Here is a 57,104-nt window from a genome sequence, read left to right on the forward strand (position 1 = left end):
ATGCTCGACTACCCTTGGCAAAGAGCGTGTCGACCAAGGTCGACACCTACCAGGGCGGGGCGATACGAATTCCGGTAGCGCCGGGCCATGCCCGGCGAACCTCAGATCGTCAGCCGCACATCACCGCCGCTGGTGGTGAACTCACGGCCATTGCGGACCAGCAGGCGTCCGTCATCCAGCTCGTAGCGCGGCGTGGACTCGGAGTTGTGCCCGCTGCCATTCGCCTCGGGCTTGAACTCGATGATGATGTGGCTGTCGCCATTGCTGTCGACGGCGGGGAACTGTCGGAACGACATCGTGCACCTCCTTTCAGCAGGTGTTGCTGACGCGCGACCAGCTTGGCCCGCTTGGTGTTAGCCGGCCGTCATCAATCGATGAACTGCAGCCTTGCCAGTTCAGCGTACAGACCGCCTTCGGCCAGCAATTGTGCGTGCGTGCCCTCGGCGACGATGCGGCCCTGGTCCATCACCACGATGCGGTCGGCCTTGAGCACGGTGGCCAGGCGGTGGGCGATGACCAGCGTGGTACGGCCGGCCATCAACCGCTCCAGCGCCTGCTGCACGCCATGTTCGCTCTGCGCATCCAGCGCGCTGGTGGCTTCATCCAGCAGCAGGATCGGTGCGTCCTTCAGCAGCGCACGGGCAATCGCCACACGCTGCTGCTGGCCGCCGGACAGGCGCGCGCCACGCTCACCCAGTTCGCTGTCGTAGCCCTGCGGCAACGCACGCAGGAAGCCGTCGGCCTCGGCTGCGCGCGCAGCATCCTCGACCTCGGCGTCGCTGGCCTGCAGGCGGCCGTAACGGATGTTGTCGCGTGCGCTGGCCGCGAACAGGGTCGGCTGCTGTGGCACCAGCGCCAGCTGGTCGCGCAGTTCGGCCGGATCGACCTCGCGTACATCGATGCCGTCCACGCAGATGCGGCCAGCAGCCGGATCGTGGAAGCGCAGCAGCATCGACAGCACCGTACTCTTGCCGGCGCCGGACGGCCCCACCAGCGCCACGGTCTCGCCCGGGCGCACGTGCAGGTTGAAATGATCCAGCGCAGCCTGGTCCGGCCGCTGCGGGTAGTGGAACACCACGTCGTCGAACCGGATCTCGCCATGCAGCGGCTGCGGCAGCGCGTGCGGCTGTGCCGGCGCGCGGATCTCGATGTCTTCCTGCAGCAGTTCGCCGATGCGGCCCATGCCGCCGGCCGCGCGCTGCAGCTCGTTCCATACTTCGGCCAGGGCGCCGACGGATCCACCGCCGATCAACGCGTAAAGCACGAACTGGCCCAGCGTGCCTGCACTGAGGCGACCGTCGATGACGTCGTGCGCGCCCAGCCACAACACGCCGACGATGGCACCAAACACCAACAGGATGGCGCTGGCGGTGACCAGAGACTGTGCACCGATGCGCCGGCGCGCGGCACCGATGGCGTCACCCAGGGCCTTGTCGAAGCGGCCGCGCTCGTACGGTTCGCGCGCGTGTGCTTGTACCGTGCGGACCGCGCCCAGGGTTTCGCTGGCCAGGCTGTTGGCATCGGCGATGCGGTCCTGGCTGCTGCGCGCGACGGTGCGCAGCTTGCGTGCGCCAATGATGATCGGCAGCACCGCCAACGGGATGCCCAGCAGTGACCATGCCGCCAGCCGCGGGCTGGTGACGAACAGCATCGCCAGGCTGCCGACCACGGTCACGCTGCTGCGCAGGGCCACCGACATGGTTGACCCGACCACGCTGCGCAGCAGTTCGCTGTCGGCGGTCAGGCGAGAGACCAGCTCACCGCTGCGACTGCGGTCGTGGAAGCCGGCACCGAGTTGGATCAGGTGCGCGTACAGGCGGCTGCGCAGATCGGCCACCACCTTTTCGCCCAGCAGCGACACGAAGTAGAAGCGTGCCGCCGTGGCGAGGGCCAGCACCACCGCCACCAGCATCAGCAGGGCGAAGGCGCGGTTGATCTGGCCGCCACTGGTGAAGCCGTGGTCGATCATCTGCTTCACTGCCGGTGGCAGGCTCAGCGTTGCCGCCGAGGACACCGCCAGAGCCAGCAGCCAGGCGGTGAACAGGCCACTGTGGCGGCGCACGAACGGCCACAGCGTGCGCAGGCTGCCGAGGCGGCGCAGCGGCGGGGTCGAGGCGGGGGCGTCGTCCTTGTCAGTCATCCTGGTCGTCGTCTTGTATGCGGATACGGTCACGGGTGGCGTCGCGCAGGCGGATTTTCAATGCGTCGACCTGATCGGCAGGCAATTCGACCCGCAGGCAGACACCGTCGGCATCGAACTGTTCATCACGCTTCTCTGCGGCAAAGGCGGGCAGGGTAGCGTGCAGGATGCCCAGATCCTCGAAGCCGGCCAGCAGCCGCAGCCGGGTCATGGCCACCAGCGGCAGCCGCGGTGCGGTACGCAGGCATTCGGCTGCGGCCCCGCCGTAGGCACGCACCAGGCCGCCGGCGCCAAGCTTGATACCGCCGAACCAGCGCGTCACCACCACCATCACCCGATCGAAGCCCTGGCCATCAATGGCGGCCAGGATCGGCCGGCCGGCGGTGCCAGCAGGCTCGCCATCGTCGCTGGAGCGATAGTCCTGGCCGTGCCTGTAGGCCCAGCAGTTGTGCGTGGCATCGGCCACCGCCACCTGCTGCAGGAATGCCATCGCCGCCGCCGCACCGTCGATTGGCGCGGCATGGGCGATGAAGCGGCTGTGCTTGACTTCCAGCGTGTGGTTGACCGGCTGGGCGAGGGTATCGGGCATCCCCACCATTCTACGGGGTTGCTGCAGGACCCGGTCCCGCTCAGTCGTCCAGCAGCGGACGCAGGTCGCGCGGCAGGCGCGATTCCGGATACTGCTGGATGTAGCGCTCCAGGCTGGCGCGGGCGAGGTCGCGCTGGCCATCGTCGCGACGTTCGCGGATCTTCTGCAGCCACTGCCGCCGTGGCAGCCGGGCGTCGGCAGCCACTTCAGCCTGCACCGTGTCCGCACTCAGGCCAGCATCGCTGCCGCGGCGCATGACCCCCGGTGCGGAACGGCTGGGGACTTCGCGCTTCATCGAGGTGATCTCTACCCGGTCCAATGCCGGGGCCTGTTCGGCCTGCATGCTGTTGGACTCTGGCGAGCCTGCCGAGCGCGCCTTCAGCGAACCACTGGCGACAACCGGCGCCATCAGTGGCGCAGGTGCCGAGTAGGCGGCGGGCGCGGGCGGCGCCGGGGGTGCCGCAGCCGGGGGCGGCGGCAGTGCAGCGAAGTTACTGTCGGCAGCGGGTTCTGCCGCCATCGAGCGCGCGGCCGGTGCCGGTGCATCGGTGGCGTCTGCAGGTGCCGGCTTGCGCTCGCGCGCGATGGCCGCTGCCGGGGCGGCAACGGGTGCGGCCTCCGGCATTGCCGGCGCAGCAGCCGGTTCTGCAGCGGCAGCGGCGCTGTCTGCGGCGCTGCTTTCAATCATCTGCTCAGTGGCGGCGACATCGGCAGCTGCAGGCGCTGCCGCCATCTGGGCTTCGCCGGCCGGAACCGGCGGCGGTTCCGGGCGCAGCTGCCAGGCAATACCGATCGCGAACACCATCGAGGCCGCAATGCCGAACACCGCCGGCCACCGCGGGCGCGTACGCTGCGCGCGCGGGGCGTCGGGCGAGGCAACGGCGGCGTCGGCCGGCGCATCCACGGCGGCACGTGCCGCGGCCAGGATGGCGGCGTCCAGCGCGGCCGGCGGCGCCTGCTCGGGGCGACGGCCGAGCAGCTGGGCCAGCTCGCGTTCTTCCGGCGTCAGGGGTTCGTTTCGGTTCATGCGTTCAATCCCGCACGCAGCTTGTCCATCGCATAGCGCAGCCGCGATTTCACGGTTTCCCGGCCCACGCCGGTGATCTGGCCGATCTCCTCCAGGCTCAGTTCCTGATCCAGCCGCAGCTGCAGCACTTCGCGCTGCTCGGGCGGCAGTTGCTCCATCGCCAGCTGGATGCGGCGACGCTGTTCGAATTCGGAAAGCTCGGCTTCCGGGGTCTGCCCGTCCTCGATCGCGGCCAGGCGCAGGTCGGCGTCGGCCGGTGCAGCGGGGCGATGGCGGGCGGCGCGCCAGTGGTCGTTCAAGCGGTTATGGGCGATGCGGAACAGCCAGGTACTGAACGCCGCTTCGGGCTGCCAGCCGACGCGAGCGCTGATCACCCGCTGCCACACATCCTGGAAGATCTCCTCGGCCAGCGCGTTGTCGCGCAGTTGCCGCAGCAGGAAGCCGAACAGGCGCTTGCGATGGCGCGCATACAGGCTTTCGAACGCACGCAGGTCGCCACCGGCCCAGGCCAGCATCAAGGCTTCATCGGTTGGCAGTGCGCTGGCTTCCACGGCGTACAGGGTAAGGCCTGCAGGCGGTGGCGCATAGCCGGTGGCGGTGGTGGGAAGGGCGAGGGTCATGGCTCGGAAGGGGCTACGGTCGGCAGGAAAAACGTACGGGCGCACGATTCGGGGTTTACGGGCTTCCATTGCCCCCCGGGTGGCGCGCTATGCTCGGCGGCTCAGGGGAGGCGACGCACAGACGGCGCCAAGAGATTGTCATTTGTCCACGCATGCTGAACCGGCGGAAGAACCACTACACGAGGCCGTGCTGAGCACGGCGCTGGTGCGCGCGCTGCATGCCCTGCTGCCGGAAACGGCGGTGGTCCGGGTCGGCTGGGACGACCTGCAGCTGGGGCGTGGCGAGGGCGGCTGGCCGCCCGTCAGCGGTGACCGGCCTGCAGTACCTGCTGGCATCGGCGATGGCCAGCATGGCTGGGACTACGACGGTGCGCGCCTGCTGCTGTCGGTGGAGGGCGCGATCCCCTCGCCAGCGTGGTGGGGGCTGGCCCGGCAGGCGATGGAGCTGGCCCTGCAGCGTGGCCGCCAGGCGGGACAGATCAAGGCGCTGGAGGAGGCCGAGCGGCTGCAGCAGGCGCTGTTCCAGATCGCCGACCTGGCCGGTGCCGACCTGGAGATGGGCGAGATGCTGCGCCACGTGCACGGTGTGCTGGGCACGCTGATGTACGCCGAGAACTGCTACATCGTCGAGTACGACGATGTGCGCGACCAGATCCGGTTCCTGTACTTCGCCGACCAGGTCGATGACTTCGTTGCCGACCCGGCGCAGAGCCACGACGCCAGCGAGATGCCGCGCAGCCTGACGGTGGCGCTGCTGCGCCATGGCAAGCCGCTCAGTGGCCCGTCACGCGAGCTGCTGGCGCGGGTGGTCGAGCAGGAGCACGATCCGCAGCGTGGCCCGGAAAGCCTGGACTGGCTGGGCGTGCCGATGCTGCGCGATGGCCGCGTGTGCGGTGCCATCGTGGTGCAGAGCTACGAACACGCGGCCCGCTATGGTGAGTCCGAGCGTGCCCTGCTGGGTTTTGTCGCCCAGCACGTGCAGACCGCGATGGACCGGCGCCAGGCGCAGGTGCGGCTGGAGCAGCAGGTCGAGCGGCGCACGCAGCAGCTGCAGCGTGCCAACCACAGCCTGCAGGACGAGGTGGCCGAACGGCGCCGTGCCGAGCAGCTGCAGACCGCGTTGTACAACATCGCCGAGATGGCGATGTCGGCCGACAGCCTGGCCCAGTTCTACGGGCGGGTACACGGTGTGGTCGGGCGCCTGCTCGACGCGCGCAATTTCTACATCGCGCTGGTCAACGCGGCCGGCAACGGCCTGGATTTCGTCTATTCGGTGGACGAGCACAATGCCAGCCGCGCGCCACGGCCGTTCAGCCGTGGCCTGACCGAATACGTGGTACGCAACCGGCGGCCGCTGTTGGCTTCGCGCGCGCAGATCGATGCGCTGCTGGCCAACGGCGAGGTGCGTGAATCCGGTGCGCGTTCGCACTGCTGGCTGGGCGTGCCGCTGCTGCGCGACGACGAAGTGGTCGGCGCGATCGTGGTGCAGAGTTACAGCCAGAACAGCACCTTCAGCGTGCACGACCAGCGCCTGCTGACCTTCGTCGCGCAGAACATCGGTACCGGCCTGGCCCGCCAGCGCGACCAGCAACGGCTGCGTTCGGCGCATGCCGAGTTGGAAAAACGGGTGGAAGAGCGCACCCGCGAGCTGGCCGAGGTCAACGAGAAACTGCTCGGCCAGATCGGCGAGCGGTTGCGCGCAGAACAACGGCTGACCCACCAGGCCATGCATGATGCGCTGACCGGGCTGCCCAATCGCCTGCATCTGCTCGACCGCCTGCAGGACGCATTGGCGCTGGCCCGGCGCGAGGGTGGACCGGTGTTCGCCGTGTTGTTCCTTGACCTGGACCGCTTCAAGCTGGTCAACGACAGCATCGGCCATGCCGCGGGCGATCGCATGCTGGTGGAGGTTGCCAAGCGCATCGTGTCGATGGCCGGCACCGACGATGTGGTGGCACGGCTGGGCGGTGACGAATTCGCAGTGCTGCTGCAGTGTCCGCAGGGCCTGGCGCAGGCACTGGATTTTGGCCAGCGACTGCTGCTGGCGCTGCAGGAATCGATGTGGATCGCCGGCCGCGAACTGTTCCCGTCCGGCAGCCTGGGCATCGCCCTGTGGAACCCGCGCTACCGTACCGGCGAAGAACTGCTGCGCGATGCCGACGCCGCGATGTACCGGGCCAAGGCGCAGGGCCATGACCGCTGCGCGATCTTCGACGAGGACATGCGCGAGCAGGCCATGCGCAGCCTCGACCTGGAAGCCGATCTGCGCCGCGCGATCAACAACCACGATTTCCTGCCGTTCTACCAGCCGATCGTGCGCCTCTCCGATGGCGAGGTGGTCGGGCACGAGGCGCTGCTGCGCTGGCAGCACGAGCGCCGTGGCCTGCTGCTGCCGGGCGCGTTCCTGGAGCTGGGTGAGGAGAGTGGGCTGATCGAACAGGTCGACTGGCTGATCTACGAACAGGTCATCGCCGGCCTGGCCGAGGGCGGCCACACCTATGTGTCGGTGAACGTGTCACCGCGTCATTTCCGCTCTGCGGAGTTCAGCGGCCGCCTGTTCGGCCTGCTGGATGCGTACGGTGCCGATCCGCAGCGGCTGCGGCTGGAGATCACCGAGGTCGCACTGCTGGATGACGGCCCGCACACGCTGCGCATCCTGCAGGGCCTGCGCGAGCGCGGCATCCAGGTGCAGCTGGACGATTTCGGTACCGGCTTCTCGGCGCTGTCCTACCTGCACCGCTTCCCGATCAGCACGCTGAAGATCGACCAGAGCTTCATCGCTGGCCTGCATGGACCGGAAGTGCAGAGCACGCGCGCACTGGTCGAGGGCGTGCTGTCGCTGGCGCGCACGCTGGGCATCGAGACCATCGGCGAAGGCATCGAGACTGAGGCGCAGCAGCAGACGCTGCGCGAACTCGGCTGCGACTATGGCCAGGGCTACCTGCTGGGGCGGCCGGCACCATGGGGCTGCGCGGCGGCCTGAACCACCGCGCAGGGAAGCATCAGCGCAGTGCCGCGCGACGCTTTTCGTCGATCCACTTCGAGGCCTGGGCCGGCTGGTAGTTCTTCATCCACGCCAGCATTTCTTCGATGTCCGAGCCGTACCACAGGTCCTGGCGCTGGTCCGGGTGCAGGAAGCGCTCTTCCACCATGCGATCGATCATGCCGATCAGCGGTGCGTAGAAGCCTTCCACGTCGAGGAACGCGCACGGCTTGTTGCCGATGCCCAGCTGGCGCCAGGTCAGCATCTCGAAGATTTCTTCCATGGTGCCGAAGCCGCCGGGCAGGGTGACGAAGCCATCGGCCAGGTCGAACATGCGCGACTTGCGCTCATGCATCGAGCCTACGATTTCCAGTTCGGTGAGGCCGCGATGTGCCACTTCCCAGTCGGCGAGCTGGCGCGGAATCACGCCGGTCACTTCGCCGCCGGCAGCGAGCACGGCATTGGCCACGGTTCCCATCAGGCCGACGTTGCCGCCGCCGTACACCAGGCGCATGCCATCGCGGGCGATGCGGTCGCCCAGGGCAAGGGCGCGTTCGGTATAGGCCGGCTTGCTGCCAGCGTTGGAACCACAGTACACACAGATCGATTTCATGGATCTTCCTGTCTCTTGGCCGGAAACGAAAACGCCCCATCGCCGACCGCAGAGCGGTCAGGGACGGGGTGTCTATGGATTATGGACCTTCGCGGTTGCCGTCTGTAGAGCCGAGCCGCGCTCGGCTGTTCTTCGTTCAGATCGCGGCAACGGTAGAGTCGAGCAAGCTCGACTCTACAAAGAACGGGGCTTACGCCGCGGCGGCCTGCTCGCGGCGCGGACCTTCACGCAGGGCGCGGCCGACCAGGCCCACCAGCAGGTCCAGCTCCTCGCTGTCCATGCCGAAGTGCGGAGTGAAGCGCAGCGAGTTCTCGCCACCGTGGATCACGTTGATGCCGTGCTGGCGCAGCCATTCCTCGGTGGAATTGGCGCCGTAGCACTTGAACTGCGGGGCCAGCTCGCAGGAGAACAGCAGGCCGGTGCCCTGCACCTTGGTGATCAGGCCGCCCAGTTCGCCCTTGAGCTGCTCCAGCTTGCGCACCGCCTCGGCACCGCGTTCGGCGATGTTGGCGCGTACCTGCGGGGTCAGCTGGGCCAGGGTGGCGCAGGCCACGTCCAGCGCACGTGGGTTGCTGGTCATGGTGTTGCCGTAGATGCCCTTGCGGTACAGCTGCGCGGCATGCTCGGTCACGGCCAGCACCGACAGCGGGTACTGCGCGGCGTTGAGCGCCTTGGAATAGGTTTCCATGTCCGGCGGATCGAGGCCTTCAAAGCCCGGGTAGTCGACCACCGACAGCACGCCATGCGCGCGCAGGCCGGCCTGGATCGAGTCCAGCAGCAACAGGCTGCCATGGGCACGGGTCAGTTCGCGGGCCACCGCATAGAACGACGGCGGCACCGAACGGCCCGGGTCGCCTTCGCCCATCACCGGCTCCAGGAACACCGCCTCGATGAACCACTGGTTGCGTGCGGCGTCCTCGAACACCTTGCGCAGGCCGGCTTCGTCGTACGGCGCCACGGTGATCACCGAGTCCTCGCCACGGTAGCTGGCCAGGTGCTGCATGTAGCTCTTGCGGCTGGAATCGGAATACAGGGCAGGGCGGTCGGTGCGGCCATGGAAGCTGCCCTTGACCACCACGCGCTTGATCGCAGCACCGGCGTGGCGTGCGCCGGGGTCGGTCTGCAGCTTGGCGTTGACGTCGGCGATGCGCGCGGCCAGGCCGACCGCCTCGGAACCGGAATTCAGGCACATGAAACGGGTGAACGGGCAACCGCCACGGCGGTGGCCGATCTCGGCACGCAGGGCGGTGATGAAGCGCTGCTGCGACAGGCTGGGGGTCATGATGTTGGCCATCACCTGCGGGCGGGCCATCGCTTCCAGCACGGCGTCCGGGGTGTGCCCGAAGCCGAGCATGCCGTAGCCGCCGGCGTCGTACAGCACGGCGCCCTTCAGGGTGACCACCCAGGGGCCGCGTGCGGCCAGTGCCACGTACGGAGTTACCGCGTCATCGGCATAGAAATTGACGAAACCGTCCTGCATCGCGTCGATCTGCGCCTGTTCGTCCTGCGCCAGCAGCGGCCCCAAGTCGGCCTGCACGCGCGCGAATTCCTCGGCGGCGGCGTCCACCGCGGCGATCAGCTGCGGGTGGTTGGCGGACAGGGCGGTCAGGGTGGCATCGTCCAGGCCGGAGGTGAGGCGGGTGCCGGGCTGGCTGCGCAGGGGGGCGAGGCGTTCGATGAAGCTCATTGCAGATCTCCTGAAACAATGGGTCGCACGGGTCTTCAAAAGCAAAACGCGCGTCATCACGCGCGCTTGGGGCAGGCTCGTGCAGCGGACTTCCAACTCGATGCTAGCACTTGTTTTTTTGCGCGATAACCCCGCGGAAACCTGCTGCATAGCAGCATTTTGCGCGACGTTCGCCGCGAAGCGCGCCGGCTCGCAGACGCTGGACGTACAATGCGCGCCATTGTCGACCTGTTGCCGCCCACCGCCTTGAAGAAGTCCGATTTCAACTACGACCTGCCGGCTGAACTGATCGCGCAGGCGCCCCTGGCCGAGCGTTCCGCAAGCCGCCTGCTGCTGGTGCCTCCGGCGCCCGATGCCTTCACCGACCTGCAGGTGCGCGACCTGCCGTCGCTGCTGCAGCCTGGCGACCTGCTGGTGTTCAACGACACCCGGGTGATCCCGGCGCGCCTGTTCGGGCAGAAGGCCAGTGGCGGCCGCGTCGAGATCCTGATCGAGCGCCTGCTCGGCGGCCAGCAGGCACGTGCCCAGGTGGGCGCCAGCAAGTCGCCCAAGGCCGGCAGCCGCATCGCCCTGGATGCCGGTGGCGAAGCCGAGGTGCTGGGCCGCGACGGCGAGTTCTATGTGCTGCAATTCCATGTGCCGGAATCGCTGGAGCAGTGGCTGCTGCACGCCGGTCGCCTGCCGCTGCCGCCGTACATCCAGCGCGAGCCGGGCATGGACGACCGCGAGCGCTACCAGACCGTATTCGCGCGCGAAGTGGGCGCGGTGGCCGCGCCGACCGCCGGCCTGCATTTCGACGAACCGCTGCTGGCCGCGCTGAAGGACAAGGGCGTGGACTTTGGCCACGTCACCCTGCACGTGGGTGCGGGCACCTTCCAGCCGGTGCGTGCCGATGACCTGAAGGACCACGTGATGCACCGCGAGTGGCTGAACGTGGGTGCCGAGCTGGTGCAGCAGGTACGGCGCACGCGCGCCGCCGGCGGCCGGGTGATCGGCGTCGGTACCACCGTGGTGCGCGCCCTGGAAAGCGCGATGCGCGATGGCGAACTGCTGCCGTTCGCGGGTGAAACGCAGATCTTCATCACCCCCGGCTACCGCATCCGCAGCGTCGACGCGATGGTGACCAACTTCCACCTGCCGGAAAGCACGCTGCTGATGATGATTTCCGCGTTCGCCGGCAAGGCGCGCGTGTTCGAGGCCTACCAGCACGCGATCGCGCAGCGCTACCGCTTCTTCAGCTACGGCGACGCGATGCTGTTGTTCCCGCAGGCGGGGTAGGGTAGCGCCGGGCCATGCCCGGCGAGCACGCTGTGCGGCCCAGGAGCCGCCGGGCATGGCCCGGCGCTACCTGTAGGTGCCGCGTTTGGGGGACAATAGACAATTATTTGCCCGAATGACCGCTCCATGTCCCGATTGCAGTTCCAGCTCCAGACCCGCGACGGCCGCGCCCGCCGTGGCCGCCTGACCTTCCCGCGTGGCACGGTGGAAACGCCGGCCTTCATGCCGGTGGGTACCTATGGCTCGGTCAAGGGCATCCTGCCGGACCAGGTGCGTGCGCTGGGCGCCGAGATCATCCTCGGCAATACCTTCCACCTGTACCTGCGGCCGGGCCTGGACATCATCGCCGACCACGGTGGCCTGCACGGCTTCTGCCGCTGGGATGGCCCGATCCTGACCGACTCCGGCGGCTTCCAGGTGTTCTCGCTGGCCCATCGCCGCAAGATCACCGAACAGGGCGTGACCTTCGCTTCGCCAACCGACGGTGCCCGCGTGTTCCTGGGCCCGGAAGAGAGCATGAAGATCCAGAAGGTGCTCGATTCGGACGTGGTGATGATCTTCGACGAGTGCACCCCGTACCCGGCCACCGAGGATGTCGCCCGCCGTTCGATGGAGCTGAGCCTGCGCTGGGCCCAGCGCAGTCGCAACGCGCATGACGAGCTGGGCAACGACGCGGCCCTGTTCGGCATCGTCCAGGGCGGCGTGCACACCGACCTGCGCAGCCGCTCGGCCGATGCCCTGCAGGCGATCGGTTTCGACGGCTATGCCATCGGCGGCCTGGCCGTGGGCGAGCCCGAAGACGAGCGCAACGCCATGCTCGACCACCTGGACCCGGAACTGCCCGCCGACCGCCCGCGCTACCTGATGGGCGTTGGCCGGCCGGAGGACCTGGTCGAGGGTGTCGCACGTGGCGTGGACATGTTCGACTGCGTGATGCCCACCCGCAACGCGCGCAACGGCCACTATTTCACCTCGTTCGGCACCGTTCGCATCCGTAATTCCCAGTACGCGCGCGACATGGACCCGATCGAGCCGGGCTGCGGCTGCGTGGCCTGCACCGGCGGCTACACCCGGTCCTACCTGCGCCACCTGGACCGCTGCAACGAGATGCTGGCGCCGATGCTGGGCACCCTGCACAACCTGTTCTATTACGAAAAGCTCATGGCCGACATCCGCGCGGCGATCGAGGCGGGAACCTTCCTGGCCTTCCGTGAGTCTTTCTACGCGGCACGCGGGGCGGTAGCGCCGCCCCTGTAACCCGAACACCCCCTGCCAAACGGCCCAAGGACGAATGCCCGGGGCCGTGGCATACTTCAAGGCTGACCCAGATCCGCGGTCGACACGCCGTGCCCGTGAAAGGGCCGGAGCGCCGCCCAACCAAAGGACCAACGATGAACCTGCTTGCCTTCCTGATTCCCGCCGCCCACGCCCAGGCCGCCGGCGGCCAACCGCAGGGCATGGGCCTGACCACGCTGCTGTTCCCGGTCATCCTGATCGCCATCATGTACTTCCTGATGATCCGCCCGCAGATGAAGCGGCAGAAGGAGCACAAGTCCATGCTGGAGAAGATCAAGCGTGGCGACGAAGTGCTGACCAACGGCGGCATCGCCGGCAAGGTCACCGACATCGGCGACAACTTCGTCACCATCGAAGTGGCCGAGAACGTGCGCATCCGCGTGCAGAAGGGCGCTGTTGGCAGCGTGCTGCCGACCGGCACCCTGGATTCGGCCAAGTAAGCCACTCCCTTTCCGAAGCACAACCGCGGCGCCGGGGATGGCGCCGCGCGGGACCCAAGCAATGCTCGAATTTCCACGCTGGAAGTACGTCGTCATCCTGATCGTACTGGCGCTCAGCGCGCTGTACGCGCTGCCCAACATCTACCAGAAGGACCCGGCCATCCAGATCACCGCCAACCGTGGCGGGCAGATCGACGATGCGCTGCGCGACCGTGTGCTGGCCGACCTGAAGAAGGCCGGTGTGGACGCCGTTGGTGCCGAGAAGGAAGGGGAGAGTCTGATTGTCCGCCTGCCGGACCTGAAGGCACAGTCCGCTGCCAGCGACGCCCTGCGTGACACCGTCGGTGAGAACTACACCGTGGCCCTGAACCTGGCCTCGACCGTGCCGGACTGGCTGGCCAACCTCGGCGGCCGCCCGATGGTGCTGGGCCTGGATCTGCAGGGTGGCGTGCACTTCGTGCTGCAGGTCGACCAGAAGGCCGCCCTGGACAAGCGCCTGGATGCCTACACCGAAGACGTGCGCAGCACCCTGCGTGATGCGCGCATCCCGTACCAATCGGTGGAACGCCGTGCTGACAACAGCATCGTGGCCAACCTGAGCCCGTCCGCTGGTGACGATGCCGCGCAGCGCGCCCGTGCCGCCCTGGTCAAGGCGCAGCCGACCCTCGGCTACGACGTCAGTGGCAACCGCATCACGGTGACCGTGCCGGAAACCGAGATCACCCAGATCGCCAACGGCGCCATCGAGCAGAACATCAACACCCTGCGCAACCGTGTGAACCAGCTCGGCGTGGCCGAGCCGATCATCCAGCGCCAGGGTGCCGACCGCGTGGTCGTTCAGCTGCCGGGCGTGCAGGACACCGCCGAAGCCAAGCGCATGATCGGCGCCACCGCCACCCTGGAATACCGTGCGGTGGTCGAGGGCAACGCGCAGGACGCCATCACCGCCGGCCGCATCCCGCCGGAAGCGAAGGTCTACCAGCAGCGTGACGGCCGCGGCCCGATCCTGCTGAACAAGCGCGTGATCGTCACCGGCGACCAGATGGTCGGCGCGCAGGCGGTGACCGATTCGAACAGTGGCTCACCGGCGGTCAGCGTGACGCTGAACAATGTCGGCGGCCAGCGCATGTTCGACTTCACCAGTGCCAACGTGAACAAGCCGATGGCGGTGGTCTACACCGAGCGCGTGCCGACCGTGACCGTCGTTGACGGCCAGGAAGTGCGTGGCTTCAAGGTCAACGAGGAAGTGATCTCGGTGGCCAACATCAATGGCGTGTTCGGCAAGAACTTCCAGACCACCGGACTGCAGAAGAAGGAAGCCGAGGACCTGGCCAAGCTGCTGAAGTCCGGCTCGCTGGCCGCGCCGATGGACTTCGTCGAAGAGCGCGTGGTCGGCCCGAGCCTGGGTGCCGAGAACGTCAAGAACGGTATGCGCGCGGTCGTGTTCGCGTTCCTGTTCACCCTGGTGTTCTTCAGCGTCTACTACCGCATGTTCGGCGTGATCACCTCGATCGCGATGCTGTTCAACCTGCTGATCGTGGTGGCGGTGATGTCGCTGTTCGGCGCGACCATGACCCTGCCGGGCTTCGCCGGCCTGGCGTTGTCGGTCGGCCTGTCGGTGGACGCCAACGTGCTGATCAACGAACGTATCCGTGAAGAACTGCGTGCCGGCGTGCCGGGCAAGACCGCGATCGTGACCGGTTACGAACGTGCTTCGGGCACCATCCTCGACGCCAACCTGACCGGCCTGATCGTCGGTGTGGCGCTGTTCGCATTCGGTACCGGTCCGCTGAAGGGCTTCGCGCTGACCATGATCATCGGTATTTTCGCCTCCATGTTCACCGCGATCACCGTGTCGCGTGCACTGGCGACGCTGATCTACGGCCGCCGCAAGAAGCTCCAGAACGTGGCCATCTGACGGGACGACACGCACATGAAACTGTTTCCGCTGCACATCCTCCCGAACGACACCAAGATCGACTTCATGCGCTGGCGCCATGTCGCGATGGTCGTCACGATCATCGTGTTCCTGGCCTCGATCTCCATCATCGGCTTCAAGGGCTTCAACTACGCCCTGGACTTCACCGGCGGCACCCTGATCGAAGCCCGCTTCGACAAGGCGGTGGACGTCGAGCAGGTCCGTACCAAGCTCGAAGAGAACGGCTTCGACGGCGCCCAGGTACAGAGCGTCGGTGGCAACACCGACCTGCTGATCCGCCTGGCCCCGCACGGTGAGCACGCCCCGGGTACCGGCGATGCCGCGCACGAGGACAAGGCCACCGCCGCGGCCGTGGTGAAGGCGCTGTCCACCGCCGACAACCAGGCTACGGTGCTGCGCAATGAGTTCGTGGGTCCGCAGATCGGCAAGGACCTGGCGATGAATGGCCTGTACGCCACCATCTTCATGCTGGCCGGCTTCCTGATCTACATCGCCGTGCGCTTCGAATGGAAGTTCGCGGTCACCGCCAGCATCGTGGCGATGTTCGACCTGATCGTGACGGTGGCTTATGTGTCCCTGCTGGGCCGTGAGTTCGACCTGACCGTGCTGGCCGGCCTGCTGTCGGTGATGGGCTTTGCGATCAACGACATCATCGTGGTCTTCGACCGCGTCCGCGAGAACTTCCGCAGCCTGCGCGTGGACTCGATGGAAGTGCTCAACCGTTCGATCAACCAGACGCTGTCGCGTACGGTGATCACTGCGGTGATGTTCTTCCTGTCGGCGCTTGCCCTGTACATGTACGGCGGCAGCTCGATGGAAGGCCTGGCCGAGACGCACATGATCGGCGCGGTGATCGTGGTGCTGTCCTCGATCCTGGTGGCGGTGCCGATGCTGACGATCGGTTTCCTGCGCGTCAGCAAGCAGGACCTGCTGCCGAAGGCGAAGGACGTCGAGGCCCTGGCCCGTCGCCCGTAAGCGTTCGCGCTGCACGCAACACACAGAGAACCCCGCGCAAGCGGGGTTTTTTGTTGGCAGGGCTGCGCCCTGCACCCGCTCAATGCAACGGCAACGGCAACGGCAACGGCAACGGCAACGTCAAAAGCCGGAGCTGGCTTTCTGCTGGTTGGGCGGGGCCATGTGGGTTGGCAGGACACGCCGTAAACCCGTCCTTGGGGGCTCGATGGCGCCATCCATGGCGCCAACGGTCCTGCCAACCCACATGGCCCCACCTCTGACAGATTCCGGCGGCTGTTGGTAGGTGTCGACCTTGGTCGACACATCTGTCAGATATTGAACAATCAAGATGGGGTCAGATCCGTTTTCCTTCGGAAAACGGATCTGACCCCCAAGAACTGCCCTGACAGATCGCGGAAATCTGTCGAAGGCGGGGTGGGTCCGGTTGAGGGGGCGTGAGCCGCATGGATGCGGCGACCGAGCTTACATGGATGTACTTGCAGCGTCCCCCTCAACCGGACCCACCCCGCCAACCCACAGGAACCCAGTTTTTGACGTTGCTCCGGCTCTGGTCGTTGCTCCGGCCTCTGCAGGTGCAGGGTGCAACCCTGCAAAACAAACCCCACCCTACGCCGCCGTCGGTTGTGCAATCTTCCCCCGCGCACTACGATCCTGCGGTTCGCGCGCGCAGGCGCGCCCGTATTCCTGCTGAGCGCCCCGCGCGCCGCATCTGCCAACCCGAGGTATCCATGGTCATCAAACCGCGCGTCCGCGGCTTCATCTGTGTCACCACCCACCCGACCGGCTGCGAGGCCGCGGTCAAACAGCAGATCGACTACATCCGTGCGCGCCCGCCGATCCAGAACGGCCCCAAGCGCGTGCTGGTGATCGGTGCCTCCACCGGCTACGGCCTGGCGGCGCGCATCACCGCGGCCTTCGGTAGCGGCGCGGCGACCCTGGGCATCTTCTTCGAGCGCCCGGGCAGCGAAACCAAGCCGGGTACCGCGGGCTGGTACAACTCCGCCGCGTTCCACAAATACGCCGACGAAGCCGGCCTGTACGCCAAGAGCATCAACGGCGATGCCTTCTCCGATGAAGTGAAGGCCAAGACCATCGAGATGATCAAGGCCGATCTCGGCCAGGTGGATCAGGTGGTCTACAGCCTGGCCGCGCCGCGTCGCAAGCATCCCAAGACCGGCGAAATCATCAGCTCGACGCTGAAGCCGATCGGCGAGCCGATCACCCTGCGCGGGCTGGACACCGACAAGGAAGTGCTGACCGAGACCCACCTGCAGCCGGCCACGGCCGAGGAAATCGCCGGCACGGTCGCGGTGATGGGTGGCGAGGACTGGCAGATGTGGATCGACGCGCTGGCCGATGCCGGCGTGCTGGCCAACGGCTGCACCACCACGGCCTTCACCTACGTGGGCGAAGAGATCACCCAGGCCATTTACTGGAACGGTTCGATCGGCGCGGCCAAGAAGGACCTGGACACCAAGGTGCTGAGCCTGCGCGAGAAGTTGGCCAAGATCGGTGGCGACGCCCGGGTGTCGGTGCTGAAGGCGGTGGTCACCCAGGCCAGCTCGGCCATTCCGACCATGCCGCTGTACCTGTCGCTGTTGTTCAAGGTGATGAAGGAAAAGGGCACCCACGAAGGCTGCATTGAACAGCTCGATGTGCTCTACGACATCCTCTACGGTGCCAGCGCCGATGGCGTGGCGGTCGATCGCCTGCGCCACGACCTGGTTGATGGTGACGGCAACAAGGTCGCGCTCATCGACGAAGAAGGCCGCCTGCGTGCGGACTACAAGGAAATGGCGACGGACGTGCAGGGCAAGGTCGTCGCACTGTGGCCGCAGGTGACCAATGAGAACCTGTACGAGATCAGCGACCTGGCCGGTTACAAGGCCGACTTCCTGCGCCTGTTCGGTTTTGGCGTGGAGGGTGTCGACTACGAGGCCGACGTCAATCCCGACGTGAAGATCGACAACCTGGTCGATCTGACCTGATCAAGCAAAAGGCCGGCGAAAGCCGGCCTTCTCTTTTGGTAGTGCCGGCCGCTGGCCGGCAACCCCGGGTACCTGAGGCTGCGGGCCAGCGGCCGGCACTACCATCGGTCAACCGAACTCGAAGCCCATCTCCGCCAGCGCGGGGCCGACAAAGTCGCCCTGCACATAGTCCACGCCGGCGCTGAACAGCAGGGTCATCGAGTTGGCATCGCTGACGAACTCGGCGATGGTGCGGATGCCGGCTTCCTGCGCACGCGCGGTGATCTGGCTGATGCGATCGATGTTCTCGCGGGTGGCCGCCAGATCGCTGGTGAAACCGCGGTCCAGCTTGAGGAACTGCGGCTGGAAGTGGGCCAGCAGCTGGAACGAATCCAGCCCCGAGCCGAACTGCTCCAGGCCGATCCGGCAACCCAGCGGTGCCACTTCGGCAAGGAACTGCTGGGCGCTGCGCAGGTGGGTGAACACCTTCGCTTCCGGCGCATGCAGCCACAGCCGCTCGCCAGGCACACCCTGTGCCTGCAGCTCGCGGCGAAGGGTGGCGATCATCTGCGGGTCGTCGAACGATTCCGGGGTCACCTTCACCAGCATCTGGGTGGCATGCCCTTCGCGGGCGCGCTGGCCAAGCACGGCGATCGCCTGCGAGACCACCCAGCGGTTGATGTCGGCCAGCAGGCCGTGCTCCTCGGCGATGCCCAGGAACGCAGTCGGGCTCAGCAGTTCGCCGTTATGCTCCAGACGCAGGTACGCCTCGTACAGCTCCAGTGACTCGCCCTGCAGGTTCAGTACCGGCTGGTAGTGCAGCTGGAAGCCGTCGCCAGCCAGCGCCTCACGGATGCGCGCGACCCAGCGCAGCACGCGTTCTTCCTCCACACGGTCGGCGGCGGCCGGGTCGAAGATGCGGCAGGTATTGCCCAATTCGGCGGCGGCGTGGGTGCATTCGCTGGCGCGCGCCAGTACCTGGCCGATGCTGGCGATCTTCTCGCCCACCTGCACGCCGCCGATGCTCACCGTCACCGTGGCCGAGCGTGCGCCGATGCTGAACACATGCGCGGCGTAGGCTTCGCGGATGCGCTCGGCCAGCGCCACGGTCTGCGCGTACGGCCCGGCCTGCAGCACGGCGAAATTGTGTTCGCCGAAGCGGGCCAGCTGCGCGTCATCGCCAACGACCTCGGCCAGCAGGCCAGCGAGGGCGCCGATCAGGGTGTCGGCCGAGGCCAGGCCGATGTCCGGCAGCAGGCGCGCATAGTGGTCCGGCTCGATCAGCAGCAGGCCGAACTGGCCCTCGCTGCGGCCGGCCTGGGCTACCGCGCTTTCCAGCTGCAGCATGAAGGTCGGGCGGTTGAGCAGGCCGGTGACCTGGTCGCGCTGGCGCAGGTCCTCGACCTCGCGCGCCAGTTCCGGGTCGAACTCCATGCGGCGGCGGAGCACCACCTGCAGGCAGGACTCGCCTTCATAGGTGGCGGCAGTGAATTCCATCGTCGCCGGAAACGCGCTGCCGTCCTCGTGGCGCGCGTCGAGCTGGTACTGCGGCGGCGGCGCCTCGCCACGGCTCAGGCCCTTCAGCAGCTGCTTGAAGCCCTCCACGTGCTGGGCGGCGACCATGTCCAGCAGGGAGATGCCTTCGATGTCGTCGAAATGCTCGTAGCCGAACATCTCCAGATAGGCATCGTTGGCGCGGATATGCATGCCTTCGTGCACGTAGGCGATGGGATCGCGCGAGGAGGCAATCAACGCATCGCAGCGGCGCTCGGTCTCGCGCATCTGTGCCTCGATGCGGCGCAGGCCGCGACGCGCCTGCAGGTCCACCCACTGGTCACGGATCACCGCAAGCAGATGCTCGGGGCGCTGGCGCAGGGCGAGGGCGCGGATACCATGGCTGCTGGCCTGCACCAGCTCGTCCTCGTCGATGCGCTCGGCCAGCAGCACCAGCGGAATGTCCTTGCCGCTGGCAGCGATATGTTGTGCGGCCAACGGCAGTGGAATGCCCTGCGAGGGTGACGCCAGCACCAGGTCGATGGCCTGGCTGGCCAGCACCTGCGCCAGTTCGGCCGCGTCCTGCGGGCGCCATGGGCGCACCGCGATGCCGCTGTTGCGCAGGGTGCTGACGATGGCTTCGGCATTCTCGCCGCTGTCGTCGACGATCAGCAGGCGGATGGTGATGTCGTTCGCGTTCTGCATGCACTGCTCCCCAATCTGCGAACCTAGATACACGATGCGCGGCGAACCGTCCATGCGCGCACCCCTTGCGCGCATCGAACGGCGATGTGGTTCACACCACGCCGCCGGCCGCGTGGCCGCTGGCCCAGGCCCACTGGAAGTTGTAGCCGCCCAGCCAGCCGGTCACATCCAGCACCTCACCGACGAAATGCAGGCCGGGCACGCGCTTGGATTCCAGCGTCGAAGACGAGACTTCGGCCGTATCCACGCCGCCCAGGGTGACTTCGGCGGTGCGGTAGCCCTCGGTGCCACTGGCCACCAGCGGGAACGCGCCCAGCAACTGTGCAGCCTGGCGCAGCACCGGCTCGTCCAGCTGGCGCACCGGGCGGTCGGGCAGCCAGTGCTCGCACAGGCGCTGCGCCAGCCGCTTCGGCAGCACCTCGCCCAGCACCGTGCGCAGTTCGGCGGCGGGCCGCTCCTGCTTCATCTGGCGCAGCCAGTCGCCGGCATCCTGGCCAGGCAACAGGTCCAGCTCCAGCGCGTCACCGGGTTGCCAGAACGACGAGATCTGCAGGATCGCCGGGCCACTCACGCCGCGGTGGGTCAGCAGCATGAAGTTCTGGAAGCTCTTTCCATTGCAGCGTGCCTCGATCGGCAGCGCCACACCGCTGAGATCGGCCAGCCGCTCCTGGTGCTTGCCGCTGAGAGTGAGCGGCACCAGTCCGGCGCGGGTCGGCAGCACCTGGTGGCCGAACTGGCGGGCGATCTCATAGCCGAAACCGGTGGCGCCAAGGCTGGGAATCGACAGGCCACCGGTGGCCGCCACCAGCGAGGCGCAATGGAACAGGCCCTGCGTGGTGTGTACGCGGAAACCATCGGTGCCATGCTCGATGCGCTCTACGCTGCACTGGGTACGGATCTGCACGCCCGCCGTCTGGCATTCGTCCACCAGCATCTTCACGATCTGCTTGGACGAAATGTCGCAGAACAGCTGGCCCAGCTCTTTTTCGTGATACGTGATGCCGTGCTTGTTGACCAGCTCGATGAAATGCCAGGGTGTGTAGCGCGCCAGCGCCGACTTGCAGAAGTGCGGGTTGGCCGACAGGAAGTTGGCCGGGGTGGTGCCGGTGTTGGTGAAATTGCAGCGGCCACCACCGGACATCAGGATCTTCTTGCCGATCTTGTTGGCATGGTCGATCACCTGCACCTGGCGGCCGCGCTGGCCGGCCGTGATCGCGGTCATCAGCCCGGCTGCACCGGCACCGATCACCACCACATCGCAACGGATCGCGCTCATGCCTTGGCGCGCTTGCGCCAGTTCGGGATCACGTCAAGCTGGATCTGATCGTCCAGCAGCTGCACCTCGCCGTCCTGGATCAGCACGCTCCAGCGCATCGCACGCTTGATCTGCTGGCCCCAGCGCTCGACGAAGTCACCGTCCAGATCAACCACGGACAGGTTGTCGAAGCGCGCCAGGCCCTTGCCCTGCTTGCCCCACCAGATCTCCGAAGCGTTGCCGCCATAGTTGATCACCTGCACCTGGCGGCTGCGGTTGCTGGCCTTGCGGATGCGCGATTCGTCGGGATGACCCAGGTCGATCCACTGCAGGATGTCGCCGGTGTAGTCGTGTTCCCAGAGGTCCGGTTCGTCATCGGTGCTCAGGCCGCGGCCGAACTCCAGGCGGTCGCCAGCGTTCAGCGCGAAGGCGAGCAGGCGCACCATCAGGCGGTCGTCGGTCTCGGACGGGTGCTGGGCCAGGGTCAGGTTGTGGGTCGCGTAATAGCCGCGATCCATGTCGCTGATCTGCAGTTCGGCCTTGCGGATGGTGGCGGTGAGAGCCATGGGGGTACCGTGGACTAAAGAGGACCATGATAGAGGTTTGCTCCGGGGGTGTCCGTGGCCGGGCTGTCTGTGCAGCGTCAACGTGGCACGCTTGGGCTCTTTTTCGTTGCCTGAGTGGACCTGATGATCCTGCCCAGCCGCCTGCAGCTTCCGCCCGGCCACTGGGCCACCCTGCTCGACGGCCTGTGCGCGCGTTTTCCGCGCATCGATCGTGAGCAATGGCAGGATCGCTTCGCGCGCGGCCGGGTGCAGGACGCGCAGGGCAGGGCGCTGGCGGCGGACATGCCCTGGCAGGTGGGGCTGGAGATCCAGTATTTCCGGGAGGTGGTGGACGAGCCGGTGATCCCCTTCGCCGAGACCATCGTCCATCTCGATGCGCATCTGCTGGTGGCCGACAAGCCGCACTTCCTGCCGGTCACGCCAGCGGGAGGCTATGTGCGCGAGACGTTGCTGGCACGCCTGGTCGCGCGCACCGGCAATACCGATCTGGTGCCGCTGCATCGGCTGGACCGGCTGACTGCAGGCCTGGTGCTGTTCTCCACGCAGGCTGCATCGCGCGACGCCTACCAGCGGCTGTTCCGCGAACGCCGCATCGACAAGACCTACGAGGCGCTGGCGCCGGCGCTGCCCGCGGCGACGTTCCCGCTGAATCGGCACAGCCGCCTGGCTCCCGCCGAACCGTTCTTCCGCATGGCTGAAGTGCCCGGGGAGCCCAATGCGCGCAGCCGGATCGAGCTGATCGAGGGTGAGGGACCGATCTGGCGCTATCGGCTGCTGCCGGAAACCGGCCGCAAGCACCAGCTGCGCGTGCACATGGCGATGCTGGGCGCGCCGATCGAGGGCGATGACCTGTATCCGCAGTTGCGTCAGCGGCCGGCCGGCACGGCCGAGGTGCCGCTGCAGCTGCTGGCGCAGGGGCTGGCCTTCGACGACCCGTTGAGCGGCGAGCGTCGGGTGTTCAGCAGCCAGCGCTGCCTGCGCCTGCCGGATCCGGAAGGCTAGACGCGTTCAGCGGGCCGGATGCCGCGCCAGCCAGCGGTCCAGCTCAGCCGCAAACAGCTGCCGGTCGCGTGGCCCCAATGGCGGAGGCCCCCCGGTCTGTACCCCGGCGCCGCGAAGTTCCTCCATGAAATTGCGCATCGACAGCCGTTCGGCCATGTTGTTCGGGGTGTACAGCTGGCCGCGCGGGTTCAGCGCCACCGCCTTCTTTTCCAGCACCAGTGCGGCCAGCGGGATGTCCTGGGTGACCACCAGGTCGCCGGCGGCCACCCGCTCGACGATGGCGCTGTCGGCCACGTCCAGGCCCTGCGGCACCTGGATCGAGCGCAGCCAGCGTGAGGGCGGGGTACGGATCCACTGGTTGGCGACCAGGGTCAGTTCGATCCCGACCCGTTCAGCCGCCCGGAACAGGATGTCGCGAATGACGGTGGGGCAGGCATCTGCATCCACCCAGATACGGGGGAGGGCGTGTTCAGCTTGGGTTTCAGCTTCAGTCATTTACCCAGTGTAGGGTAGGAAAAACCTGAATGGGGACTCGGGGTTAGCCGCGGAAAGGCGCCAACCCTTGCCACGCCTAGCGGGCGGCGTTTGTCGATGAACGTCCGGGCTATCGCTTTTTGCAGAAAACACGCGTATCGTTCGTCCCACTGTGTTTGCTAGGGTCACCGTGAATCGTGGCCTGGTGCAGTTGATCTCACGATCCGCTCATCGATCCGCTTTACCAACGCCTGCAACTCAGTCTCGGCCCCGATACCCGGTGGCTGCGATTTTTTCAACATGTGTTTCAGGAGTTAGTCAAATGTCTGATCGTCAGACCGGCACCGTCAAGTGGTTCAACGACGCCAAGGGCTTCGGCTTCATCACCCCGGAAAGCGGCCCGGACCTGTTTGTGCACTTCCGTGCCATCCAGGGCACCGGCTTCAAGACCCTGCAGGAAGGCCAGAAGGTTACCTTCATCGCCGTCCAGGGTCAGAAGGGTATGCAGGCTGACCAGGTGCAGGCGGTCTAATCCGTCTGCTACCGTTTGGTAGCCAGAACGCCGGAAGCGAAAGCTTCCGGCGTTTTTTATTGCCCGCTGCTTTGTAGAGTCGAGCTTGCCCGACTGTCTCTGGAAAGCAGTCGAGCAAGCTCGACTCTACAAAGGGCATGCACCGTGCGCGGTAGGATGCAGGTCCCCCCAAGGATCGTCCCCATGCGCATCGTCCACCATCTGGAAAACTCCCGTTCACTACGCGTGCTGTGGATGCTGGAGGAGCTGGGGCTGGACTACGAGCTGCGCCGCTATCCGCGCGATCCGAAGACGCTGCTGGCACCGCCGGAACTTCGTCAGGTGCATCCGCTGGGCAAGTCGCCGGTACTGCAGGATGGTGAACTGGTGCTGGCCGAATCCGGTGCCATCCTCGATTACCTTGCCGACCGCTACGACACCCAGCGCCAGCTGTCGCCGTCGCCGACGCCTGCCGATGGTGCTGAACGCATCGCCTACCGCTACTGGCTGCACTACGCCGAAGGCTCGGCGATGCCGCCGCTGCTGCTGACCCTGGTGATCGGTCGCATCCGCAGCGCACCGATGCCGTTCTTCGCGCGCCCGATCGCACGCAGCATCGCCGACAAGGCCGAGCGTGGCTTCATCGGCCCGCAGCGGCGTCTGCACCTGGACTGGATGGAGCGCCGCCTGACCGAAAGCCCGTGGTTCGCCGGCGAGCGCTTCAGTGCCGCCGACATCCAGATGAGCTTCCCGATCCAGGCTGCGGCCGCGCGCGGTGGTGGCCTCGACGACAAGCCGGCACTGCGTGGCTTCCTCAAGCGCATCGGTGAACGCCCGGCCTATCAGCGTGCCGAGGCCCACGGCGGTCACCTGCAGGCACTCAGCGGCAATTGAGGAGGGTGGCCGTCGCCCCCATCTTCAGCACCATGGATACCGACAGCCCCCGTTTCGACAACCGCCTGCTGCACACGCTGCCAGGCGACCCCGAATCCGGCCCACGCCGCCGCGAAGTGCTGGGCGCCGCCTGGTCGCCAGTGATGCCGACCCCGGTGACGGCGCCCACGCTGCTGGCCTGGGCACCGGACGTCGCCGAGATGCTTGGCTTCGATATCGCTGAGGTCGAGAGCGAAGGCTTCGCGCGTGTATTCGGCGGTAACGCGCTGTACGCCGGCATGCAGCCTTGGGCGGCCAACTACGGTGGCCATCAGTTTGGTCACTGGGCCGGTCAGCTCGGCGATGGGCGTGCGATCTCGCTGGGTGAACTGGTTGCGCCGGATGGCCGTCACTGGGAGCTGCAGCTGAAGGGGGCCGGCCCGACGCCGTACTCACGCGGGGCGGATGGTCGTGCCGTGCTGCGCTCTTCGATCCGCGAATTCCTGTGCAGCGAGGCGATGCATCATCTGGGTGTGCCGACCACGCGCGCGCTGTCGCTGGTAGGCACCGGCGAAGACGTGATGCGTGACATGTTCTATGACGGCCATCCGCGCGCCGAGCCCGGCGCCATCGTATGCCGGGTGTCGCCGTCGTTCCTGCGCTTCGGTTCGTTCGAGCTGCCTGCGTCGCGTGGTGAAACCGCGTTGCTGCAGCAGCTGGTTGATGCCTGCATCGCCCGCGATTTCCCCGAGCTGGAAGGGGAGGGCGAGACGCTGTACGGCGACTGGTTCGCGCAGATCGCGGTGCGCACCGCCGAGATGATCGCGCACTGGATGCGCGTGGGTTTCGTGCATGGCGTGATGAACACCGACAACCTGTCCGTGCTCGGCCTCACACTCGATTACGGCCCTTACGGCTGGGTCGAGGACTTCGATCCGGATTGGACGCCGAACACCACCGACGCACAGGGCCGCCGTTATCGTTTCGGTACCCAGCCGCAGGTGGCGTACTGGAACCTGAGCCGATTGGCGCAGGCACTGTCGCCGTTGTTTGCCGATGTTGCGCCACTGCAGGCGGGCTTGGCGGCGTTTCAGTCCACCTTCGTGGCCTGCACGCGTCGCGATGCTGCCGCCAAGCTCGGCCTGGCCGCGGCCGACGATGACGACCTGCAGCTCTACCTGCGCTGGCAGCAGCTGATGCAGGACGGTGCCATGGACATGACCCTGGCTTGGCGCGCGCTGATGCGCCTCGATCCGGCCGCACCGGATGCGGCGCTGCTGGACGCGGTGTACTACGACGAGGCGCGCCAACAGGCGGTGCAGGCACCGTTGCAGCACTGGCTGCAGGACTACGCGGCAAGGTTGCAGGCTGATCCGCTGTCGGCCAGTGAGCGCACGGCGAAGATGGCCGCGGCCAATCCGCTGTACGTGCTGCGCAACTGGCTGGCCCAGGAGGCCATCGACCGCGCGGAGCAGGGCGACCTCGGCGGTGTCCATGCCTTGCAGGACGTGCTGCGCGATCCGTACACCGAGCGTGCCGGGCTGGAGCATTTCGCCGGCAAGCGCCCGGCGTGGGCCGACAACCGCGCCGGCTGCTCGATGCTGTCCTGCAGTTCCTGAGGGAGGGTTTCGGCAGGGCTGCGCCCCGCACCCGCAGAGGCAACCGCGCATGTGGGTAGGTGTCGACCTTGGTCGACACGGTAGATCCACGCCATGCGTGGATGCTCTTAGTTCAATTTTCGAAATATTCGATTTCGATGAAGATTCATCCACGCATGGCGTGGATCTACAGAAAGCAATGCCTGACAGATCGCAGAAATCTGTCGAAGGCGGGGTGGGTCCGGTTGCGGGGGCGTGAGCCGCATGGGCCCGAGGCATGCCTCGGGCGGGTTGGGCAGGAGGCCCAACCCCGGTCTTGCCGTGTGCGCAGGACAGCGCACACGAGCAAGCGGCGACCGAGCTTACATGGACGTACTTGCAGCGTCCCCCGCAACCGGACCCACCCCGCCATCCCACAGGAAACCCGCTGTTGCCCTTGCCCTTGCTCTTGCTGTTGTCGTTGCCTTGGCTTGAAGCCTCTGCAGGTGCCGGGCGCAGCCCGGCCGATACCCCTCAACAGGCAGGCGGCGCCCGGAACAGGTACCCTATGCCGCCATCAGATAGCCAACGTGACATGACCGACGCCATCGTCGCTCCGCAGTGGGCCTCCCGCCTGCGCGACATCGCCGACTTCCCCAAGCCCGGCATCCTCTTCAAGGACATCATGCCGCTGCTCGCCCATGGCGAGGACTTCCGCGGTGCCATCACCGCGATGGCCGACCGTTGGCGCGACCAGAAGCTGGACGCGGTGATCGGTATCGAATCGCGTGGCTTCATCCTCGGCGCCGCGATGGCGCTGGAACTGGGCGTCGGCTTCGTGCCGGTGCGCAAGCCGGGCAAGCTGCCGGGCCAGGTGCTGCGCGAGGAATACACGCTGGAATACCGCAGCGACTGCATCGAAGTGCACGCCGATGCGCTGCCGGCCGGTGCCCGCGTGGCGATCATCGACGACGTGCTGGCCACTGGCGGCACGCTGGTTGCGGCGCTGTCGCTGGTGCGTCGCCTGGGCGTTGACGTGGTCGGTGCCGGCGTATTGGTCGAGCTCGACGGCCTCGGCGGCCGCGCGCGCTGGGAAGCGGACCTGCCGCTGTACACCGAATTGGTGTTCTGATTAGAGGGTAGGTGCCAACCAAGGTTGGCAGCGCTTTTCGCGACTGGCGCCATGGACGGGCCAACCAAGGTTGGCCGCTACCAGGTCAGATCGTTGCCAACGTGGTTGGCAACGCTGCTTCAATCACATCATCCGAACGCGGAAACGACGGCCCTTGATCTTGCCGGCTTCCAGCTTCGCCACGGCCTTGTTGGCCTGTTCACGCGCGATCGCCACATAGGAGCGGGTCGGGAAGATCGCAATCTTGCCGATGAACTTGCTCGACAGGCCGGCGTCGCCGGTCAGTGCACCGAGGATGTCGCCCGGGCGCAGCTTGTCGGTCTTGCCGCCGTCGATCCGCAGCGTGCGCATCGCGGCCTGCGGCAGCTCGGCCGGGCGCGAAGTCGCCAGCGGCGTCTTCTGCCAGTCCAGCGGCTGACCCATCTGCGCTTCGATGGCTTCGGCACGGGTCTTCTCGCGGCCGGCCACCAGGCTGATCGCCAGGCCGCTGGCACCGGCACGGCCGGTACGGCCCACGCGGTGCTGGTAGCTCTCCACGTCGGTCGGCAGCTCGTAGTTGATCACCGCCGCCAGCTCTTCCACGTCCAGGCCGCGCGCGGCCACGTCGCTGGCCACCAGCACGTTGCAGCTGCGGTTGGCCAGCAACAACAAGACTTCCTCGCGGTCGCGCTGCTCCATGTCGCCGTGCAGGGCCAGTGCGGAGAAGCCGAACTGCTGCAGCGAGTTGGCCACTTCGTCCACGTCCTTGCGGGTGTTGCAGAACACCACCGCCGATTCCGGCGTGTACTTCAGCAGCAGGCCGGCCAGCGCCTTCTGGCGATGGGCCGGTTCCACCTCGCAGAACATGTGGCGGATGGCCGGTGCCTGGTCGGCGCCTTCCACGGTCACTTCCACTGCCTCGCGCAGCAGGTCACGCGCCATGGCGCGGATGCTGTCCGGGAAGGTAGCGGAGAACAGCAGGCTCTGGCGGTCCTTGTGGGTGCGGCCGGCGATCTCGCGGATCGGCTCCTCGAAGCCCATGTCGAGCATGCGGTCGGCCTCGTCCAGCACCAGCGTGCGCACCGCGCCAAGATTCAGCGCGCGCTTGCGTGCCAGCTCCTGCACGCGGCCGGGCGTGCCGACCACCACGTGCGGGTCATGGCCTTCCAGCGAGGCCAGCTGCGGACCCAGCGGCACACCGCCCACCAGCAGCAGCAGCTTCAGGTTGGGGATGCCGGTGGCCAGCTTGCGGATCTGCTTGCCGACCTGGTCGGCCAGTTCGCGGGTCGGGCACAGCACCAGCGCCTGCACGCGGATCAGGCTGGGGTCGATCGCCTGCAGCAGGCCCAGGCCGAAGGCGGCGGTCTTGCCGCTGCCGGTTGGCGCCTGTGCGATCACATCGCGGCCATCGAGGATGGCCGGCAGGCTCTGCGCCTGCACGGGGGTGAGAGTGGTGTAGCCGAGGGCATCCAGGCCGGGCTGCAGGGCCGGGCTCAGCGGCAGGGTCGAGAAGTCAGTCATGGCGCATTGTACCCGTCCGCGCGGCCGCTCCCGCCTAATGGGGTGGGGTCGGATCCCTTTCCGCAGGAAAGGGCTCTGACCCCCAATTGGAGCCGCCATCCACGCATGGCGTGGATCTACTGGTGGGTGCCGACCTCGGTCGGCACGGGCCCGCTCAGCCCAGCACCGCCAGCACACCCTGGTGTATCGCCAGCCCGCCGAACAGCAGCCAGCCGAACAGGATCAGCGCCAGCAGCAGCGGCTTCAGGCCGGCCTGGCGCAGCGCCGAAACGTGGGTGGTCAGGCCCAGCGCGGCCATCGCCATCGCCAGCAGCACGGTATCCAGCTGCACCAGCCCGGCCTGCAGGCCGGCCGGCAGCAGATGCAACGAGTTGAAACCGGCCACGGCCACGAAACCGAAGGCGAACCACGGCACCACGATGCGCGCCTTGCTGCCATCGGCGCTGGCCTTGCCGCCACGCGCCAGCCACAGTGACAGCGCGACCAGGAACGGTGCCAGCAGCATCACCCGCACCATCTTGGTGATCACTGCGGTATCGGCCGCCGCTTCGTTGACCGCGCGGCCAGCGGCCACCACCTGTGCCACTTCATGCACCGTCGCACCGGTGAACAGACCGTACTGGCGCGCGTCCATCGCCAGCCAGCCGTGCGACTGCACCAGCGCATACAGGGCGGGATACAGGAACATCGCCAACGTGCCGAACACCACCACCGTCGACACCGCCACCGTGACCTGCGCAGCACGGCCGCGCACCACCGGTTCGGCGGCCATCACCGCCGCCGCGCCGCAGATCGCGCTGCCGGCACCGATCAGCATCGCCGCCTCGCGTTCCATCTTGAACACGCGCATGCCCAGCCAGCAGGCCAGGCCGAAAGTACTGGCGACCACCAACACGTCCATCAGCACACCGGTGACGCCAACATGGCCGATGTCCTGGAAGGTCAGGCGCAGGCCATACAGCACGATGCCGGCGCGCAGCAGCCAGTGCTTGGAGAAGCCGACACCGGCCGCGCTGCTCGGCGCCAGCCGCGGGTAGAGGGTGTTGCCGACCACGATGCCGGCGACGATGGCCACGGTCAGCGCGCTCAGACCGTGCGCCTGCAGCCAGGGCAGCTCGGCCAGGTACAGCGACGCCGCCGCGATCAGGCCCACCAGCAGCAGGCCGGGCAGGCGCGGCTGCCAGCGTTGACGCAGGGCGGGCAGGGACCAGGAGGAGAGAGCGGGGGCGTTCATGGCAGGAGCAGGGCTGGGGTGACGTGGCAAGCGTGCGCGCCAGACGATGACCTGTAAAACGAATAATATGGGTGAAACCTACCCATCAAGAAGGTAAGTGCCATGCGCCTGACCTTGCGCCAGCTGCAGGTCTTTGTCGCCATCGCCGACCACGGCAGCACCACTGCCGCCGGCCAGGCCATTGCGCTCTCGCAGTCGGCCAGCAGCGCCGCCCTGCAGGAGCTGGAGGCGCACTTCGGCACCCCGCTGTTCGACCGCATCGGCCGCCGCCTGGCGCTGAACGGCCACGGCCGCGCCCTGTTGGAACCCGCGCGCACGCTGCTGGTCAACGCCGCCGACCTCGAGCGCCAGCTCGCCGCCGGCGGTGACCCCGCGCAAGGCGCACCACTGCGGCTGGTGCTGGCCGCCAGTACCACCATCGGCAACTACCTGCTGCCGCCACGCATCGCCGAACTGCTGCGGCAGGCGCCACAGGCCGAGGTCGACCTGCGTATCGACAACAGTGCCGGCGTGGTCGCCGCCGTGCAGCGCCTGGATGTGGACGCCGGCCTGATCGAAGGCCCGTGCCACGAGCGCGGCCTGCAGGTCACGGCCTGGCAGCAGGACCCGTTGGTGATTGTGGCTGCCGCCGACGCCCCCGCGCGCTGGACGCTGGATCAACTGCGCCGCGCACGCTGGCTGCTGCGCGAGCCCGGCTCAGGCACCCGCGAGGCCGTCGAACAGGCGTTGTTGCCGCATCTGCGCGGTTTCGCGCAGACCCTGCAGCTGGGCAATACCGAAGCGATCAAGCAGGCCGCCATCGCCGGTCTTGGCCTGGCCTGCCTTTCGCGTCATGCACTGGAAGAGCCGCTGGCTCTCGGCCGCCTGCGCGTGCTCGAGACCCCGTTGCCCGCCCTGCAGCGCACCCTGTGGCTGGTACGTCACCCGGGCAAGCAATGGTTGCCGGGGTTGCAGGCGTTGTTGGGGGAGGTGCAGTAGCCGAGATCCGTCTTCCACAGCGCGAACTTCACGAAGGGGTCAGAGCCCGTTGCGCAGCAACGGGATCCGACCCCGTGCCGACCAACGGTCGGCACCCAACAACAGCAGCGGGAAACTGTCGAAGGCGGGGTGGGTCCGGTTGCGGGGGCGTGAGCGCCATGGATGGCGCGACCGAGCTTACATGGACGTACTTGCAGCGTCCCCTGCAACCGGACCCACCCTGCCATCCCACAGGAAACCGGCTTTGGCTGTTGCTTCGGCCGTTGACCTTGCCTCTGCGGGTGCCGGGTGCAACCCGGCCGACGCCCCCAACCGGTACAATGGCCGGATGCCTCTGATTACCCTACAGAACGTCGACTTCAGCGTCGGCGGCCCGTTGTTGCTGGAAAAGGCCGAACTGTCGATCGAGCCGGGCGAACGCATCGCCCTGATCGGCCGCAACGGCGCCGGCAAATCCACCCTGCTCAAGCTGCTGTCCGGCGACCACAAGCCCGATGACGGAGAAGTGCGCGTGCAGCAGGGCGTGCGCGTCACCCGCCTGGAGCAGGAAGTGCCGCACGGCGCCGCCGGTTCGGTGTTCGATGTTGTGGCCGACGGCCTCGGCGAACTGGGCCAGTGGCTGGCCGAATTCCACCACCTCAGCCATGCCGAGGTCTTCGATGGCGAAGCGCTCGGCAACGTGCAGGCCAAGATCGACGCCGCCAACGGCTGGGGCCTGGATCAGCGCGTCAGCGAAACCCTGACCAAGCTCGACCTGGACGGCGAGGCCGAGTTCGGCCGCTTGTCCGGCGGCATGAAGCGCCGCGTGCTGCTGGCCCGCGCGCTGGTGTCCAGCCCGGACGTACTGCTGCTGGACGAACCGACCAACCACCTCGACATCGAAGCCATCGATTGGCTCGAAGCGTTCCTGAAGGGCTGGAGCGGCAGCGTGGTGTTCGTCACCCATGACCGCCGCTTCCTGCGTGCACTGGCCACCCGCATCGTCGAGATCGACCGCGGCCAGGTCACCAGCTGGCCGGGCGACTGGGCCAACTACGAGCGCCGCCGCGAGGAACGCCTCAACGCGCAGGCGCAGGAAAACGCCCGCTTCGACAAGCTGCTGGCGCAGGAAGAAGTCTGGATCCGGCAGGGCATCAAGGCGCGGCGTACCCGCGATGAAGGCCGCGTGCGCCGCCTGAAGGCGATGCGCAACGAGCGCTCCGCGCGCCGCGACCTCAGTGGCAACGTCAAGATGGAAGCGGCCCAGGGCGTCAGCTCGGGCAAGAAGGTCATCGACGTCAAGGACATTTCGTTCGCCTTCGGCGAGCGCACCATGGTCCGCGATTTCACCACCACCATCCTGCGTGGCGACCGCATCGGCCTGATCGGTCCCAACGGCAGCGGCAAGACCACGCTGCTGAAGCTGCTGCTGGGCGAACTGCAGCCGGCCAAGGGAGAGGTCAACGCGGGCACCAACCTGCAGATCGCCTATTTCGACCAGTACCGTGCGGTGCTGCGCGAAGACTGGAGCGCCATCGAGAACGTGGCCGAGGGCCGTGATTTCCTCGAGTTCAACGGCAAGCGCAAGCATGTGCATGCCTACCTGCAGGACTTCATGTTCACCCCGGAGCGCGCGCGTGCGCCGATCACCCGCCTGTCCGGTGGCGAGCGCAACCGCCTGCTGCTGGCCAAGCTGTTCGCGCAGCCGTCCAACCTGCTGGTGATGGACGAACCGACCAACGACCTGGACGTGGAAACCCTGGAGCTGCTGGAAGAGCTGCTGGGCGAGTACACCGGCACCCTGCTGCTGGTCAGCCACGATCGTGACTTCATCGACAACGTGGTGACCTCCACGCTGGTGATGGAAGGCGACGGTGTGATCGGTGAGTACGTCGGTGGCTACAGCGACTGGCAGCGGTACGCCAGCAGCATTGCCGCCGCGCCGACGGCGGTGGCTGCTGCCAAGCCGGCCACCGCCGCACCCGCTGCAGCGGCCGCTACGCCGGCAGCCCCCAAGCGCAAGCTGGCCTACAAGGAAGCGCGCGAGCTGGAGCAGCTGCCGAAGACCATCGAGAAGCTGGAAGGCGACGTCGAAGGGCTGACCTCGGCGATGAACGACCCGTCGTTCTACACCCGCAGCAGTGCCGAAGTAACCGCGCACACCCAGCAGCTGGCCAAGGTGCAGGCCGAGCTGGATGCGGCTTACGCGCGCTGGGAAGAGCTGGAAGGCTGAGGGTTGAACCGCGCCCGCCGGGCATGGCCCGGCGCTACCGGGGCGTGTTCCCGCCGGGCGCGGTGTTCGTGGGGCGCGCAGGATGCCGGTAGCGCGGGGCCATGCCCCGCGAGCGCGCAGCGCGGCGCTTCTGGCTTTCCGCCGGGCATGGCCCGGCGCTACCGAAAAGCAGCCGAGCGCAGGCTCGGCTCTACAGGTGCGAGGGCGTCACGGCGCCCGATCCTATTTAACCCCGTGCAGATCCCGCAGCTGGCTCGGTCGGCTGCCGAAATACGCCGCCAGATCGGCGATGTCCTGATCACTCAGGTCCTTCGCCTGTGGCGTCATCAGCGCATGCTGGCGGTCGCCGGCACGGTAGGCCTGCAGCGCATGCGCCAGGTAGTCACCGTACTGCCCACCCAGCTTCGGATAGGTCGCATCGATCGGCGCATTGCCGTCAGCGCCGTGGCAGTCGATGCAGCTCTGGTTGGTGGCCTTGCTCTTCACCTTGGCGCGGGCCTCGCCGGCGGCCTCGCGGCCCGGTGGCAGGCCGGCGGAGGATGAAGAGCCGTGTTCGCCGCTGGCATGGCCCGGGTCGGCGGCGGATTTCTCGCTGTTTTCCACCTGCGACTGTGAACAGGCGGCCAGCAGCAGGGCAACGGACAGGGCGATGGCGTGACGCATCGGATGCGCGGCTTTCGACATGGGCGGGCCTTACTTGACGGTGGACAGGTAAACAGAGAGATCGGCGATCTCCTGTTCGCTGAAACTCATCGACTGCGCCTGCATCGTCGGATGCCTGCGCTTGCCCTGCCGGTACTCGGTCAGGGCCTGGGCCAGGTACTGCTGGGTCTGGCCGCCGATCTTGGGCACCCGATAACTGGGGTAGGCGTTCTTGTAGCCGGTGATGCCATGGCACCCCTGGCAGGTATAGGCCAGTACCCGGCCATTGTCGAAATTGCCGATGGGAGCGGTGGCCTGCGGCGCGGCGGCGGGCGCCGGAGCCGGGGCGGGTGTTGCAGGAGCAGGAGCGGGCTGTGCGGCGGCCCCGAGGGGCAGGAGGACGGCCAGAGCGAGACAAGCGGCGAGCGGCTGCGGGCGCATGGTGTCTTTTCCGGGGATTCGGGTCTGGTCGTTCCGGCGTGGGGTACGGAACGACCCGAGTATAGCCTCAGGTTTCATCTAGCTGAAATGGGGGTGGGCCGACCGGTGGCATGAAGGCACCATGACCTTTGGGATATGGTGTGGCCGTGAAGTGGTGCATTACTTTGCTACCACACCTGTCCACGCATCCTCCAGGGATCTGACGATGTCGCACCCAACCTTCCTGTCCGGCCGTCGCAGCGGAATCTGCGCTGCCGCACTGCTGATCTCCATCTCCCTGCTGCTGGGCGGTTGCGCCGCAGGGCCCAATTCCGAAGCCAAGGCCGCCGAGACCAAGGAGGAGAAGAAGGTCGACGCGGTTCCGGTCGAGGTGGCCGTGGCGAGCCATCGCGCGGTCGCCGCCAGCTACACCGGCACCGCTGCGCTGGAGCCGCGCGCCGAATCGCAGGTGGTCGCCAAGACCTCCGGCGTGGCGCTGGCGGTGCTGGTCGAAGAAGGCCAGCGGGTCAGCGCCGGCCAGCCGCTGGTGCGTCTGGACCCGGACCGCGCGCGCCTGGCCGTGGCACAGAGCGAAGCGCAGATGCGCAAGCTGGAAAACAACTACCAGCGCGCGCAGAAACTGGTGGGCCAGCAGATGGTCAGCGCCGCCGATGTCGACCAGCTGCGTTACGACCTGGAAAACGTCCGCGCGCAGTACCGCCTGGCCACGCTGGAACTGTCCTACACCACGGTGGTGGCGCCGATCTCCGGCGTGATCGCCTCGCGCTCGATCAAGACCGGCAACTTCGTGCAGATCAACACGCCGATCTTCCGCATCGTCGACAACTCGCGGCTGGAAGCCACCCTCAACGTGCCCGAGCGCGAGCTGGCCACCCTGCGCGCTGGCCAGCCGGTGACGCTGGCCGCCGACGCGCTGCCGGGCCAGAGCTTCACCGGCACGGTCGATCGCATCGCACCGGTGGTGGATTCGGGCAGTGGCACGTTTCGCGTGGTCAGCGCCTTCGACGGCGCCGCGCACGCGCTGCAGCCCGGCATGTTCGGGCGCATCCGCATCGATTACGACCAGCGTGCCGATGCGCTCGTGGTGCCGCGCCTGGCGCTGCTCGACGACGGTGAACCGGCGGTGTTCCGGGTGCGCGAAGGCAAGGTCGCACGCGTTCCGGTCAAGCTGGGTTACGCCGAGGGCCCGTGGGTGGAGATCCGTGATGGCCTGGCGGCCGGTGATCAGGTGGTCACCGCCGGCAAGGTCGCCCTGCGCGACGGCACCGCAGTGCAGGTGATCGCCGATCCGAAGGCAAAGGCGAAGACGGTCGCAGCGGCCGCCAAGCCGGCAGACAAGGCCGGGAGCAAGCAATGACCGCCCCGGGCCACGACCACGGTGCCTCGCCGGCGAGCGACGGCGCCGCCGCCGGCATGCGCGGCGGACTTGTGGAATTCGCCACCCGTCGCCGCGTGACCATCGCCATGTGCACGGTCACCCTGCTGCTGTTCGGCGTGATCGCCCTCGGTAACCTCAAGGTCAACCTGCTGCCGGACCTGAGCTACCCGACGCTGACCGTGCGCACCGAGTACACCGGTGCGGCACCGACCGAAATCGAAACCCTGATCACCCAGCCGGTCGAAGAGGCCGTGGGCGTGGTCAAGAACCTGCGCAAGCTGAAATCGGTCTCGCGCACCGGCCAGAGCGATGTGGTGCTGGAGTTCGCCTGGGGCACCAACATGGACCAGGCCAGCCTGGAAGTGCGCGACAAGATGGAAGCGCTTAACCTGCCACTGGAGGCCAAGGCACCGGTGCTGCTGCGCTTCAATCCGTCCACCGAGCCGATCATGCGCCTGGTGCTGTCGAACAAGGCAGCGCCGACCAGCGATGCCGATGCGGTCCGCGAGCTGACCGGCCTGCGCCGCTACGCCGATGAAGACCTGAAGAAGAAGCTGGAGCCGGTCAGCGGCGTGGCGGCAGTCAAGGTCGGTGGTGGTCTGGAGGACGAGATCCAGGTCGACATCGACCAGCAGAAGCTGGCCCAGCTGAACCTGCCGATCGACACCGTCATCAAGCGCCTGAAGGACGAGAACATCAACATCTCCGGCGGCCGCCTGGAGGAGGGTTCACAGCGCTTCCTGGTGCGTACCGTCAACCAGTTCGCCGATCTGGAAGAGATCCGCAACCTGCTGGTCACCACCCAGGCGTCGAACGGCAGCGCGGCTGACTCGGCGTTGCAGCAGATGTTCAACATCGCCGCGTCGACCGGTTCGGCGGCGGCCATCGCGGCGGCGTCGGCGGCGCAGAGCGCATCGTCCGGTGGTGGCTCCAGCGTGGTTGCCAACGGTGTGCCGGTGCGCCTGAAGGACGTGGCCACCGTGCGCCAGGGTTACAAGGAGCGTGAAGCGGTGATCCGCCTCGGCGGCAAGGAATCGGTGGAACTGGCGATCTACAAGGAAGGCGACGCCAACACCGTGTCCACCGCCGAAGCGCTGCGCAAGCGCCTGGAGCAGATCAAGGGCACGTTCCCCTCCGATGTGGAGATGACCACCATCGAGGACCAGTCGCGCTTCATCGAGCACGCCATTGCCGACGTCAAGAAGGATGCAGTGATCGGTGGCCTGCTGGCGATCCTGATCATCTTCCTGTTCCTGCGTGATGGCTGGAGCACGTTCGTGATCAGCCTGTCGCTGCCGGTCTCGATCATCGCCACGTTCTTCTTCATGGGCCAGCTCGGCCTCAGCTTGAACGTGATGTCACTGGGCGGCCTGGCACTGGCCACCGGCCTGGTGGTGGATGACTCGATCGTGGTGCTGGAAAGCATTGCCAAGGCGCGTGAGCGTGGCCTGGGCATCCTGCAGGCGGCGATCGTCGGTACCCGCGAAGTGAGCATGGCGGTGGTCGCCTCCACCCTGACCACCATCGCGGTGTTCCTGCCGCTGGTGTTCGTCGAGGGCATCGCCGGCCAGCTGTTCCGCGACCAGGCATTGACCGTGGCGATCGCCATCGCGATCTCGCTGCTGGTGTCGATGACCCTGATCCCGATGCTGAGCTCGCTGAAGGGGCGCCCGCCGCTGGCGTTCCCGGAAGAAGCGCAGAACGCACCGTGGCAGCCGCAGAGCCGCTGGCAGAAGCCGGTCGCGCTGGGCCGCCGTGGCGTGGTCGCGACCGCGCGCCGCAGCTTCTACGCACTGGCCTGGCTGGTGGTGCGGGTGTGGCGTGGCGTGGTGGCCGTGGTGGGTCCGGTGATGCGCAAGGCCAGCGATCTGGCAATGAAGCCCTATGCCGGTGCCGAGCGTGGCTACCTGCGCCTGCTGCCGAGCGCACTGGCGCATCCGGGCAAGGTATTGGGCGTTGCCTCGATCATCTTCGTGGCGACCATGGCGCTGGTGCCGATGCTCGGTGCCGACCTGATCCCGCAGCTGGCGCAGGACCGTTTCGAGATGACGGTGAAGCTGCCGGCCGGCACGCCGCTGAAGCAGACCGATGCACTGGTGCGCGAGCTGCAGCTGGCACACGGCAAGGGCGAAGGCGTGGCGTCGCTGTACGGTGTCAGCGGCAGCGGCACCCGCCTGGATGCCAGCCCCACCGAGAGCGGCGAGAACATCGGCAAGCTGACCGTGGTGATGGAAGGCGGAGGCAATGCACGCACCGAGGCCGAGATCACCGAGCGCCTGCGTGACACCATGGGCCAGCATCCGGGTGCACAGGTCGATTTCGCGCGGCCGGCGTTGTTCAGCTTCTCCACGCCGCTGGAAATCGAGTTGCGCGGGCAGGACATGGCAACCCTGGAAGTGGCCGGCCAGCGCCTGGCGGCGATGCTGCGCGGCAACGCGCACTACGCCGATGTGAAGTCGACGGTGGAAGAGGGCTTCCCGGAAATCCAGATCCGCTTCGATCAGGAACGCGCCGGTGCGCTCGGTCTGACCACGCGCCAGATCGCCGATGTGGTGGTGAAGAAGGTGCGCGGCGACGTGGCGACACGCTACAGCTTCCGTGACCGCAAGATCGATGTGCTGGTGCGTGCGCAGGAAGGCGACCGCGCCAGCGTGGAGAGCATCCGCCGGCTGATCGTCAATCCCGGCAGCACCCGCCCGGTGACACTGGACGCGGTGGCCGAGGTGGTGGCCACCACCGGTCCCAGCGAGATCCATCGCGCCGACCAGACACGGGTGGCGGTGGTGTCGGCCAACCTGCGCGACATCGATCTTGGCGCGGCCATGCGCGAAGTGCAGCAGATGGTGTCAGAACAGCCGCTGGGCGCGGGCGTCGGCCTGCACATCGGTGGCCAGGGTGAGGAGCTGGCCCAGGCGGCGAAGTCGCTGATCTTCGCCTTCGGCCTGGCGATCTTCCTGGTCTACCTGGTGATGGCTTCGCAGTTCGAGTCGCTGCTGCATCCGTTCGTGATCCTGTTCACCATCCCGCTGGCGCTGGTCGGCGCGATCCTGGCGCTGATGCTGACCGGCAAGCCCATCTCGGTGGTGGTGTTCATCGGCCTGATCCTGCTGGTCGGCCTGGTCACCAAGAACGCGATCATCCTGATCGACAAGGTCAACCAGCTGCGCGAGGCTGGCGTGGCCAAGCTCGAGGCGCTGGTGGAAGGTGCGCGCTCGCGCCTGCGCCCGATCATCATGACCACCCTGTGCACGCTGTTCGGCTTCCTGCCGCTGGCGGTGGCGATGGGCGAGGGCGCCGAGGTGCGCGCACCGATGGCGATCACCGTGATCGGCGGCCTGCTGGTGTCGACCCTGCTGACCCTGCTGGTCATTCCGGTGGTGTATGACCTGATGGACCGTCGCGGCGATGCGTATTACCGCGAACGTGGCCGCAAGCATGCCGGTGAGATCGAGCCGGGTGCAGCGGGCAACGCGGCGGGTGCGGAGGAACCGGCATGAGTGTTGCCGAGTTCTCCATCCGCCGTCCGGTCACCACCATCATGTGTTTCGTGTCGCTGGTGGTGATCGGCCTGATCGCCTCGTTCCGGCTGCCGCTGGAAGCATTGCCGGACATCTCGGCACCGTTCCTGTTCGTGCAGATCCCGTACACCGGCTCGACACCGGAGGAAGTGGAGCGGACCATCATCCGCCCGGTGGAGGAATCGCTGGCGACGATGACCGGCATCAAGCGCATGCGCTCGTCGGCCACCTCCGAGGCAGCGCTGATCTACATCGAGTTCAGTGACTGGGATCGTGACATTGCGATTGCCGCCTCCGATGCGCGCGAGCGCATCGATGCGATCCGCAGCGACCTGCCCGACGACCTGCAGCGCTACAACGTGTTCAAGTGGTCCAGCAGTGACCAGCCGGTGCTGAAGGTGCGCCTGGCCAGTACCACCGATCTGACCACTGCCTATGACATGCTCGACCGCGAGTTCAAGCGGCGCATCGAGCGCATTCCCGGCGTGGCCCGCGTCGACATCACCGGCGCGCCGCCGAACGAGGTGGAGATCGCCATCGATCCGAACCGGCTCAACGCGCACGGGCTGAGCATCAACGAGCTGAGCGAGCGCCTGCGCACGCTGAATTTCTCGATCTCGGCCGGGCAGATCGACGACAACGGCCAGCGCGTACGCGTGCAGCCGGTGGGCGAAATCACTGACCTGCAGGAAATGCGCGACCTGGTGATCAACGCCAAGGGCCTGCGCCTGGGTGATATCGCCGAGATACGGTTGAAGCCGGCGCGGATGAGCTATGGGCGCCGCCTGGACGGCAACCCGGCGGTCGGCCTGGACATCTTCAAGGAGCGCAGCGCCAATCTGGTGGAGGTTTCGCGCGCGGCACTGGCCGAGGTCGAGGCGATCCGCGCGGAGGCGTCGATGCGCGACGTGCAGATCAAGGTGATCGACAACCAGGGCAAGGCGGTGACCTCCTCGTTGCTGGAACTGGCCGAGGCAGGTGGCGTCGGCCTGATCCTGTCGGTGACCGTGCTGTTCTTCTTCCTGCGCCACTGGCCATCCACGCTGATGGTGACCCTGGCCATTCCGATCTGCTTCACCATCACCCTGGGCTTCATGTACTTCGTTGGCGTGACGCTTAACATCCTGACCATGATGGGCCTGCTGCTGGCGGTCGGCATGCTGGTCGACAACGCCGTGGTGGTGGTGGAGAGCATCTACCAGGAGCGCGAGCGCATGCCCGGCCAGCCACGGCTGGCCTCGATCATCGGCACCCGCAACGTGGCCATCGCGCTCAGCGCCGGTACCCTGTGCCATTGCATCGTATTCGTGCCGAACCTGTTCGGCGAGACCAACAACATCAGCATCTTCATGGCGCAGATCGCGATCACCATCTCGGTCTCGCTGCTGGCCTCCTGGCTGGTTGCGGTCAGCCTGATCCCGATGCTGTCCGCGCGCATGACCACGCCAAAGCTGGTGCATTCGAAGACCGGCCTGATCGCGCGCCTGCAGCGCCGTTACGCACAGCTGCTGGACTGGTCACTGCGCCACCGCGGCTGGAGCCTGCTCGGCATCCTGCTGGTGGTGCTGGTCAGCCTGGTGCCGATGAAGCTGACCAAGATCGATATGTTCGGCGGCGAAGGCGGCAAGGACATCTTCATCGGCTACATGTGGAAGGGCGCCTATACCTACCGGCAGATGTCCGAGGAAGTGGCACGGGTGGAGAGCTGGATCGACCAGAACCGCGAACGCCTGCACGTGAAGCAGGTGTACTCCTGGTACAGCGAGCAGGAAGGCAGCTCGACCGTGGTCACCCTCGACGAGAAGTACGCCAAGGACATCAAAGCGCTGCAGGAAGAGCTGCGCAAGGGGCTGCCGAAGTCGGCCCGCACCGATTATTTCGTCGGCAACCAAGGGGGCGACGGCGGCGGTGGTGGCAATCAGGGCGTACAGGTGCAGCTGGTCGGCGACTCCAGTTCGATGCTGCAGGAGATCGGCCAGGAAGTGGTGCCGCTGCTGGCCCAGCGTGCCGAGCTGCGCGACGTGCGCATCGACAACGGCGAGAAGGGCGGTGAACTGAAGGTGCGCGTTGACCGCGAGCGCGCTGCGGCGTTCGGCTTCAATGCCGAGCAGGTGGCCAGCTTCGTCGGCCTCGCACTGCGCGGTGCGCCGATGCGCGAGTTCCGTCGTGGTGACAACGAAGTACCGGTATGGGTGCGCTTCGCCGGTGCCGAACAGAGCAGCCCCGAGGATCTGGCCGGCTTCAGCGTACGTACCGGCGATGGCCGCAGCGTGCCGCTGCTGAGCCTGGTCAGTGTCGACGTCGGTTCGTCGGCCACCCAGATCGGCCGTACCAACCGCCAGACCACGTTGACCATCAAGGCCAACCTGGCCGAGAAGATCACTGCGTCGGATGGTCGCAAGGCGATGGAATCGGTGCTCAAGCCAATGAACTTCCCGGCCGGCTATGGCTTCACCTTCGATGGCGGCGACTACGGCAACGACGACGAAGCGATGCAGCAGATGGTGTTCAACCTGCTCATCGCACTGGTGATGATCTACGTGGTGATGGCCGCAGTATTCGAGTCGCTGTTGTTCCCGGCGGCGATCATGAGTGGGGTGCTGTTCTCGATCTTCGGCGTGTTCTGGCTGTTCTGGATCACCGGTACCTCGTTCGGAATCATGTCCTTCATCGGCATCCTGGTGCTGATGGGCGTGGTGGTGAACAACGGCATCGTGATGATCGAGCACATCAACAATCTGCGGCGCGGCGGCATGGGACGCACCCAGGCGCTGGTGGAGGGCTCACGCGAGCGCTTGCGGCCGATCATGATGACCATGGGCACGGCGATCCTGGCGATGGTGCCGATCTCGCTGACCAACACGCAGATGTTCGGCAATGGCCCGGAGTACGCGCCGATGGCGCGCGCGATTGCCGGCGGCCTGGCGTTCTCGACGGTGGTCAGCCTGCTGTTCCTGCCGACCATCTACGCGGTGCTGGATGACCTGCGCAGTGCGGTCACACGACTGATCCGGCGTGCGCGCGGTCTGGAGATGGTAGAGCCGGGCGCTGCCCGGCTGTAATGCACGACAGCGTGTTGTGGTGTGGGGGGAGGCCGGTCGTAGTGGGGCGGTCTCCCCCCATTTTTTCGCCGGGCATGGCCCGGCGCTACCCCATCAGTGCCTCTCGGAAATGCTGTGCCAACCAAGGTTGGCACCTACCGGTAGCGCCGGGCCATGCCCGGCGGGACCATCAGCCCGCCACCTTGCCCCACACCTTGAACGTGGTCAGCCACAGGCCGAGCATGCTGCCCAGGTTGGTCAGCATGAAGGTCAGCACCACGCGGGTGACGCGGTTGCGGTACCAGCCCTTCAGGCTCTGCGCATCGTCGCGCAGTTTCAGGAAGTCCTCGTACGCCGGCTTGCGCAGGCGTGCTTCCACCAGCGCCGAGAACGCGCCGGTCGGAATGCTCAAGCGGAACGGTTTGAACGGCGCTACCGCAATCGCGGTCAGGATGCTCAGCGGATGGCCACCGGCCAGCAGGCAGCCCAGGCCGGCCAGGCCGCCGGTGTACATCGCCCAGGTCGCCAGCAGCTCGGTGCCCACACCCAGCCCGCCGCGATAGAAGCCCACGCCGATGCCGGTCGCTACGATGGCCAGGATGCCCAGCGTGAACCACGGGATGTTGCGCTTCTTCGGCACCGATTCCAGCTCGGCGCGCAGCGGTGCCGGTGCCTCGGTGTCGGTTTCCAGATAGCGTGCCAGCCCGGCCAGGTGACCGGCACCGACCACCGCCAGCACTTCGCGCTGCTGCGGGTCGTGCGCTTCGCGCAGGCGCGTGGCCATGTAGCGGTCGCGCTCGCCGATGATGGTCTCGTACAGCGCCGGGCTCTCGCTGGCGAACTCGCCGAAGCTCGACTCCAGCATGTCGCCCTGCTTGAGCTTCTCGATCTCGTTCTCGCCCACTTCCTCCGACGAGAACAGGCCGGCGCCAAGCCCAGCGACCAGCTTCAGCTTGCCGAAGAAGCCCAGCCGCTGCGATGCACGGCGGAAGGTCAGGCCGACTTCACGGTCGATCAGGTGCACCGGCAGATCGCGCTCGCGGGCCAACTCCACCGCGCGTTTGAGTTCGGCACCCGGCTCGATGTCGAGCTGTTCTGCCAGGCGCCGCTGGTAGGCGGACAGCGCCAGGTTGGCGGCGAACAGGGCGACGCGGCCCTTGCGGATCACCTCGACCAGGTCGAGCTTGGCCAGCGTGTCCGGGTCGCTCAGGGCCTGCAGGCGCTGCGGATCGAGCTCGACGGCCACCGCGTCGAAGCGGCCACTGTCGATCGCTTTTTCCACCGCTTCGACGCTGGCGCGGGAAACGTGCGCGGTGCCGAGCAGGGTGTAGCGCACGCCGTCGCGTTCAACGATGCGTACCGGCTGGCCGGCGAACAGGTCGTCGCCGGTGTCAGGAAGGGTTTCAGTCATGGATTCATTCATTGGAAGGTGCGGTGTCGGCGCCATCGCCGAGCGCGCGCTGCATCTGCACGGTATCCAGCCAGCGGCCGTGCTTGCGGCCGAGGCCACGGAACACACCCACCAGCTCGAAGCCGAAGCGTTCGTGCAGCTTGATGGAGGCGGCATTGGTCGGCTCCCCGATCACCGCCACCATCTGCCGGTAGCCACGCGCCACGCAGGCGTCGATGAGGGCCTGGAGCAGGCCAGTGCCCACGCCCTGGCCCTGGAAGCGGGCATCGACGTAGACCGAATTTTCCACGGTCCACTGGTAGGCGATGCGGGTGCGGTAGGTGTTGGCGTAGGCATAGCCGGCCACCTGGCCGTCGATCTCGGCGACCAGGTAGGGGAAGCCACGGTCGATGATGTCGCGCATGCGGCGCAGCATCTCGGACGCGTCGGGGATGTCGTACTCGTAGGTGTTGACGAAGTCGGTCACTTCCACCGCATAGATCGCGGTGATCGCGTCGATGTCGGCCGGGCCGGCATCACGGATGAGGACGGCCATGCGCGGGCTCCGGCTCAGTCGATGTAGCGCTTGAGCAGGTCGCCGTATGCATCGATGCGGCGATCGCGCAGGAACGGCCAGATGCGGCGCACGTGCTCGCTGCGCTGCAGGTCGACATCGCACAGCAGCACGGTGGCGTCGGTGCCGGCTTCGGCCAGGAATTCGCCCTGCGGGCCGAGCACGTGGCTGTTGCCCCAGAACTGGATGCCCGAAGCACCCAGCGGCGAGGCTTCGTGACCGACGCGGTTGCAGCTCAGCACCGGCAGGCCGTTGGCCACGGCGTGGCCGCGGTGGCTCAGCACCCAGGCGTCGCGCTGGCGGGTTTTCTCGTCCTGCACGTCGTCCGGGTCCCAGCCGATCGCGGTCGGGTACAGCAGCAGCTCGGCGCCGGCCAGCGCCATCAGGCGTGCCGCTTCCGGGTACCACTGGTCCCAGCACACCAGCACGCCGAGGCGACCCACCGAGGTATCGATCGGCTTGAAACCGATGTCGCCCGGGGTGAAGTAGAACTTCTCGTAGAAGCCCGGGTCGTCCGGAATATGCATCTTGCGGTACTTGCCGAGCAGGGTGCCGTCCTTCTCGAACACCACCGCGGTGTTGTGGTACAGGCCGGCAGCACGGCGCTCGAACAGCGAGCCGACCAGCACCACGCCGTGCTTCTTCGCCAGCGCGCCCAGGCGCTCGGTGCTCGGGCCCGGAATCGGCTCGGCCAGGTCGAACTCGTCCACCGACTCGTGCTGGCAGAAGTACGGGCCGTTGTGCAGTTCCTGCAGCAGCACCAGCTTGGCACCCTGGGCAGCCGCCTCGGCCACGCGTGCTTCGATCACCGCCAGGTTGGCGGCGGCATCACCGTGGTTGCGCTCCTGGATCAGGGCGACGGTAAGGGGGCTGCGCGAGTTCATGCGGGGCGTTCCTGCGGGGGAAAACCTGCATGTTAGCGCGGATGGGATGCTGCGGCGTGTCGGCCGCTGAATGGGTGCATGCAACCGGTAGCGCCGGGCCATGCCCGGCGGATTTTCCAGATGCCGCTGCGCTCGCCGGGCATGGCCCGGCGCTACCGCGCGATTTATGCCTTCAACAGGCCTTCCGGCAGCTGCATGGTGATGCAGTGCAGGCTGCCGTTCTGCCAGATCAGCGAGCGGCACGGCACCTGCACGATCTCGCGGCCCGGGTGCGCCTGCGCCAGCACGTCGCGGGCGAGATCGTCAGCCGGATCGCCGTAGGCCGGCATCAGTACCGCACCGTTGACGATCAGGTAATTGGCGTACGAGGCAGCCAGGCGGCGGCCTTCGTCGATCACCGGCTGTGCCCACGGCAGCGGGAACAAGCGGTACGGCTGCCCATCCCTGGTGCGCAGTGCGGCCAGCTCGTTGCCCATTGCCTGCAGTTCGGCATAGTGCGAATCGCTCTCGTCGTCGCAGGCCTGGTAGACGATGCTGTCGGCCGAGGCGAAGCGGGCGAGGGTGTCGATGTGGGCGTCGGTGTCGTCGCCTTCCAGGTAGCCGTGGTCCAGCCACAGCACGCGGTCCTGCTGCAGCCAATCGGCCAGGTCGGCAGTCAGGCTTGCCCGGTCGCGGTCCGGATGGCGTTCGTGCAGGCACTTCCAGGTAGTCAGCAGGGTGCCTTCACCGTCGGTCTCGATGCCACCGCCTTCCAGCGCGAACGGGATGCTGCGCACCGGTGCGTCGTTGAACACGCCGGCCTGGTCGAGCACGCCCACCAACTGGTCATCCAGGGTCGCGTCGAACTTGCCGCCCCAGCCGGTGAAGCGGAAGTCCAGCAGCTGGAAGCCGCCATCGGCGCGGCGCAGGGTGATCGGGCCGGAGTCGCGCAGCCAGGTATCGTCGTAGGCCGCCGTGGTGAAGTGGACCTTGTCCATGTCGATGCGGTTGGAGCGCAGCCGCATCTCGGCATAGGTCTCCACGTCGTCGTCGGCCACGCAGATCAGCACCGGCTGGAAGCGGGTGATCGCCGCGACCAGCGCGATGTAGGTCTCTTCCACCTGGCCCAGGCGGTCGGCCCAGTCGGTGTCGGCGGTGGGCCAGGCAATCAGGATGCCGCTCTGGGCTTCCCATTCGGCAGGAAAACGAAGGGTCTGGTTCATGGTCTCGCTACACAGGCCCGCGCACGGCGGGTAATGGGATCAACGGATCGGTGGTTTCGGGCCGATTTCGTTCGGGTCCGCCTGATTGGCCACCACGTCGATCACCTTCTGCTTTTCGAAGTAGACGGTGAACTGCGGGTACACCCAGCGGTTGATGGTCGGCCATTGGCGCTTCTGCCCACCACGCGGCTGCAGCTGCTCGCTCGGCGCACCGAACTGCGCCTGCACCTGCTGCATGCTCTGCCCGCGCACGGGCAGGGCACCGGCCGGTTTTTCGCGGGCGCGGTCGACAAGCAGGGTATCGGCCAGCGCCGGTGTGGCGACGGCCAGGGTGGCCAGCATGGCCAGGGCGGACAGGTAACGCTTCATCTCGAACTACTCCCCAGTGGTCAAGAACGGCGATTACAGCAAAAACGGCAGGAAAAAGCCGCATAAACAAAAAACCGCCCGAAGGCGGCTTTTTGCATCGGGTCGGCCCCGCGTAGGGCCAGCCGCAGCCGCGAGGGCTGTGAGGCTTAGCGCTGACGCGCCTTGAAACGCGGGTTCGACTTGCAGATGACGAAGATCTTGCCACGACGACGCACGACCTTGCAGTCACGGTGACGGGCCTTCGCCGACTTCAGGGAGGACAGGACTTTCATGGCATACCTCGGCGTAAACAGTAGTTGTTCGGGTGGAGCGTGGCCGCGATATGCGAAAGACAATCGGCAGTTGACGCTCGTTCAAGCCCGCCATTCTACCGGGCTTTTCCTCATGGTTTCAAGTGGTTGCACAAAAGATCCCATTCGGGGTGTCTGACAGGGGCTAGAATGACCCCTTCACACGCTCTGGGAACCCCATGAATCCACTCGCTCCCGTCCTGACCATCGACGGCCCTTCAGGGGCTGGCAAGGGTACCATCAGCCGCATTGTGGCGCGCCGGATGGGCTGGCATTACCTGGATTCGGGTGCGCTGTACCGGGCAGTGGGCGTGGCCGCCAGCTGGGCCGACATCGATACCTCCGATGCCTCGGCGCTGGTCCGCTGCACCTTCGATACCCACGTTCAGTTTGTCGAGCAGGGTGAAGCCATGCGGGTCATGGTGAACGGGACCGATGCCACTGACGAACTGCGCCTGGAGACCACGGGGGCGCTGGCCTCGGCCATTGCCGCCATTCCGGAGGTCCGTGCCGCCCTCAAGGAGCGCCAGCGCGCATTCAGGGAACTGCCGGGCCTGGTCGCCGACGGCCGTGACATGGGCACGGTGATCTTCCCGGACGCCTCCTACAAGGTCTTTCTGACCGCCAGTGCCGAGGAGCGCGCCGAGCGCCGGCATAAGCAGTTGAAAGACAAGGGGGTTTCTGTTAACTTTGATGACCTCCTGCGCGAGATCATGGCCCGCGACGCCCGTGATGCTCAGCGTACCGTGGCGCCCCTGAAGCCGGCAGACGATGCTGTCCTCATCGACACCACAGGCATCGGCATCGATGATGTCGTTGCCCGAGTGATGGATCTGCTTCCGGTTCCGGCTGCCTGATCCGTTCGCGCGGGAGTACCGCCAGCAACACCGGTGGTGGTCGCGCAAAGCAGTGCTGTACCAGCTCCGTCGCGCAATGATGCGTGGCGGTTTTCCTACTACACACGACCTGCGTTTCCGGGGTCGACCAACAGGCGGGCGGTCGCCATTCCCCTGAAGGGGACGCCACCGACCCATGTGTCCAACAGAGTAAATCTAATGACCGAATCATTTGCCGAACTGTTTGAAGCCAGCCAGGCCAACCTGGCCAAGCTGAAGCCGGGCGCCATCGTCAGCGGTACCGTTGTTGAAGTCCGCGGCGACGTCGTGGTGATCAACGCTGGCCTGAAGTCCGAAGGCATCGTGCCGATCGAACAGTTCCGTAACGACGCTGGCGAAATCGACGTCGCCGAAGGCGACATCGTCAAGGTCGCCCTCGACTCGATCGAGAACGGCTTCGGCGAAACCGTCCTGTCGCGCGAGAAGGCCAAGCGCGCGATGGTGTGGGACGAGCTGGAAGAAGCGTTGGAAAAGAACGAAACCATCACCGGCCGCATCAGCGGCAAGGTCAAGGGTGGTTTCACCGTGGACATCAAGGATGTCCGCGCCTTCCTGCCGGGTTCCCTGGTCGATGTGCGCCCGGTGCGCGATCCGGCCTACCTGGAAGGCAAGGAGCTCGAGTTCAAGCTCATCAAGCTGGACCGCAAGCGTAACAACGTCGTGGTTTCGCGCCGCGCTGTCGTCGAAAGCGAGCACTCGGAAGAGCGCGAGCAGCTGATGGACAAGCTGCAGGAAGGCGCGATCCTGAAGGGTGTCGTCAAGAACCTGACCGACTACGGCGCGTTCGTGGACCTGGGCGGTATCGACGGCCTGCTGCACATCACCGACATGGCATGGAAGCGCGTGCGCCATCCGTCCGAAGTCGTGAACGTCGGCGACGAGCTGGACGTGCGCGTGCTGAAGTTCGACCGCGAGCGCAACCGCGTTTCGCTGGGCCTGAAGCAGCTGGGCGAAGATCCGTGGGATAACATCGCCCGCCGTTACCCGGCCAACAGCCGCGTCTTCGGCAAGGTCTCCAACGTCACCGATTACGGCGCGTTCGTCGAGATCGAGCCGGGCGTCGAAGGCCTGGTGCACGTTTCCGAAATGGATTGGACCAACAAGAACGTCAACCCGTCCAAGGTCGTGCAGGTCGGTGACGAAGTTGAAGTCATGGTCCTGGACGTGGACGAGGAGCGTCGCCGCATCTCGCTGGGCATGAAGCAGGTTGCCGCCAATCCGTGGGAAACCTTCGCTGCCACCCACAAGAAGGGTGACAAGGTGTCGGGCCAGATCAAGTCGATCACCGACTTCGGCATCTTCATCGGCCTGGACGGCGGCATCGACGGCCTGGTTCACCTGTCCGACATCAGCTGGGCGACCACTGGCGAAGACATCGTTCGCAACTTCAAGAAGGGCGACACCCTGGACGCGGTTGTCCTGGCTGTCGATCCGGAGCGTGAGCGCATCTCGCTGGGCGTCAAGCAGCTGGAGCAGGATCCGTTCGGCCAGTACATGGCTGCCAATCCGAAGGGCTCCAAGGTTGAAGGCGTGGTGAAGGAAGTCGACGCCAAGGGCGCGATCATCGAGCTGGCTGACGGCATCGAAGGTTACGTCTCGGCTCGCGACATCGCCAACGAGCGCGTTGACGACGCCACCCAGCACCTGAAGGTCGGCGACAAGGTCGAAGCCAAGTTCGTGGGCATGGACCGCAAGGGCCGTACCCTGCAGCTGTCGATCAAGGCCAAGGACGACGCGGAAATGCGCGAAGTGCTGGAGGAATACCAGTCCTCTTCGGCTGCCAGCGGCACCACCCAGCTGGGCGCGCTGCTGCGTGCACAGCTGAGCGGCAACAAGTCCGAGTAATCGGCCTTACGCTGTTCGTTGTTTCCTGGACGGCCCGGGCATTGCCCGGGCCGTTTCAGGCTGAGATGCCCCTGATGTGAGCCGGTAATGACCAAATCCGAACTGATCGAAATCCTTGCGCGCCGGCAGGCGCACCTGAAGGCCGATGATGTCGATCTGGCGGTCAAGTCATTGCTGGAAATGATGGGCGGTTCCCTCTCTGCCGGGGATCGCATCGAAATCCGTGGCTTTGGCAGCTTCTCGCTGCACTACCGTCCGCCGCGCCTGGGTCGCAACCCGAAGACCGGTGAATCGGTGGCCCTTCCGGGCAAGCACGTCCCCCATTTCAAGCCGGGCAAGGAACTGCGCGAGCGGGTCAGCAGTGTGCTGCCGCTGGACGCCGATCCGGCCTGAGCCCGCCGTCGCGCCACCGCGTGCGAATCGAGCCGCGAGTCGGATAAGCTACGGTCTCCTGCCACTGGAGCTGTCGCATGAAGGTTTTTCGTCTGCTGGTGCTGCTGGCGGTGCTGATCCTTGGACTGATCATTGGTGCGGTCAACATGACGGCCATGTCGATCAACCTGTTGTTCACCCAATTGAATACGTCCGTCGGCGTGGCGCTGATTGCCGCGCTGCTGATCGGCGTGATCGTCGGTGCAGGCCTGGTGCTGGTGAGCGTGGTCATTCCGCTCTACAGCCAGCTGCGCCGCGCCAACAAGTCCGTTGCCGCCACGCCGGCGCCGGTGGTTCCCCCGCAATCTTTTGATGGACGCTGACCGAAGATGGATTTCGTCACCGAGTGGCTGTGGTTTTTCCTGTTCGTTCCCCTGGCCGCATTGGCCGGATGGGTGATCGGCCGGCGTGGCGGGCAACGCCACGGTGACAACCAGGTCAGCCGCCTGTCCAGCACCTATTTCCGCGGCCTGAACTACCTGCTCAACGAGCAGCCGGACAAGGCCATCGAGCTGTTCCTGCACATCGCCGAGCTGGACAAGGAAACCTTCGAGACCCAGGTCGCGTTGGGTCATCTGTTCCGCCGCCGCGGCGAGGTCGATCGCGCCATCCGCCTGCACCAGGGCCTGGTCAACCGCCACGACCTGAGCGACGCGCAGCGCGTGCAGGCACTGCTGGCACTGGGCGAGGACTACATGAAGTCCGGCCTGCTGGATCGCGCCGAGACCGTGTTCACCGAACTGGCACAGCTGGACCAGCGTGCTCCGCAGGCGCTCAAGCACCTGATCGGCATTTACCAGGCCGAGCGTGACTGGGAAAAGGCGATCGACAATGCCACCCGCTTCGAGGACGTGACCGGCGAGCCGATGGGCAAGCTGATCGGCCAGTTCGAGTGCGAGCTGGCCGAGCGCTTCCGCGGTGCCGGCAAGCTGGAAGAGGCGAGGGCGGCGATTGCCCGCGCCTACCAGGCCGACGCGATGTCGGTGCGTGCCGGCATCATCGAGGGCCGCCTGGAAACGGATGCCGGCAACGCAGAAGCAGCCGTGCGCGCGTTCGAGCGCGCGGCCCGCAACGATCCCGAGTACCTGCCCGAGCTGCTGCCGGCGCTGATGGCCAACTACCGCAAGGTCGGTGACCTCGGCGGTGCGCGTGCCTTCCTGTCGGAAATGACCGAGCACTATCGCGGCATCGCCCCGGTGCTGGCGCTGACCCGCCTGATGGAAGAGCAGGAGGGCGTGGCCCCGGCCCGTGCCTACCTCGGCCGCCAGCTCAAGGATCGTCCTTCGGTACGTGGCGAGTCGGCGCTGATCGACCTGACCCTGGCCGAAGGCGCTGATTCCACGGCAACCCTGCACGACCTCAAGCACATCACCGACCAGCTGCTGGTCCGCAACCCCGCTTACCGCTGCACCCGTTGCGGCTTCGGCGCGCGCACCCACCACTGGCAGTGCCCGAGCTGCAAGGAGTGGGGCACGGTCAAGCCACTGCTGAACTACGCGGTGCTCTGATCCATGCCGTGGTTCGTGATGGGGGCGCTGCTGGGATTGGCCCTGCTGAGTGCGGCGCTGACCTGGGCGGCACGCGGTTACGCGCTGCGCCGGCAGCTGATGGACCAGCCCGGCGAGCGCCGCAGCCATAGCGTGGCAACCCCGCGCGGTGGCGGCATTGCCATCGTCATCAGCCTGCTCGTTACGGCGGGCGTGGCGATGTGGGCCTGGCCCGAAGCAACGCCCAGCCTGCTGGTTGCCAGTCTCGGCCTGGTCCTGGTCGCGGGCATCGGCTGGTGGGACGACCACAAGCCGCTTCCGGCCATGCGCCGGCTGCTGGTGCATTTCATTGCCGCCGCACTGCTGGCGGCGTTGGTCAAGGTTCATGGTGGCAGCTGGGTGCTGGCCGTACTGGTGCTGCTGTTCACTGCCTCGCTGATCAACATCTGGAACTTCATGGATGGGATCAACGGCATTGCCGCCAGCCAGGCCATCGTGGTCGCTCTGGGCCTGGCGCCGGTGCTGCCCTGGCCGTATTCGCTCGCAGCCGTGGCGTTGGGCCTGGCCTGCCTGGGATTCCTGCCGTTCAACTTTCCGCGGGCACGGATCTTCATGGGCGATGTCGGAAGTGGCGCGCTGGGGTACGCCGTGGCGGTGGTTCTGGCGATCGCCAGCGTGCGTACCGACATCAACTGGATCCTGCTGCTGGTGCCGGCCTCGGCGTTCCTTGTGGACGCAGGCTTCACACTGCTGGCGCGCATCATTTCGGGGCAACGCTGGACGGAACCCCATACCCAGCACGTCTACCAGAGGGCGGTGCAGGCAGGAGCCAGCCACGCCCTGGTGACAGGGATGTACTTTGCTTTGGGCCTGTTCAGTATTACAGTGCTTAATGTCTGCTCGAATTTGCAGCCGAGGTGGGAGGCTGTCGTGGCGATCGCGTGGTTCATTGCGCTGAGCGTCCTTTGGCTCCTCCTGCGCAATGGATTGCGTCACCGACAAGGAACTATCTGACTCATGGCTTCACCCTGGCGGGACAGAATCCTCGGCCTGATGCCGCGTTCGGCCATCGTCTGCCACGACCTCTTCATGGTCTGGGCATGCTGGCAGCTGCTCCATGCGGGGCGCTACTCGATCCTTCCCAACGCGCCTGCGCTTCCCCTGTGGAACGTCGACACCACCCTGGTACTGCTGTTGCAGGGCGTGGTGTTCTGGCGCATAGGCCTGTATCGCGGGCTGTGGCGTTTCGCCAGCGTCAGCGACCTGCTGAACATCTTCAAGGCCAGCTTCATCGGCATGGTCGCCATCGTGCTGGTGCTGATGTGGAAGCGCTTCGACGGCGTGCCGATGTCGGTGCTGGTGATCTATCCGTTCGCGCTGTCGGCGCTGCTGGGCGCGCCGCGGTTGCTGTACCGGGCATGGAAGGATTACCAGTCGCTGCAGTCGGATTCGTCCGCGCGGCGCGTGTTGATCCTGGGTGCCGGCCAGGCCGCCGAGACCCTGGTCCGCGACCTGCGCCGGTCGGGCAACTTCGAACCGGTGGGCCTGCTGGATGATGCGCCGCATCTGCGCGGGGCCAAGCTGCAGGGCCTGCCCATCCTGGGTGGCCTGGACGACGCGCCGGCAGTAGTGCGCGAAACCGCGGCCAAGCTGCTGGTGATTGCGATGCCCTCGCTTGACGCTGCAGGCATGCAGCGCGTGGTCGCCATCTGTGAAAGCACCGGCGTACCATTCCGCACCGTGCCAAAGCTCAGCGACATCCTGCAGGGCCAGTCGCTGCCAGGGCAGTTGAAGGAAGTGGCGATCGAGGACCTGCTCGGTCGCAAGCCGATCATGCCGGACTGGAACCTGATCCGCGGCTGGTTGGGCGGGCGTACGGTGATGGTCACCGGTGCCGGTGGCTCGATCGGCTCGGAGCTGTGCCGCCAGTGCGCGCGCCACGGCGCCGGCCGCATCATCCTGCTGGAGATCAGCGAGCTGCTGTTGCTGACCATTGAAGGTGAACTGCGCCGCAGCTTCCCCGATGTCGAGGTCGAAGCGGTACTGGGTGACTGTGGCGACCCGGCGGTGATCCGCCACGCGTTGTCGCTGCATCCGGTCGATACCGCGTTCCACGCCGCTGCCTACAAGCATGTGCCGGTGCTGGAGCGCCAGCTGCGCGAAGCGGTACGCAACAACATCCTGGCCACCGAGAACGTGGCCCGTGCCTGCATGGAGGCACGCGTCGAGCATTTCGTGTTCATCTCCACCGACAAGGCAGTGGACCCGGTCAACGCACTGGGCGCCAGCAAGCGCTACGCCGAGATGATCTGCCAGAGCCTGGACCAGAAGTCCACGCACACCCGGTTCGTCACCGTACGCTTCGGCAACGTGCTGGCCTCGGCCGGCAGTGTGGTGCCGTTGTTCCGCGAACAGATCCTGCGCGGCGGGCCGGTCACCGTCACCGACCCGGAAGTCAGCCGCTACTTCATGACCATTCCGGAGGCTTGCCAGCTGATCCTGCAGGCCGCTGCGTCGGCGTCGCATGGTGCGATCTACACGCTCGACATGGGCGAGCCGGTGCCGATCCGCGTGCTGGCCGAACAGATGATCCGCCTGGCCGGCAAGCAGCCGTACAAGGACGTCCAGATCATCTACACCGGCCTGCGCCCGGGCGAGAAGCTGCACGAGACGCTGTTCTATTCGGACGAGGACTATCGTTCGACCGCACACCCGAAGATCCTTGAGGCCGGTGTGCGCACGTTCGCGCGCGATGTGGTGCTGGGCAATGTCCCGCGCCTGCGCGAGGCGGTGTGCAGCTACGACACGACCAGCATCCAGGAGATCCTGTTCGCGACGATGCCGGAGTTCTCTCCCATCGAACAGGATGCTTACATTTCATCCGCTAAAGTTGTGCCCTTTCCGGCACGTGAGGCCAACAGGCACCAATGAGCAAGCGAATTCGCAAGGCAGTTTTCCCGGTGGCAGGGCTGGGGACGCGTTTTCTGCCAGCAACCAAGACCGTTCCGAAGGAAATGCTGCCGATCATCGACCGGCCGCTGATCCAGTACGCGGTGGATGAAGCGATCGAGGCGGGCTGCGACACGCTGGTGTTCATCACCAACCGCTACAAGCATGCGGTGGCCGATTATTTCGACAAGGCCTACGAACTGGAGCAGAAGCTCGAGCGCGCTGGCAAGCTGGAGCAGCTGGAGTTGATCCGTCATGTGCTGCCCAACGGCGTCCGCGCGATCTTCGTGACCCAGGCTGAAGCACTGGGCCTGGGCCATGCGGTGCTGTGTGCCAAGGCGGTGATCGGCGACGAACCGTTCGCGGTGCTGCTGCCGGACGACCTGATCTGGAACCGTGGCGATGGCGCGCTGAAGCAGATGGCCGACCTCAACGAAGCCAGCGGTGCCAGCGTGATCGCGGTGGAAGACGTGCCGCATGACAAGACCGCCAGCTACGGCATCGTTGCCACCGATGCGTTCGATGGCCGCAAGGGCCGTATCTCTCAGATCGTGGAGAAGCCGAAGCCGGAGGACGCGCCGAGCGACCTGGCCGTGGTCGGCCGCTACGTGCTGAGCCCGAAGATCTTCGAGCTGCTGGAGCAGACCGGCAGTGGTGCCGGTGGCGAGATCCAGCTGACCGATGCGATCGCGCAGCTGCTGAAGACCGAAGAGGTGGATGCCTATCGTTTCGAGGGCACCCGTTTCGACTGCGGTACGCACCTGGGGCTGGTGGAGGCGACGATCCGCTTCGCGCTGGACAACCCGAAGCTGGCCGGCCCGGCACGCGAGAAGCTGGCGGCGATGTTGGCGGAAGGCTGAGGTTTACGAGCGTTCCGTTCGCGCTTTGATTGATACGTGGGGGAGGGGGCGGATGGCCCTCTCCAAAACACGCCAAAGCCCTTCCATGGTGCTCGATGGCGCCATCCATGGCGCCAACGGTTTTGGAGAGGGCCATCCGCCCCCTCTCGACAGTTTCCGTGCGGGGCGGACGGGAAGGGCGGAATCAAGGGCAGGAGCAAAAGCAAAAAGGCAGCCGATGGCTGCCTTTTGCGTTTCCGCGAGCGTCAAGTTGGGGTCAGATCCCTTTGCTGCGCAAAGGGCTCTGACCCCAGCTCTTGATCCTGCCTTTGCTCCCCCCTCCGCCGCGGGGAGGCTGGAAGAGCCGGGTCGGCAGGGCTGCCCGGGACCGTTGGCGCCATGGATGGCGCCATCGAGCCCCCAGGGGTGAGGGCGCTTTGCTTGCGAAGCACTGCTTCGCAAGCGCCCGAACGCACAGCCGCCAGCGGCTGGGCCGGACCCCGGAGGGGGGGTCACGGCGTGTCCCGGGCAGCCCTGCCGACCCGGCCCACGCCATGAAGCCCAACGAGGCAGTGCTTTGAACCTTACAGCGCCTCGAAAATACCCGCTGCGCCCATGCCGGTGCCGATGCACATCGTCACCATGCCGTACTTCTGCTGGCGACGACGCAGGCCGTGCAGCAGGGTCGCGGTACGGATCGCGCCGGTCGCACCCAGCGGGTGGCCCAGGGCGATCGCGCCGCCCAGCGGGTTGACCTTGCTCGGGTCCAGGCCGCAATCGCGGATCACCGCCAGCGACTGCGCGGCGAACGCTTCGTTCAGTTCAATCCAGTCCAGCTGGTCCTGGGTCAGGCCGGCCTGCTTGAGTGCCTTCGGAATCGCGGCGATCGGGCCGATGCCCATCACTTCCGGACGAACGCCGGCCACCGAGAAGCTGACGAAACGCGCCAGCGGGGTCAGGCCGTAGTCCTTGATCGCCTGCTCCGAGGCCAGCAGCACGGCGCCAGCGCCATCGCTCATCTGCGACGAGTTGCCGGCGGTGACGGTACCGCCGAACTGGCCGTTGCGGAACACCGGGCGCAGCTTGGCCAGGCCTTCGGCCGAGGAATCCGGGCGCGGGCCTTCGTCGGTGTCGGCCAGCTTGTTGCGGGTGAGGATGCGCTTGCCGTCAGCCAGGTCCGGCTGGTGCGAGACGATCTCGTACGGGCTGATCTCGTCCTTGAAGTCACCGTTCTGGATCGCGGCCATCGCCTTCTGGTGCGAGGCCAGGGCGAAGGCGTCCTGGTCTTCACGCGAGACCTTCCACTCTTCGGCGACCTTTTCGGCGGTGATGCCCATGCCGTAGGCGATGGCCACGTGGTCGTTGTCGAACACGCTCGGCGCCATCGCTATCTTGTTGCCCATCATCGGCACCATCGACATCGACTCGGTGCCGCCGGCCAGCATCAGGTCGGCGTTGCCCAGGCGGATCGCGTCGGCGGCCTGCGCCACGGCCTGCAGGCCGGACGAGCAGAAGCGGTTCACGGTCTGCGCGGCGATGGTGTTCGGCAGGCCGGCCAACAGCACGCCGATACGCGCCACGTTCATGCCCTGCTCGGCTTCCGGCATGGCGCAGCCGATGATTGCGTCATCGATGCGGTTGACGTCCACGCCCGGGGCCTGAGCGACGACGCTGCGCAGCACGTGCGCAAGCATGTCGTCGGGGCGGGTGTTGCGGAACATGCCCTTGGGCGCCTTGCCAACCGGGGTACGGGTGGCGGCGACAATGTAGGCGTCCTGGATTTGCTTGGTCATTGCAGTGATCTCTCGAATTTTTTAGCCGGAGTGCCGACCAACGGTCGGCACCCACCAGAGGCAGAGG

47 protein-coding genes are annotated in these 57,104 nt (G+C 66.6%); 25 read left to right on the forward strand and 22 right to left on the reverse strand.

Annotation, left to right across the window (positions count from 1 at the left end):
• Window positions 1-101 precede the first annotated feature (101 nt).
• From AC0Z6F_RS03535 to AC0Z6F_RS03555, 5 genes are all read right to left on the reverse strand, one after another.
• Window positions 102-296: a hypothetical protein gene (locus tag AC0Z6F_RS03535; RefSeq protein WP_004153279.1), complete on the reverse strand. Its 195-nt coding sequence runs from the start codon at window positions 294-296 to the stop codon at window positions 102-104.
• Between the two features lie 71 nt (window positions 297-367).
• A complete protein-coding gene (locus tag AC0Z6F_RS03540) occupies window positions 368-2,140 on the reverse strand; it encodes an ABC transporter transmembrane domain-containing protein (protein WP_012510761.1) in 1,773 nt (590 codons plus the stop codon).
• Complete coding sequence (locus AC0Z6F_RS03545; protein WP_041864639.1) at window positions 2,133-2,729, reverse strand: IMPACT family protein; 597 nt, start codon at window positions 2,727-2,729, stop codon at window positions 2,133-2,135. Before AC0Z6F_RS03545 ends, AC0Z6F_RS03540 begins: the two co-directional genes overlap by 8 nt.
• 40 nt (window positions 2,730-2,769) lie before the next feature.
• Entirely contained in the window at window positions 2,770-3,756 is a 987-nt protein-coding gene (locus tag AC0Z6F_RS03550; RefSeq protein WP_485616700.1) for a hypothetical protein, read from the reverse strand.
• The gene (locus tag AC0Z6F_RS03555) at window positions 3,753-4,271 is read right to left on the reverse strand and encodes an RNA polymerase sigma factor (protein WP_485616811.1); all 519 of its coding nucleotides are present in this window, start codon (window positions 4,269-4,271) and stop codon (window positions 3,753-3,755) included. Before AC0Z6F_RS03555 ends, AC0Z6F_RS03550 begins: the two co-directional genes overlap by 4 nt.
• Before the next feature lie 247 nt (window positions 4,272-4,518).
• Here AC0Z6F_RS03555 and AC0Z6F_RS03560 point away from each other — a divergent pair, with 247 nt between their 5' ends.
• Window positions 4,519-7,359, forward strand: coding sequence for a bifunctional diguanylate cyclase/phosphodiesterase (locus AC0Z6F_RS03560; RefSeq protein ID WP_100434456.1), 2,841 nt, complete (start codon window positions 4,519-4,521; stop codon window positions 7,357-7,359).
• Between the two features lie 19 nt (window positions 7,360-7,378).
• Here AC0Z6F_RS03560 and AC0Z6F_RS03565 read toward each other — a convergent pair whose 3' ends face one another.
• Entirely contained in the window at window positions 7,379-7,972 is a 594-nt protein-coding gene (locus AC0Z6F_RS03565) for an LOG family protein (protein WP_012510766.1), read from the reverse strand.
• Window positions 7,973-8,162: 190 nt separating this feature from the next.
• Window positions 8,163-9,659, reverse strand: coding sequence for an aminotransferase class III-fold pyridoxal phosphate-dependent enzyme (locus AC0Z6F_RS03570; RefSeq protein WP_004153292.1), 1,497 nt, complete (start codon window positions 9,657-9,659; stop codon window positions 8,163-8,165).
• A 210-nt stretch (window positions 9,660-9,869) separates the two neighbouring features.
• Here AC0Z6F_RS03570 and queA point away from each other — a divergent pair, with 210 nt between their 5' ends.
• The 6 genes from queA to fabV all read left to right on the forward strand — a co-directional run bounded on the left by queA (window position 9,870) and on the right by fabV (window position 17,575).
• Window positions 9,870-10,937 carry a tRNA preQ1(34) S-adenosylmethionine ribosyltransferase-isomerase QueA gene (queA, locus tag AC0Z6F_RS03575; protein ID WP_125895584.1) on the forward strand — a complete coding sequence of 356 codons (1,068 nt, stop codon included), beginning with the start codon at window positions 9,870-9,872 and terminating at the stop codon, window positions 10,935-10,937.
• Between the two features lie 126 nt (window positions 10,938-11,063).
• Entirely contained in the window at window positions 11,064-12,194 is a 1,131-nt protein-coding gene (gene tgt / locus AC0Z6F_RS03580; RefSeq protein WP_012510768.1) for a tRNA guanosine(34) transglycosylase Tgt, read from the forward strand.
• Between the two features lie 134 nt (window positions 12,195-12,328).
• The gene (yajC, locus tag AC0Z6F_RS03585; RefSeq protein WP_012510769.1) at window positions 12,329-12,673 is read left to right on the forward strand and encodes a preprotein translocase subunit YajC; all 345 of its coding nucleotides are present in this window, start codon (window positions 12,329-12,331) and stop codon (window positions 12,671-12,673) included.
• Window positions 12,674-12,734: 61 nt separating this feature from the next.
• On the forward strand, window positions 12,735-14,591 hold the full coding sequence (gene secD / locus AC0Z6F_RS03590) for a protein translocase subunit SecD (RefSeq protein WP_012510770.1): 1,857 nt from the start codon (window positions 12,735-12,737) through the stop codon (window positions 14,589-14,591).
• A 15-nt stretch (window positions 14,592-14,606) separates the two neighbouring features.
• A complete protein-coding gene (gene secF / locus AC0Z6F_RS03595; RefSeq protein ID WP_004153298.1) occupies window positions 14,607-15,587 on the forward strand; it encodes a protein translocase subunit SecF in 981 nt (326 codons plus the stop codon).
• A gap of 728 nt (window positions 15,588-16,315) precedes the next feature.
• Window positions 16,316-17,575, forward strand: a complete 1,260-nt coding sequence (fabV, locus tag AC0Z6F_RS03600) for an enoyl-ACP reductase FabV (protein WP_485616699.1) — start codon at window positions 16,316-16,318, stop codon at window positions 17,573-17,575.
• Window positions 17,576-17,683: 108 nt separating this feature from the next.
• On the opposite strand, the gene AC0Z6F_RS03605 is transcribed toward fabV, so the two are convergent.
• The 3 genes from AC0Z6F_RS03605 to AC0Z6F_RS03615 form a co-directional block, all read right to left on the reverse strand.
• Entirely contained in the window at window positions 17,684-19,753 is a 2,070-nt protein-coding gene (locus tag AC0Z6F_RS03605) for an EAL domain-containing response regulator (protein WP_100468360.1), read from the reverse strand.
• A gap of 91 nt (window positions 19,754-19,844) precedes the next feature.
• Window positions 19,845-21,029 (reverse strand): BaiN/RdsA family NAD(P)/FAD-dependent oxidoreductase, encoded by a 1,185-nt coding sequence (locus tag AC0Z6F_RS03610; protein ID WP_485616698.1) that lies wholly within the window; start codon window positions 21,027-21,029, stop codon window positions 19,845-19,847.
• Window positions 21,026-21,574, reverse strand: coding sequence for a YaeQ family protein (locus AC0Z6F_RS03615; protein ID WP_032969767.1), 549 nt, complete (start codon window positions 21,572-21,574; stop codon window positions 21,026-21,028). The genes AC0Z6F_RS03610 and AC0Z6F_RS03615 overlap by 4 nt, the downstream gene beginning before the upstream one ends.
• 123 nt (window positions 21,575-21,697) lie before the next feature.
• Between AC0Z6F_RS03615 and AC0Z6F_RS03620 the strand changes: the two genes are divergently transcribed.
• Complete coding sequence (locus AC0Z6F_RS03620) at window positions 21,698-22,576, forward strand: pseudouridine synthase (protein ID WP_485616697.1); 879 nt, start codon at window positions 21,698-21,700, stop codon at window positions 22,574-22,576.
• Between the two features lie 6 nt (window positions 22,577-22,582).
• On the opposite strand, the gene AC0Z6F_RS03625 is transcribed toward AC0Z6F_RS03620, so the two are convergent.
• Window positions 22,583-23,071 carry a YaiI/YqxD family protein gene (locus AC0Z6F_RS03625; RefSeq protein ID WP_485616696.1) on the reverse strand — a complete coding sequence of 163 codons (489 nt, stop codon included), beginning with the start codon at window positions 23,069-23,071 and terminating at the stop codon, window positions 22,583-22,585.
• A 301-nt stretch (window positions 23,072-23,372) separates the two neighbouring features.
• Between AC0Z6F_RS03625 and AC0Z6F_RS03630 the strand changes: the two genes are divergently transcribed.
• The 4 genes from AC0Z6F_RS03630 (at window position 23,373) to AC0Z6F_RS03645 (ending at window position 27,143) form a co-directional block, all read left to right on the forward strand.
• Window positions 23,373-23,582 carry a cold-shock protein gene (locus AC0Z6F_RS03630; RefSeq protein ID WP_004153307.1) on the forward strand — a complete coding sequence of 70 codons (210 nt, stop codon included), beginning with the start codon at window positions 23,373-23,375 and terminating at the stop codon, window positions 23,580-23,582.
• A 183-nt stretch (window positions 23,583-23,765) separates the two neighbouring features.
• Window positions 23,766-24,455, forward strand: coding sequence for a glutathione S-transferase family protein (locus tag AC0Z6F_RS03635; RefSeq protein WP_012510777.1), 690 nt, complete (start codon window positions 23,766-23,768; stop codon window positions 24,453-24,455).
• A gap of 32 nt (window positions 24,456-24,487) precedes the next feature.
• On the forward strand, window positions 24,488-26,053 hold the full coding sequence (locus tag AC0Z6F_RS03640) for a protein adenylyltransferase SelO (protein ID WP_485616810.1): 1,566 nt from the start codon (window positions 24,488-24,490) through the stop codon (window positions 26,051-26,053).
• 553 nt (window positions 26,054-26,606) lie between these two features.
• Window positions 26,607-27,143 carry an adenine phosphoribosyltransferase gene (locus tag AC0Z6F_RS03645; RefSeq protein ID WP_049400096.1) on the forward strand — a complete coding sequence of 179 codons (537 nt, stop codon included), beginning with the start codon at window positions 26,607-26,609 and terminating at the stop codon, window positions 27,141-27,143.
• 123 nt (window positions 27,144-27,266) lie between these two features.
• On the opposite strand, the gene dbpA is transcribed toward AC0Z6F_RS03645, so the two are convergent.
• Together dbpA and AC0Z6F_RS03655 are read right to left on the reverse strand one after the other, a co-directional pair.
• Window positions 27,267-28,643, reverse strand: a complete 1,377-nt coding sequence (dbpA, locus tag AC0Z6F_RS03650; protein ID WP_012510779.1) for an ATP-dependent RNA helicase DbpA — start codon at window positions 28,641-28,643, stop codon at window positions 27,267-27,269.
• Window positions 28,644-28,797: 154 nt separating this feature from the next.
• Window positions 28,798-29,877 (reverse strand): YeiH family protein, encoded by a 1,080-nt coding sequence (locus tag AC0Z6F_RS03655; protein ID WP_485616695.1) that lies wholly within the window; start codon window positions 29,875-29,877, stop codon window positions 28,798-28,800.
• A gap of 102 nt (window positions 29,878-29,979) precedes the next feature.
• On the opposite strand from AC0Z6F_RS03655, the gene AC0Z6F_RS03660 reads away from it, so the two are divergent.
• Complete coding sequence (locus tag AC0Z6F_RS03660) at window positions 29,980-30,855, forward strand: LysR family transcriptional regulator (RefSeq protein ID WP_006360934.1); 876 nt, start codon at window positions 29,980-29,982, stop codon at window positions 30,853-30,855.
• 328 nt (window positions 30,856-31,183) lie between these two features.
• Window positions 31,184-33,067, forward strand: a complete 1,884-nt coding sequence (locus AC0Z6F_RS03665) for an ATP-binding cassette domain-containing protein (RefSeq protein ID WP_485616694.1) — start codon at window positions 31,184-31,186, stop codon at window positions 33,065-33,067.
• 222 nt (window positions 33,068-33,289) lie between these two features.
• On the opposite strand, the gene AC0Z6F_RS03670 is transcribed toward AC0Z6F_RS03665, so the two are convergent.
• Window positions 33,290-33,751, reverse strand: coding sequence for a c-type cytochrome (locus AC0Z6F_RS03670; RefSeq protein WP_006361215.1), 462 nt, complete (start codon window positions 33,749-33,751; stop codon window positions 33,290-33,292).
• 9 nt (window positions 33,752-33,760) lie between these two features.
• Window positions 33,761-34,150 carry a c-type cytochrome gene (locus AC0Z6F_RS03675; protein WP_485616693.1) on the reverse strand — a complete coding sequence of 130 codons (390 nt, stop codon included), beginning with the start codon at window positions 34,148-34,150 and terminating at the stop codon, window positions 33,761-33,763.
• 205 nt (window positions 34,151-34,355) lie between these two features.
• Here AC0Z6F_RS03675 and AC0Z6F_RS03680 point away from each other — a divergent pair, with 205 nt between their 5' ends.
• Genes AC0Z6F_RS03680 through AC0Z6F_RS03690 form a run of 3 tightly spaced genes read left to right on the forward strand, consistent with a single transcriptional unit; the run spans window position 34,356 to window position 42,108 of the window.
• A complete protein-coding gene (locus tag AC0Z6F_RS03680; protein WP_485616692.1) occupies window positions 34,356-35,507 on the forward strand; it encodes an efflux RND transporter periplasmic adaptor subunit in 1,152 nt (383 codons plus the stop codon).
• A complete protein-coding gene (locus AC0Z6F_RS03685) occupies window positions 35,504-39,025 on the forward strand; it encodes an efflux RND transporter permease subunit (protein ID WP_485616691.1) in 3,522 nt (1,173 codons plus the stop codon). The genes AC0Z6F_RS03680 and AC0Z6F_RS03685 overlap by 4 nt, the downstream gene beginning before the upstream one ends.
• A complete protein-coding gene (locus AC0Z6F_RS03690) occupies window positions 39,022-42,108 on the forward strand; it encodes an efflux RND transporter permease subunit (protein WP_485616690.1) in 3,087 nt (1,028 codons plus the stop codon). Before AC0Z6F_RS03685 ends, AC0Z6F_RS03690 begins: the two co-directional genes overlap by 4 nt.
• A 169-nt stretch (window positions 42,109-42,277) precedes the next feature.
• On the opposite strand, the gene AC0Z6F_RS03695 is transcribed toward AC0Z6F_RS03690, so the two are convergent.
• From AC0Z6F_RS03695 to ykgO, 6 genes are all read right to left on the reverse strand, one after another.
• A complete protein-coding gene (locus AC0Z6F_RS03695) occupies window positions 42,278-43,498 on the reverse strand; it encodes a TraB/GumN family protein (protein ID WP_087943700.1) in 1,221 nt (406 codons plus the stop codon).
• A gap of 4 nt (window positions 43,499-43,502) precedes the next feature.
• Window positions 43,503-44,033: a GNAT family N-acetyltransferase gene (locus tag AC0Z6F_RS03700; RefSeq protein WP_134951181.1), complete on the reverse strand. Its 531-nt coding sequence runs from the start codon at window positions 44,031-44,033 to the stop codon at window positions 43,503-43,505.
• Window positions 44,034-44,047: 14 nt separating this feature from the next.
• The gene (locus AC0Z6F_RS03705) at window positions 44,048-44,935 is read right to left on the reverse strand and encodes a carbon-nitrogen hydrolase (RefSeq protein ID WP_005409280.1); all 888 of its coding nucleotides are present in this window, start codon (window positions 44,933-44,935) and stop codon (window positions 44,048-44,050) included.
• 164 nt (window positions 44,936-45,099) lie between these two features.
• Window positions 45,100-46,137 carry an agmatine deiminase family protein gene (locus AC0Z6F_RS03710; RefSeq protein WP_485616689.1) on the reverse strand — a complete coding sequence of 346 codons (1,038 nt, stop codon included), beginning with the start codon at window positions 46,135-46,137 and terminating at the stop codon, window positions 45,100-45,102.
• Window positions 46,138-46,176: 39 nt separating this feature from the next.
• Complete coding sequence (locus AC0Z6F_RS03715; RefSeq protein ID WP_485616688.1) at window positions 46,177-46,506, reverse strand: hypothetical protein; 330 nt, start codon at window positions 46,504-46,506, stop codon at window positions 46,177-46,179.
• 146 nt (window positions 46,507-46,652) lie between these two features.
• A complete protein-coding gene (gene ykgO / locus AC0Z6F_RS03720) occupies window positions 46,653-46,778 on the reverse strand; it encodes a type B 50S ribosomal protein L36 (protein ID WP_005409283.1) in 126 nt (41 codons plus the stop codon).
• A 197-nt stretch (window positions 46,779-46,975) separates the two neighbouring features.
• On the opposite strand from ykgO, the gene cmk reads away from it, so the two are divergent.
• The 8 genes from cmk (at window position 46,976) to galU (ending at window position 55,265) form a co-directional block, all read left to right on the forward strand.
• Window positions 46,976-47,653, forward strand: coding sequence for a (d)CMP kinase (gene cmk / locus AC0Z6F_RS03725; protein ID WP_006361472.1), 678 nt, complete (start codon window positions 46,976-46,978; stop codon window positions 47,651-47,653).
• Window positions 47,654-47,851: 198 nt separating this feature from the next.
• Window positions 47,852-49,537 (forward strand): 30S ribosomal protein S1, encoded by a 1,686-nt coding sequence (rpsA, locus tag AC0Z6F_RS03730; RefSeq protein WP_012510790.1) that lies wholly within the window; start codon window positions 47,852-47,854, stop codon window positions 49,535-49,537.
• 87 nt (window positions 49,538-49,624) lie between these two features.
• Window positions 49,625-49,930 (forward strand): integration host factor subunit beta, encoded by a 306-nt coding sequence (locus AC0Z6F_RS03735; protein ID WP_005409286.1) that lies wholly within the window; start codon window positions 49,625-49,627, stop codon window positions 49,928-49,930.
• A gap of 77 nt (window positions 49,931-50,007) precedes the next feature.
• Window positions 50,008-50,292: a LapA family protein gene (locus AC0Z6F_RS03740; RefSeq protein WP_006361595.1), complete on the forward strand. Its 285-nt coding sequence runs from the start codon at window positions 50,008-50,010 to the stop codon at window positions 50,290-50,292.
• A 6-nt stretch (window positions 50,293-50,298) separates the two neighbouring features.
• Window positions 50,299-51,477, forward strand: coding sequence for a lipopolysaccharide assembly protein LapB (lapB, locus tag AC0Z6F_RS03745; protein ID WP_012510791.1), 1,179 nt, complete (start codon window positions 50,299-50,301; stop codon window positions 51,475-51,477).
• A gap of 3 nt (window positions 51,478-51,480) precedes the next feature.
• The gene (locus AC0Z6F_RS03750) at window positions 51,481-52,470 is read left to right on the forward strand and encodes an MraY family glycosyltransferase (RefSeq protein WP_012510792.1); all 990 of its coding nucleotides are present in this window, start codon (window positions 51,481-51,483) and stop codon (window positions 52,468-52,470) included.
• Between the two features lie 3 nt (window positions 52,471-52,473).
• Window positions 52,474-54,387, forward strand: a complete 1,914-nt coding sequence (locus tag AC0Z6F_RS03755; RefSeq protein WP_485616687.1) for a polysaccharide biosynthesis protein — start codon at window positions 52,474-52,476, stop codon at window positions 54,385-54,387.
• Window positions 54,384-55,265: a UTP--glucose-1-phosphate uridylyltransferase GalU gene (galU, locus tag AC0Z6F_RS03760; RefSeq protein ID WP_485616686.1), complete on the forward strand. Its 882-nt coding sequence runs from the start codon at window positions 54,384-54,386 to the stop codon at window positions 55,263-55,265. The genes AC0Z6F_RS03755 and galU overlap by 4 nt, the downstream gene beginning before the upstream one ends.
• A 563-nt stretch (window positions 55,266-55,828) precedes the next feature.
• Here the strand turns inward: galU and AC0Z6F_RS03765 are convergent.
• Window positions 55,829-57,037 carry an acetyl-CoA C-acyltransferase gene (locus AC0Z6F_RS03765; protein ID WP_006361640.1) on the reverse strand — a complete coding sequence of 403 codons (1,209 nt, stop codon included), beginning with the start codon at window positions 57,035-57,037 and terminating at the stop codon, window positions 55,829-55,831.
• Window positions 57,038-57,104: the final 67 nt, after the last annotated feature.

It is taken from the genome of Stenotrophomonas sp. 1L-E-5-B-C3 (assembly GCF_057292075.1).

Bases quoted from the DNA above. Each gene is read 5' to 3' on its own strand.
- AC0Z6F_RS03535 (WP_004153279.1), bottom strand. From the start codon at position 296: ATGTCGTTCCGACAGTTCCCCGCCGTCGACAGCAATGGCGACAGCCAC.
- AC0Z6F_RS03540 (WP_012510761.1), bottom strand. From the start codon at position 2,140: ATGACTGACAAGGACGACGCCCCCGCCTCGACCCCGCCGCTGCGCCGC.
- AC0Z6F_RS03545 (WP_041864639.1), bottom strand. From the start codon at position 2,729: ATGCCCGATACCCTCGCCCAGCCGGTCAACCACACGCTGGAAGTCAAG.
- AC0Z6F_RS03550 (WP_485616700.1), bottom strand. From the start codon at position 3,756: ATGAACCGAAACGAACCCCTGACGCCGGAAGAACGCGAGCTGGCCCAG.
- AC0Z6F_RS03555 (WP_485616811.1), bottom strand. From the start codon at position 4,271: ATGCTGGCCTGGGCCGGTGGCGACCTGCGTGCGTTCGAAAGCCTGTAT.
- AC0Z6F_RS03565 (WP_012510766.1), bottom strand. From the start codon at position 7,972: ATGAAATCGATCTGTGTGTACTGTGGTTCCAACGCTGGCAGCAAGCCG.
- AC0Z6F_RS03570 (WP_004153292.1), bottom strand. From the start codon at position 9,659: ATGAGCTTCATCGAACGCCTCGCCCCCCTGCGCAGCCAGCCCGGCACC.
- queA (WP_125895584.1), top strand. From the start codon at position 9,870: ATGCGCGCCATTGTCGACCTGTTGCCGCCCACCGCCTTGAAGAAGTCC.
- tgt (WP_012510768.1), top strand. From the start codon at position 11,064: ATGTCCCGATTGCAGTTCCAGCTCCAGACCCGCGACGGCCGCGCCCGC.
- yajC (WP_012510769.1), top strand. From the start codon at position 12,329: ATGAACCTGCTTGCCTTCCTGATTCCCGCCGCCCACGCCCAGGCCGCC.
- secD (WP_012510770.1), top strand. From the start codon at position 12,735: ATGCTCGAATTTCCACGCTGGAAGTACGTCGTCATCCTGATCGTACTG.
- secF (WP_004153298.1), top strand. From the start codon at position 14,607: ATGAAACTGTTTCCGCTGCACATCCTCCCGAACGACACCAAGATCGAC.
- fabV (WP_485616699.1), top strand. From the start codon at position 16,316: ATGGTCATCAAACCGCGCGTCCGCGGCTTCATCTGTGTCACCACCCAC.
- AC0Z6F_RS03605 (WP_100468360.1), bottom strand. From the start codon at position 19,753: ATGCAGAACGCGAACGACATCACCATCCGCCTGCTGATCGTCGACGAC.
- AC0Z6F_RS03610 (WP_485616698.1), bottom strand. From the start codon at position 21,029: ATGAGCGCGATCCGTTGCGATGTGGTGGTGATCGGTGCCGGTGCAGCC.
- AC0Z6F_RS03615 (WP_032969767.1), bottom strand. From the start codon at position 21,574: ATGGCTCTCACCGCCACCATCCGCAAGGCCGAACTGCAGATCAGCGAC.
- AC0Z6F_RS03620 (WP_485616697.1), top strand. From the start codon at position 21,698: ATGATCCTGCCCAGCCGCCTGCAGCTTCCGCCCGGCCACTGGGCCACC.
- AC0Z6F_RS03625 (WP_485616696.1), bottom strand. From the start codon at position 23,071: ATGACTGAAGCTGAAACCCAAGCTGAACACGCCCTCCCCCGTATCTGG.
- AC0Z6F_RS03630 (WP_004153307.1), top strand. From the start codon at position 23,373: ATGTCTGATCGTCAGACCGGCACCGTCAAGTGGTTCAACGACGCCAAG.
- AC0Z6F_RS03635 (WP_012510777.1), top strand. From the start codon at position 23,766: ATGCGCATCGTCCACCATCTGGAAAACTCCCGTTCACTACGCGTGCTG.
- AC0Z6F_RS03640 (WP_485616810.1), top strand. From the start codon at position 24,488: ATGGATACCGACAGCCCCCGTTTCGACAACCGCCTGCTGCACACGCTG.
- AC0Z6F_RS03645 (WP_049400096.1), top strand. From the start codon at position 26,607: ATGACCGACGCCATCGTCGCTCCGCAGTGGGCCTCCCGCCTGCGCGAC.
- dbpA (WP_012510779.1), bottom strand. From the start codon at position 28,643: ATGACTGACTTCTCGACCCTGCCGCTGAGCCCGGCCCTGCAGCCCGGC.
- AC0Z6F_RS03655 (WP_485616695.1), bottom strand. From the start codon at position 29,877: ATGAACGCCCCCGCTCTCTCCTCCTGGTCCCTGCCCGCCCTGCGTCAA.
- AC0Z6F_RS03660 (WP_006360934.1), top strand. From the start codon at position 29,980: ATGCGCCTGACCTTGCGCCAGCTGCAGGTCTTTGTCGCCATCGCCGAC.
- AC0Z6F_RS03665 (WP_485616694.1), top strand. From the start codon at position 31,184: ATGCCTCTGATTACCCTACAGAACGTCGACTTCAGCGTCGGCGGCCCG.
- AC0Z6F_RS03670 (WP_006361215.1), bottom strand. From the start codon at position 33,751: ATGTCGAAAGCCGCGCATCCGATGCGTCACGCCATCGCCCTGTCCGTT.
- AC0Z6F_RS03675 (WP_485616693.1), bottom strand. From the start codon at position 34,150: ATGCGCCCGCAGCCGCTCGCCGCTTGTCTCGCTCTGGCCGTCCTCCTG.
- AC0Z6F_RS03680 (WP_485616692.1), top strand. From the start codon at position 34,356: ATGTCGCACCCAACCTTCCTGTCCGGCCGTCGCAGCGGAATCTGCGCT.
- AC0Z6F_RS03685 (WP_485616691.1), top strand. From the start codon at position 35,504: ATGACCGCCCCGGGCCACGACCACGGTGCCTCGCCGGCGAGCGACGGC.
- AC0Z6F_RS03690 (WP_485616690.1), top strand. From the start codon at position 39,022: ATGAGTGTTGCCGAGTTCTCCATCCGCCGTCCGGTCACCACCATCATG.
- AC0Z6F_RS03695 (WP_087943700.1), bottom strand. From the start codon at position 43,498: ATGACTGAAACCCTTCCTGACACCGGCGACGACCTGTTCGCCGGCCAG.
- AC0Z6F_RS03700 (WP_134951181.1), bottom strand. From the start codon at position 44,033: ATGGCCGTCCTCATCCGTGATGCCGGCCCGGCCGACATCGACGCGATC.
- AC0Z6F_RS03705 (WP_005409280.1), bottom strand. From the start codon at position 44,935: ATGAACTCGCGCAGCCCCCTTACCGTCGCCCTGATCCAGGAGCGCAAC.
- AC0Z6F_RS03710 (WP_485616689.1), bottom strand. From the start codon at position 46,137: ATGAACCAGACCCTTCGTTTTCCTGCCGAATGGGAAGCCCAGAGCGGC.
- AC0Z6F_RS03715 (WP_485616688.1), bottom strand. From the start codon at position 46,506: ATGAAGCGTTACCTGTCCGCCCTGGCCATGCTGGCCACCCTGGCCGTC.
- ykgO (WP_005409283.1), bottom strand. From the start codon at position 46,778: ATGAAAGTCCTGTCCTCCCTGAAGTCGGCGAAGGCCCGTCACCGTGAC.
- cmk (WP_006361472.1), top strand. From the start codon at position 46,976: ATGAATCCACTCGCTCCCGTCCTGACCATCGACGGCCCTTCAGGGGCT.
- rpsA (WP_012510790.1), top strand. From the start codon at position 47,852: ATGACCGAATCATTTGCCGAACTGTTTGAAGCCAGCCAGGCCAACCTG.
- AC0Z6F_RS03735 (WP_005409286.1), top strand. From the start codon at position 49,625: ATGACCAAATCCGAACTGATCGAAATCCTTGCGCGCCGGCAGGCGCAC.
- AC0Z6F_RS03740 (WP_006361595.1), top strand. From the start codon at position 50,008: ATGAAGGTTTTTCGTCTGCTGGTGCTGCTGGCGGTGCTGATCCTTGGA.
- lapB (WP_012510791.1), top strand. From the start codon at position 50,299: ATGGATTTCGTCACCGAGTGGCTGTGGTTTTTCCTGTTCGTTCCCCTG.
- AC0Z6F_RS03750 (WP_012510792.1), top strand. From the start codon at position 51,481: ATGCCGTGGTTCGTGATGGGGGCGCTGCTGGGATTGGCCCTGCTGAGT.
- AC0Z6F_RS03755 (WP_485616687.1), top strand. From the start codon at position 52,474: ATGGCTTCACCCTGGCGGGACAGAATCCTCGGCCTGATGCCGCGTTCG.
- galU (WP_485616686.1), top strand. From the start codon at position 54,384: ATGAGCAAGCGAATTCGCAAGGCAGTTTTCCCGGTGGCAGGGCTGGGG.
- AC0Z6F_RS03765 (WP_006361640.1), bottom strand. From the start codon at position 57,037: ATGACCAAGCAAATCCAGGACGCCTACATTGTCGCCGCCACCCGTACC.